The following is a 56,809-nucleotide window of genomic DNA, read 5'->3' on the forward strand; positions in this document are numbered from 1 at the left end:
TGATGTCATTTTTTGCTGCGTGGATTCTCAACAGGGGCGACTGATTTGCGACCTCATGTCGTCATCCTTCCTCACCCCTTTGTTTGACGTCGGGGTGACAATCCCTACGAGGTTATCGCGTACGGGGAAACGAAAGATTCATGACGTACAGGGACGAATCGACTTCGTGCGTCCAGGTGGGCCAACGCTGAGTGACCGCAGAATTTACACGCCGGAATCCTTACACGCTGAGGAGCTGCTCAACTCAGACCCGGAGGCTCATCGCGACCGAGTCGCCAGGGGCTATATCACCGGAATGCATGAGGAGGCGCCTTCTGTGATCACGTTGAACATGCGAGCAGCCAGTGCATGCGTCAACGAGTTCATCGCCCGAGCATTTCCCTTCCGTGAAGAAGATAACAGCGACTACGCACAAACCCTCTTCACACTCTCAGGGTGTCTTGAGGACTTTGCGTCTGAGGCTTCCTTCGTCAAGAGCACTAACATGCTCCTCGGCAATGGTGATCACGAGCCGCTGTTGGGTCTACCACCTTTGGGAGTGTAAGAAATGGACATGCTGCGTGGACTCTGGCGCAGGCTGGTTTTGAAATTTGATGACGTCCTTCCGCCTAGGCGGTTGGTCGTTATCAAAGGAGACTCCCTGCCCAAAAAAATGCCAATTCGCTCCGTAATTCTGATGCAAGAGAGCCGAGAGGACTGGTCGGTTGGCCTGCAGTGTCCCTGCGGATGCGGGCGCACGATTGAGCTCTTGGTGATTGATGAGGCAAGTCCAAGATGGGATTACAACGTGGATGCCGAAGGCCACCCCTCGGTCCATCCATCGGTATGGCTGAAAAATGGCTGCAAGTCCCATTTCTGGCTCAAAAAAGGTCGGATTCAGTGGTGCAGTTAAGGGCACCGCTGGCCTCAATATTCAACGAGCAGAGCGACAGGTAGATCCTTGAATCTTCCCACAATGGAAATCTCATTAGATTCAGCACTAGAAATCGCAGTGCCGGATCAGATCAAGCGCGAAAAACTAGCTCTGTCTCGCTCGCGCAAGCGTTCGAGAGAGCTAGACCTCAAGCTCCCGCCCGGTGAATGGATTGTCTGGTGGTACAGCAAAATCGTCAGAAACTTCGCCGACAATACTGTTCCTTTGGTGAACGTCGTGTTTCGCGCTCTCGATGCCGACAAGCTGACAGACAAGATAGAAGTTCGTGAGATCGCTCTTAGTCGTCTGCGGTTGTACCAAATGGGTGTAATCCTCCAGGAGGGATACCCGGTCGCCAAGGTGAGCATGACCACTCAGTATTTCGATGTCGACTTCAGCTACGGCTGGAAATGGAATCGTGCTAGCCGATACCAGCTCTGTGCTCCTAGTAGCCCGTACCTTCTTCCTGAGCAATGCGACGACGACTGGCTGTTGAGGTTTACTTTGCCGGATGGCAAATCCTTGATAGTAAATTGCATTGATTTCCTGGTGAGCGGCTATTCGCTAGGTTCAGAAATTCCACGAATCTTGACCACTTACGAGTGGCCAGAAGTGTTGAGTCGTCTGCTGGCACAGCCAACCCCGCTGGAAGAGAGAAACTTGCCAGATCAGCTAGTCGTGTATCCGCACAGAGATATGCTGCAAAAAGACAAAGCTATCTTGGCGCTGCTCGCCAATGGAGACGGATGTGCGACGCGAGCTGCTAAACACCTTTTTAGCCAAGTGAACCCAAAAAGCTTCAAATCGGGACAGCCTCATAGTTTGCAGGTCAGACCGTGGTTTCTTGGAGCTACGACCCTCAAATGCCGCGGCTTCTGGACGCAAGGCAAAACCCAATTCATCTGCACGGCTTTGGTGGGCACTCGTGAGCCTCCAGGACTCAAGATCGACATCCGTCGCGTGGCGAACGCACGGGATGAGAATGCTCCCGGTGATTTGGCGACCCCATTGGAAAAAGGGCGGCGGCTTGCTGAGAGTGATCTCGACATCGTGATGACCGACTCGCATCAACCCATCAGCAACTACATCCATGAAGATATTGACGCTGAAGAGTTTGAATTCATTACCACGCGAGAAAGCACTCGCACAAAAGTGGAGAAGCCATTTGGCCAGGTGAGGTTCGTTCCAAAGGACAAGGACTTACCGGACAAATACGGAACTGGAGATAGTCAGGGCCAAGGTGACGCTACGACGAGCAAGATGACTGTCAGTGCAAATACGATCGACATTGAGGCCCAAGGCGCGCTGATAGAAATGTGGAAAGCCTTCAGCCGGATGGCACAACGGAAAAAGATCGATGGATTGTCCTGGTATGTGCCTGACGATGCCTACACAGAAGGTCCCCCAAAGTGTATTGCCTTCTCTGATAGGTTGGAGCTTGGCCCAACCTGGGAGCATAGAGATCCTCAAGCGCGGGCTGAAGAGTTTGAGAGACAAAATAAATGGATCACGATTAAAGAAGATGTTCGCCGGGGAATGATGTACCTCTTGGTAACCGAAGGCGCTGATTTATACCTAGTCGCAGAGATCCAGCGCTATCGCTGGATAGGTAAAGACCTCGAGCCAAAGGAGCAGTCGTTTTGCGGGCTGATCTGTCATATCCATGACCAAGACAGATCCCGGATAAAACAAATCTGCGGCCATATCGATCAAGAGCTGCCTGAGCACAACGGTGTCTTCAAAAATATGAGCTGGCCTTTTGATTATCAGTGCTACATTTTTCCGCACCATTGGGGGTCAGATTCTAATGCGCTTCTCGACAAAGCTGCAGCCAATGCTTTGAACACAATCATTGATTTGAAGCACCGTCGCGAGCGCACCTGAAGCTCAGCATGTAGCTGACCAGATCGAGTTGCGCGATGTAAACCCTGCACCCCAGCGCTCTCCGTCTAAGCTATCCAGTGCTCATCACATGAAGCGGATGCTGGGTGTAAGGCCAATGCGTGTTTATTTGAGCGTTTCAACGCTGAAGCCCAATATGCACCGACTACATCGTCTGTCATGCAGAAGCGATCGCTCAATGCTGCTTCCGTTTCCTGGCCCACATTTGAACCGGCCGACGAGGCAGGATCCTGTATAGCAATCGTCGCCTGCCTCAGGCATATTGCCATCATTCAGCCGCGATATTACGAAGGGAATTGGGATGACGGCAGAAATCGCGATTATGAGCCGAACTGCCGTGGTGCTTGCCGCCGATAGCGCCACGACCGTGACAACTTGGAAAAACGGGGAACTCGAGAAACGCTATTTCAAGGGCGCCAACAAGTTGTATGAGCTGTCCAGACAAGCACCAGTGGGGCTGATGATCTTCGGTTCAGCCGCGCTTCAAACCGTTCCGTGGGAGCTCTACATCAAGTCTTTTCGCGAAGATTTGGGCACCGAGCAGTTCGACAAGCTCGAAACCTACTCAGGAAAATTCTTCGACTTCGTGCAGCATAATGAGAAGCTGTTTTCAAAAGAAAGCAAGGTAGAAGCACTGCTCATGCTCGTTGGTGGAGCATCGTTCCGCCTGCAGCAGATGATCGCCGCGCACGTGGGCGTAGGTGACGTTCGAGGACTAGAATCTGTGCCAGCTCATGACATTGATGCTGCACTGACCCAAGCTGAGAGCGATGTCGAAGACTTGCCGCTCCATAGACTTCTCACCGAAGTAGACATCGCAAACGCAGTTTCAGAAACCACTGAGACGTGGGAAACCGTCGCGGCTCAAAGCATCGGGATTTTCATTCAAGACGATGCGCGTGCCTACTTGGTGCCACGATTTGTGAATGCACTCATCAAGCTAGCCGTCAAACAGTTCCTGAATTACGCTCCACTGACAGGGGTAGTGATCGCCGGATACGGCAAGGAAGAATATTTTCCTGTCCTTGAGGTGTATGACTGCTATGGGTTTCTTGGCGATAGATTGATCGTTGAGAAGAACATGAACGATTCCAAAGCGATGAACGCTTCGACGGCAGCAGTAATTCAGCCGTTCGCAACCACGCACATGATTGATACCTTTCGCATGGGCGTGTCGCCTGACGTTTTCGATACGATCTACGATTCCTCATTGGTAGCGTTGAATGAAATGGGCGAGCGAGTGATGAACGCTTGTGGAGCACAAAATCCTCTGTCTCAACAAGAGCTTGAACAAATCACACAGGAAACCCGGAAATTACACGCCGACCAATGGTATGAACAAATCCGAAACCAACATATATCTCCGCTCTCAAATATTATAAATTCCCTTCCCCTTCCAGATATGGCGGGCTTGGCAAGGAGCTTGATTGAGCTAGAGTCACTGAAGGAGCGTGTTACGCGCCCCAGTGAGTCCGTTTCGGGACCTATCGACGTAGCTGTGATTAGCAAACATGATGGGTTCGTGTGGATTGATCGAAAGCATTACTTCAAACCCGAACTGAATCCCCGTTTCTTCAAGCGAGCAGAATGATGGAATTCGAAATGAGCTTCTCAGCCCCCAGTCCTGTGGAAACCACCGCATCGGTTACTGCAAAAGACGCGTTGCGCTTTGAGAACCAACAAATCCGCCCAGCTCGTCAAGCCACTGATGCTAGCAGTTACGATCTGATGATCCGGCACATTGATAAAAAACCGAGCACTCGCGAAACGCTGCTTACGCTCGCCAGCTGTTGAAGATAAAACTCGCTCTTTACAGCGGGTGATGCAGCTATTTGAGCTGGCAAAGAAAGCCTGCGGTGACGCAGGTTTTTCGTTTTCCGCGTCCCTATGATGGTAAGCGTCCGCCAAACACATCTCGCCTGAATCAATTCCTAAGATTGACACGTGGAATACGCGACCGGCCAGCACTGCTGGCCAATTCAAGCAAACCTAACACCGCGTTCTGATGAATTTAAGGGTATTGCCCGTAACTGTTGCGAAATTGCACTCCACTTGACCACCGCTCACATTCGACCTTACCAGCCATTTGCATTCGTTCTGACCACCGGTTGCATCAAATTTGACCACCACGCTTTGCGGCCATGATCGGCAGAGAACGGCCAGGAGCAGTCCTTCACGGTGGGCAGCTGTCGACCCATTTGCGACATTCGGAGCCTCGGAGCTGGAGTCGCAAAGCAGTCGTAGGGAATGCGTCGATTTTGCTCACGCTCTGAACTCAACGTAGTTCTCAGAACGCAGCTTCCAGAGCAGCGTCGAGCTCCTCACTAAAGTGCCCCAGGTGAGCCCGATGCACATGGTCCTGTTCATCGAAGCATTGCTTCAGGATATACAGATAGTTGTTCTGCTCCCTGAAGCCGTAGGGTTCGATGAGGTGCGCCCGCATCACCCCGGCCAACGGCGCCAAGTGCGCATGCTGTTCCAGGTTCCGCAGGGTGGTGAGCGCCACACCAAGCAGTTCGACCTTGAGTCGGCGGGGCACGCGCGACGACATCAGGATGGCCTGGATAACACGGCCGATTGCTTCCGCGGCTTCGAAGGAAATGTGAATGTGATTGCCTTTCCGCTGGTCTGGAAGCAGCACGTCGCCAGGCTTAGTCAGAGCTTCGGCATCCATCACCCACACCGCAGTAGTGTCAACGACTTCGTACAGCAGGTAGCCTAGCGGCGTTGGGAACTCGTGGTTTTCGTCTTCCGGCCGAACTTCGCGAGCGCGGTCGACTAAGCGGCTGGCGAAATGAGGCATGTAGTGGAGCCACAAATGGTCGGCGACACGCTGATGTAAGCCCTCCAGAACCATGATCCTGAAGAACCGGATGCCCGCATAAACTGGGTCGTGGTGCTTTCCAACATCTTGAAAGGTCAACAGCCGTCCATTGAGCTTCTTTTCGAGAACTTCATCCGCATCAATTCGCGCGAGTACGGCCTCGCCGACAGATCGGTAAACCCCGAGACGGGCGGCCACATCAACATCGACACAATAGAACCGCAAGAGGCGGTTCTCATCAGGAAGCGCCAGGCGGTGCCCGCCCTCGCCGAAGTTGTCGTTGTTCTTGAGCTCGCTGTAGAAGACGCTAGCCTCATTGGCCAACAGTGCGTCGAAGAACTCGTCTTGGAAGTCTCCCACAAAGCGCTTTGCGCGCTCCATAACCTCCATACAAAGGTATGGTCGAGCGATGGCGAGGTGTCCGGCCAGGCGGCGGGATGACAGCAGTCGCTTCACGACGATTGCAGCACGGCGCTGCACCCGCTGCGAAGGGCCAACCAGGTCGGCAAGCCATTCGCGAAAGCTAAACCATTTGCGGAATAGCCGGTTCGTCGGAGCCCCCTCTCCTAACGAGATGGACCCGTCGTCTCGGAAGACGACTTGGAAGCCAGGACGCGGTGGCCGTATGGAGTTGGCCAAGCGACTTCGCACGCTCTTCGACGCCGCGAGGTTCAGCGCCGATGCGAGATGACGATGCAGCAAGTCGGCGAGTTCCTCGAGTTTCCCGGCGTGCAAGAGCGACGTGGTCAGGTCATCGAAGAGTCCGAGGCTCCACCGCGTCAGCCTCGTTCTGCGCGACCGCCAGTAGACGAACACGGCGAGGAGCAAGAACAGCAGGTACTGGGTGGCGCTCTTGTCGAAACCCCACAGCCAAGGTCCAAAGGTAGGGAATCCAAGTGTGGTGAGTACGGGCTCGAAGAAGAACCCATGGATGATGAGCAATGCGGTCCAGATGACCAGCCAGTCGAACCAGTTCAGGCTCAACCGAAAGCTGAGCCTAGCAGTGCTTGGCACGACCGCCCACACCGCGGCAATCAAGCCCAGCATGGTGAGTAGTGCACTAGTGTCGATGCCTGCAGGGTTCATAGGGTGATCCAACTTTGGGAATGGCTGAAGGGGTTCTAGGACTCTGCTGAGGCGTTATTGCACGTACGGAGCAGCACCGTCGTCACGGCCACGCCGATGACATAGCCATTAACACCACCCTCACAGCCCATATTGCGATTCGTCTGGGGGCGATATTAGTCCCGAAAGTCTCGCACGACTGGGACTTTGATGCTGCCGTAAGTTCAAAGCTTCCCCCGAAAGCAGACACCGACGACAGACCGCTCCTGGCCGTTCTCTGCCGGTCATGACCACGCAGCGTGATGGCCAAATCCGATGCAAATGACTGGTCAGGTTGAATGCAAATGGGGGGGCAAGTCTGTGCAAATACCCAACTGTCACGTTCACACTGTTTTGATAAGCGTCCTACAAGCCTTGTTTCGACGCCAAAAACTGCACCAAAGTCAAATTATGAATTTTCGCATAATTGCGCATAATGTTCGTTTTATAGAATTCGCGATCAATTTTAAGAGACGAACGGACACGAATACTCAAAATAATTACCTGCCGAACACTCAGCTCCGCTCACGTTGCTCGTCTGTCTAACGAGCAAGGGAGAGCAATTAACCTAGGTTCGTCTGATCCGGCACTTAAATCCTAGTTTGCTTAGGCTGAGTGCGGAGCCCGTCGCTCAGGGACCCAATACGCCTGTCCTTCAAACTTCACGATGACGCCACGCTGGTCACCCTCAGCCTGCTCCTCATACTGCAGCAACTCACGCGATGGGAGCTTGATTCTATGAAAATAGGCCATGGCCGCTCTGATCCATTCATCCTTCGTCAGCTCTCCAGAGGTCGTCACATAGAGTGATGCCAATTTGGCCTCTGCAACATGACTGGCAGCCTTGGCTAGCCATCCCCGGTCTAAGCGAGCGTCAAGTCGCAACGCATAATGGCGATTTAAAAAGCTCACGAAGCCAAACAGCGATGCTTGCAGGCCTGGTCGAGTGCGAAGAAACAGGCGCAGTACACGTTGGCTCGGGAGCGCCTGACCCGAACCGTCACAACGGCGTAAAAGGCGCAGTGCACAGCCAAGTGCCAGGCGAATCGTCCGTAGCTTCACAGAGCGCTCACTCAGCTCCCGCTGGTAAGCCTGAAGTGCTTCCTTGGCGACTCCGTCAGGAAAGTACTGCAGGAACTGACTGATACGACGTTGATCGCTTGAGTCCTCTCTGGCCTGCGAATCAACCACCAACCTCCCACACTCAGCGAGCCAGATCACCACTGAACGCGACCGCCGGAGCGTCTCCGCACCGAAATGGGCAACCAACTCGGCGTAAGGAGGTAACGACGCCCAATGCAGATGTAAGGCCTCCATAAATGGCTGGTAACGATGCATGTTCAATGCGGCAAACTGAGCCCCGCGACGTGCTTTGAGCCAGACAGAAAAGCCACCCATCGCTGTATAGAGGCGCTCGTCCCCAATCTCGCACAACAGACGGTCCCTTCGCGCCTCAAAAGATGAATTCCAGAAGCACTCCATGCAAGCGTTGCCCAACCCGGCAGGCATCAGCTTGTCGCAGCGTGGACAGGGAACCTCTCCTAATTCAAAACACTTTTTGCACAGCGCCGGTCCATCTACCGAAACGACCACCCTGGGCCGCCTGCAGGCAGAGCAACATGCGTTTTTCAACTTGGACTGACAGGCAGTACAACACCGTAGCAGTCGGTCGTCGACTTGAGTTCTGACCAAGCGAGTGGAAGGAGTTGCACAACGCTCACACGGCTGCGGCGTACTAAAATAATGCGCACAGGAGACACATGCAGGCCCTCGCGCCGTGAGTCTACCGATCTTCAAGCCGGAACGATGGCAACGAACACAGGGCTTCTTCACTTCGCATGTGCGGCAGATCGCGGAAGCATCAAACTGCGGAAGACGGGCAAAGTTGCCACAACCCGGGCAGATTTTTCGTTTAAACAGCCGGGCATAGCACGCTTCGCAGAATCGTTTTTCTTGGTAAACCTTCTTGGCCTTGCTCATCGCGCGCCCACACTCATGGCAGGTGCATGCAAGGGGTAGAGAACTAATCAAGACACCGTTCCTTCAACAATCGTTTTTTGTTGATCACAAGCGCCCCTGTGTACGAAGCATTTTTCTTTTGAAGCGCAACCAGGCCTTCAACACTGAGCACGGGGATTTGGGACTTGAGCACGATGGGGGGAGAGTTTTGACATAGCCGCGGCGCGGTCGCTGCGGCAAAAGTTGCGCTAGATAGGGTTGACCAGAACCAGCTACCGCATCACGAATTGAAGGGCATAATTGAGCACTTTCAGCTGCTATCCGGAAGCGATCAGCGCCGGCCAATAGGATTCGGCTCACTGCAGACAAAAAGTGCGATCGCTCCTCGTTACTCAGGCACTCCAACTTCAACCCAATATCCACCGCCGTCGTTAGCGAAGCGCTATCCACACCAACAGCGGCCAAGAATTGTTTTCCCGCGACCGAGGGGCTATTTGCCAATATGCGCACCAATCTAAACAGACCTTTCAGGAAAGAAAATCCTTCTGCTACGGGCATCACAGGCCAGTTGGGGCCGACCGGCCGCCCCTGAAGAATCAAATCGGCTTGTCGGATAAGTTCTATCTCGTCGGCTCCCCCGTCATGGGCATCAACCGCAGACAACAACCCAGCGCATTCATGGCACCGCGCAAGGTTACGAGCCCGATAATCAAGCCGATGTGGGGATATGACAGCGGAACAGTGGGGGCAACTATCGCGAAGTTTTACTCCATGATCAGGACAACAGGAGTACCAAGCCAGCCGCCATTGAAGTCGGTAGAAAGGGGACTCGGCAAAACAGCAAGGGCAATACTGCAAACCGCCGGCTCGACGCAGATTTCTCTCTCCCAGTGATAGCACCCAAGGCGTAATGCCCACTGGAGGAAGTTTCAACCCCATCGACACGCAGATTGGAACCAATGAGGAATCAATAAGCGCCGCGGCGGAAATGCCGGAGCGATCTTGCAGGTCGCTCAGACACAATGAACAGAGGTTCAAATCACAATCACCTGTCCATATCCGACGCTTGGGCCAGATATTGCGTGCCATCTCCACCGCATCGCAGGCATTGCTCAGAGCGCAGCGGATCAACCACGAAGAAAACAGCTCGTCACGCTGCATCACTGGCACCCATGGCCACTTCTGGCCTACTGGACGTACTTCCTCATGCCAGAAGCATCGGGAGACCATTGGTACTTCTCCAACAGCTCGAGATCGATCTTTTCCTTGCCCGTTTCGATAGCTTTGCGAGCACTGTGAAAAAGGATTTCTTCCACGTAGCCCGTAATACCTTGGCTTCGTTTAAGAATCAGCGCCGCAATCTCCTTGCTCGCAAGATTGGAGGGTTGCTTAAGTGGCAGCCAGGATTCAAAACCCTTCAGCAGTTGTCTGAAACCAAGAGAAGGTGCCCACACAGGAAGCTCCACTGTTACAAACCGGGCGGCGTATTGACGCTCAAGCATGAGCAACTTGTTGGCGCTGGGCATACCAACGCCGACGACTGCCAGCTTCAAGGTATTCGTCAGACACTTGATCTCATTCATGAAGTCGGCAACTTGCCGTGACGTTCCATTAGCTATAGTTTGAACTTCATCGATGATGAGCATCTTGGTATGGCCTGTCGTGAGAAGGCTCTCCACCTTGTAGCGCAGCTTCATCTCACTGGCATCGGGATTAAATGGTGAGTTGGAGCAGTTGAGGATCGAGCAATAGAACATTCGCAGGCTTGGTTTACTGACTTCGACCTTGATGATCGGCCGAATCCTACAACCATCCTCATTCACATATTCATCCCCATGCACCGCTATGAACCTGTCCACCAGGGATGATTTACCCATCCGGGACTCCCCAATGATGAAAAAGTCCGGCACGTCTCGATGACCACAGAGCTTGGCGTACAACTGCTCAAACAGGTTTTGTGAAAGCTCGTAATCAATCCATCGGGACTTGATGAACGCTAAGCGCTCAGCATCTGAAAGCTCCATGATTGGCCTGAATTCCTGCAGCAGATGAGAGTAGTTGCTCATGCCACACCTCCATACAGCGGAACATCGTCATCATCACCCCATGCATCATCGACCGGTAACACCGGTTGTGGCCTAGGAAGGCTGTCCCGTTGCTGCCCTAGTAGGACGGTTGCTGGCGTCGTGCCTCTGGCATTGTTCTTGGTCTTCTGCGCACTTCGTCTGGCCGCTTTGGTTCTGCTCGATTCCTCATCTTCGATAACTCTTCTCTCTTCGATGTGCCTCCAAATAGTGTCGTTGTCCACCGAAGCCAGGTTCTCTTTTTTCAGCTCGCGCTTGGCCTTAACGTATTCCGCCACGGAGACACTATTAAATCGCCCGTCCGCCAAAGGCACTCGGAAGTACCTATTAAGGCCCGGATCAAAAAACCAAATAAAGTTGATATCTCGCAGATCCCGCCGAAACAGAAATTGCATTTTTTTCCCCGTCTTTGGATCAACCTGGTTAATCCAGGGACGAAGCGCCTCTGCGTAATACATCGCATCCCACTCGACGCCGTAGGTCTGGATGGTGCGGTATTCAGAGGGTAAGAAGTCCAGTTGCAAGGACAAGGGGTCCTCAGGAATCGGCGGCATGCCACAAAATGCCTTCGGCCCCCAGAAGGCCTCACTCCACATGGCTATGGGAGGTTTGAACAAGATGCCGCTATGCGGCTTGTTGTTGTAGATCAAAATAGTGTGCACCAACCACTTCTCTAGCGCGTCAAAGCTCATCGTCGCCTCTTTGTCAGAATCGACGTCTCCACGACTGTTGGGGTTGCGCTGAGTGGCTCCTTGCAGCTTGCTGAATACCTTCGCGTTCTCCTCCATCAGCGACTCGATGTGTCCGCCCCAGTGAGGTCGCTTGCGAGGGCGGAACTGCCGCTCGATGTTGTGGGCAGTACAGGCCTGAATCAGGCTCTTGGTTTTGAAATCTGGTCCGTTGTCGCTGTGGATTTCGTACGGTAACCCCCAAACAGGCCATTCACCTGAAACCTGATGATGGGTGAGCCATTCATTCTTGGGCAGCATCGCTTGAACTAGACACATGGCTACTGATACTGCCGACGGGGCATCTAATGATATGAAGTAGCCGACGACCATCCGCGAGTACATATCGATGGCCATAGTCACCCACGGGCGGCCGATCGAGATGCGATGTACGTCATCAACAATCATGACGTCTGCCGGGCTGTGGTCGATCTGAATCCGGTGCAAGGGGTAGTCGGCAGAGTACTTACCGGGACGCGCCTCATAAGTGTCAGAAGCGATATCTGCATAGCCCCTGGCCTTGAGCACTTGTCTGGCAGGAACCTTCCTGATGCGCAGACTAACAGTTGGGATGGACGGAGCCTTGAGTCCTCGCAGTCGGCAGATCTTGGCCACTTCATCGTGCACGTCTTTAATCGTATACCGGCGAGTACTCAGGTAGAGCGTTTGAATGACATTGCCGATGATGTCTTCCACCTCGGTACAGACGCGTGCATTGCCTTTCTTCCAGCCTCGAGCCTGGGGCAACAGACTCAAGAAACGGCTGCCTTCGGTATAGGCATACAGCCATCGATAGACCGTTGCCTTACTGACGCCGCAGTCCTTGGCGCGCTTGAGCACAGCGCCTTCCACGTGCATGTCATTGGCCAGAAGTGGGGCGATAATGGCGTAGCGCTGTTCGGCAATTGCCCACTGTTTATCCGCGATTCGCGCCAAATCAAGGCCGCTTGCATACACACGCCCATTTTTGCCTTCAGGCCTTTTCAACTCAGCGATCGGCAGCAACTTGGAAATGCCCGACTCGACGTTCTGACCAAGCACATGGTGGAAATCCACCAGCAACGCGATTTTGTAGGTCTCCTTGTGATGGCGTACAAACTCACCCACTTGGATCTTCAAGGCTGTCCTGTTCAGAGCATGACTCTGGATCTCAGAAGCGCTCATCATGGCACCTCACGATAGAAAACTCGTCGAGTTCCTGGTCCAGATCGGTCCAAGTCTGGCCGGTGGCAATCAGGTGCCAGAGATGGGATCGGCCGATCGCCTCATGACCATGAAAATGTAGAGCCAACAACGCGTGAAAAGGCGCGCGCCGCATCATCGATAGTTTCGCCAGAATGACTTCCGTCAGATTCGGATCCAGCGCCATGTTCCGATAACGCTGCAAGAACTCGACGTTCTTCAGGCGGATACCACGAATGCGAGACTCATCGAAGATACGGAACTCCCACCCCTGATCACGGGCGAAACGCCACGCGGCTTTCCACTTGGGTAGCCAAAGTCGCCAGTTCTCTTTCCAGTCCTCACGAGGCTTTACTTCAACCAGTAGCGGTTTCAGATTGAGCTCTTCATCAAACTGAACGAAGAAGTCCGGGGTATGAATGTACTCACGCCCATTGTGAGCAGTGAAGGGAACCTGAACCGGCTGCGCCACAAGCGCGACCACTTCGGGGGATAGCGACCAGATCCGAATGAAATCACGCTCAAGGCCCGACTCGTAGTAAATGCCTTGGCCACGAAAGGGGAAAACACCGGAAAGGCTGCGCGTCATGGATCGGCTTTTTCGGGTCTGAGAGATCTCTTGACCCATGTAGACGGTAGAGGACATAGGGCACCTATGGGCTATTTTGCCAACGATGCTACCCAGCGCACTCTGACCTAAGGCTCGCTATTTGCCCCCTTTTAAGGGCATTGGTTCTACGAGTGGTCAAGCATCATGTCCGTTTGAGCGCTCCACAGAAAGCTGGGTTGCTCTGACGCATACCGAACACAACCACATTGAGGAAGGGAAGATAATTCTAGAACAGCGCGGCACATTTACAGATGCCCTTCGTCTGTAAAAACAGGCTCCTGAGCGGCCCGGTTCATGGGAGCAAGCCGATCAGCCACATTGCGTTGGAAACGCCTTAGTATTTGGCACTGCAATAGCTTTGATCAGAGGCCGTTAGACTTCAGCTTTGCAAAACCTTGCTTGATGTGGCCGGCGTTTTCACCAATCGCGAACAACGCACCGCGGACATTTTCTCCTACTTCGTTCAGCCCCTGCTTCTCGGCGTGGAGCGTCAGCTCCATCAACGCCGCCTCCAGTGCAAGCTGGTTTTCGTACATCCTTTCCAACACATCCGATAGCGAATATTCCCCTGACATTCTGATCTGACTCCGCTCCAGAAACGCCAAAGCATAGCAGTGGTGAGAGTACGTAACGGCCACCCTGGGGAAGGCCATGGGAGCGAGGTTCCAATACTTGCAGTGAATCAGAAAGAGGTGACAGAGAAGAACCAAGGCTAATCCGGCAGGTGAAGAACGGGAAAATACTCGACCCGAAACGCCCATCTCTAAACTTGACCAACTAAAAAAGATCTGGATTCAGGAAAGTCTCACCTATTACAAGCGCTCTCGGACCGAGTCTCGATTATTGGCGCGTATCGACTCATTTATTTCTTAGTGAAAAAGCGGAGAAATGCGACCTGTAGCTTTGGTTTTTCTCAACAAATTCTTTTTGTCCCAGTGGCTCGAAACCACAACCGGGCGAAATCACCCTCGCTCACCATGGCGTGCTGTTCCTCGATGAACTCCCGGAATTTGATCGCAAGGTATTGGAGGTGTTGAGAGAGCCGCTGGAATCCGGCCACATCGTGATTTCCCGCGCCAAGGACCGCGTACGCTTCCCGGCGCGCTTTCAACTGGTTGCCGCGATGAATCCCTGCCCTTGTGGATATCTTGGCGAACCGAGTGGCCGTTGTTCCTGTACGCCGGACATGGTTCAGCGCTATCGCACCAAACTGTCGGGGCCACTGCTGGATCGTATTGATCTGCACCTGACGGTTGCTCGCGAAGCCACGGCATTGAATCCTGCGTTAAAACCCGGCGACGACACTGCCACCGCCGCCGAGTTGGTTGCCGATGCACGAGAACGGCAACAAAAACGCCAAGGCTGTGCCAATGCCTTTCTCGACTTGCCGGGCTTGCGCAGACACTGCAAGTTATCCACAACAGACGAAACCTGGCTGGAGACGGCGTGTGAACGACTGACCTTGTCACTGCGAGCGGCCCATCGACTGCTCAAAGTAGCGCGCACTCTTGCGGACCTTGAACAAGTCGATGAGATCAGACGCGAGCACTTGGCCGAAGCGCTGCAATATCGGCCAGCAAGCCAGTAACCGGAATTTGTAAGTGTTTTTTCGACCAATAAGGCGGTTGTCGGAAAGATGGCGAAAATCAACCCTTGGTAAGGTCAACCAACGGCGTCTGCCGCACCTCAGTCTCCCGCCCGCCCTGAATCTCGCTAACCTGCTTCAGCGCCTTATCCACAGCGGTCTTATCCGCCAGCAAGCCGTAGCTGATGCGGAACTGCTTCTGCTCCTTCGGCCCAATTATTGGCACCAGGTTCAGTGGCCGCTGATACCGGCGGTTGTAGGAAAAACTCGTTCCCGGCTCCAACCCCGTGACGTAGCCCTGGCCTTGGGTATCGGTGTTTTTCCACAGGGAGAACACCGGCAGTGTTTGAGTGTTGAAACCGACCGAGACGCCCAGGCTGCCGGCCCTGTTATGCAGGACGGTCAATGTATCGCCCTTGGCATCGGCGTACGGCACTACGTTGTAAACCGTTTCGTCGTAGTCCTTGGTCGGTGCGCGATAGGTTTGCCAGTCCGGCAAATCGCCTTTGGCTTTATCGTTGAACGGCGACACCTGTTTCACCGGCGCGGCGAAGCGGGCGCCCTGCTCCAGGAATGGGGTGCTGAAGTTGCTGTGATACAGCGCCTGGTATTCCTTCGGATAATCGCCGTTGTTGGTCAGGGTGTCGTTGAGGGCGAACGCTACGCTGCCGGGCTCGGTGACCAATTCGGTCGCGACCGAGAAGTCGACTTTCTTGAAAGCCTGCTCTTTCAGCTCGCCGCGCAGGCTGATGGCGTACGGCGGTTTTTCATCAATGTGCAGGGTGACTTTGTTGGCCGGGATATTGGCGGCACGACCGTGCAGGGTCAGCAGTTCGCCGTTGTCGATGCCGGGGTGGCCGACCCATTCGTAGCCGCAGCGGGTGACCAGTTCATTGAAGCCTTCCAGCCAGCCCAGGCCACCACGGCCGTTGAGCTCGATGAAGGACGGATTGACCACTTCCTTGACTGGCGAATCCCAACCCATGCGCACGTTACCGACCGAGGCCTGCAGGACGTTCATGCCGCGAGTTGGAACTACCGAAAGTTTCATCGTGCCGTTATCGATGTCGACGATGCTGACGCCTTCCTGCCGACCGCCGTGCAAGGTGCGCAGGGTTACGCTGAAAGGTTTGTCGATTTTTACGCCGAGTTGCTGGCTGGTGATTTGCCAGTTCTGGGCGGCTTTGTCAGTGTCGAGCAGGACGTAATCCCAAGCCTGGGCTTGGGAGGCCGCGCACAGTGCGCTGAGGGCAGCGAAGTGTTTGAGTGGGGTCATGGCAATAGCCTTTCTTGGAGTTGTGCCATTTTTATAGACTTGATGAAACGTTTCAGCAAGCATAAAAATCGAAACATCGATGACAAATGCCAAGAAAGAAAATTGCCTGAAGCCGTCATTGCGCCGGCTTCATCGTTCAGCTCAGATGCACGACATCCGGCAATTCCATGGCCCGAACTTCGTTTTGCAGAAAGTCGCTGAGCCGGCGCATGCGCTCGCCGCCTGGCCGGGTTTTCGGCCATACCAGGTAGTAACACTCGCCACTGGCGACGGCGGTCGGCCAAGGCAAACTCAAGCGTCCCTGGGCGACATCCTCCGCGACCATCAGCAGATCGCCCATGGACACGCCATAACCGCGCGCAGCTGCGATCATGCCCAGCTCCAGGGTATCGAACACCTGTCCGCCCTTGAGCGACACCTGATCGGCCAGCCCCATTCGCTCCAGCCAGTTGCGCCAGTCGCGGCGGTCCGGCGTGGGGTGCAACAGCTCGCTGTTGTTCAGGCGCTCGACGTCCCAGGGTTGATCATTCAGCAGGTTGGGCGCGCCGACCGGGATCAATTCCTCGGGGAACAGGTAACTCGCCTCCCAGTCAGGTGGAAAATGACCGTTACCCAACAACACGGCGCAGTCGAACGGCTCGTCATTGAAATCCACCGAGTCGACGTCCATCCACGCACTGGTCAATTGCACTTCGTTGCCCGGCTGCAAGTGGCGGAAGCGACTGAGGCGCGCCAGCAACCAGCGCATGGTCAAGGTCGACGGAGCTTTCATGCGCAGGATGTCGTCTTCGGCGCGCAAGGTATTGCAGGCTCGCTCCAGGGCGGTGAAGCCCTCGCGAATACCCGGCAACAGCAGACGGGCCGACTCGGTCAGTTGCAGGTTGCGGCCACTGCGGTGAAACAAGCGGCAGGCAAAATGCTCCTCGAGCGTACGAATATGTCGGCTGACCGCGCTTTGGGTAATCGACAGCTCTTCGGCCGCGCGAGTAAACGAACTGTGCCGCGCCGCCGCTTCGAATGCGCGCAGTGCATACAAGGGAGGAAGACGACGGGACATTGGGAAAGCTCCTACTGCGGGGTTCGCCTAACCTAGCAGAAACTCCCTATCATGAGTTTGAATCATGCTATCCATCCTTTTTATCCCTTTGTGCAAATCTCGCAGAGCGCCGAGAATCGGTGTTTTCCTGTTCCCTTTGATAATCGAGCGTGATGACCATGCAGCATCCAGCACGTACTGAACTCTGGGCCATCCTGCGGCTGGCGGGGCCGCTGATTGCCTCGCAGTTGGCGCACATGCTGATGGTCCTCACCGACACCCTGATGATGGCGCGCCTGAGTCCCGAGGCACTGGCCGGTGGCGGGCTCGGCGCGGCGACTTATTCGTTCGTGTCGATTTTCTGCATCGGCGTGATTGCTGCCGTCGGTACATTGGTGGCTATTCGTCAAGGTGCGGGCGACATTCTCGGAGCGACCCGCTTGACCCAAGCCGGATTGTGGCTGGCATGGCTGATGGCGCTGGTCGCCGGTTTGCTGCTGTGGAACCTCAAACCGGTGCTGCTGCTGTTCGGCCAGACCGAAAGCAATGTCCAGATGGCTGGGCAGTTTTTGATCTTCCTGCCGTTCGCCCTGCCCGGCTACCTGAGCTTCATGGCCCTGCGCGGGTTCACCAGCGCCATTGGCCGTGCGACGCCGGTGATGGTCATCAGCCTTGGCGGTACGGTCGCCAACTTCTTGCTCAACTATGTGCTGATTACCGGGATGTTCGGCCTGCCAAAATTGGGGCTGGTGGGCATCGGGCTGGTCACGGCGATTGTCGCCAACCTGATGGCACTTGCGCTGGCGTGGCACATTCGTCGACATCCGGCTTATGAGGCCTATCCGCTGCGCCTGGGCCTGTCGCGGCTGAACCGCCAGTACCTGAAGGAACTATGGCGCCTGGGCCTGCCGATTGGCGGCACCTATGCGGTGGAAGTCGGGCTGTTTGCCTTCGCGGCGCTGTGCATGGGCACCATGGGCAGCACTCAACTTGGCGCACACCAGATCGCCCTGCAAATCGTTTCGGTGGCGTTCATGGTCCCGGCGGGTATTTCTTATGCGATCACCATGCGCATCGGCCAGCACTACGGTGCCGGACAATTGCTGGATGCGCGGCTGGCCGGGCGGGTCGGCATCGCGTTCGGGGCGGCGGCGATGCTGTGTTTCGCCATGGTCTTCTGGCTATTGCCAAACCAGTTGGTGGGCCTGTTCCTCGACCACAACGACCCGGCGTTTCGCGATGTCATCAACCTGGCCGTGAGCCTGTTGGCGGTGGCGGCCTGGTTCGAGCTGTTCGACGGCGTGCAAACCATTGCCATGGGCTGCATTCGTGGGCTCAAGGATGCCAAGACCACTTTCCTCGTCGGCCTGGGTTGCTATTGGCTGATAGGCGCACCGGCGGCGTGGTGGATGGCGTTCCACCTGGACTGGGGGCCAACGGGTGTCTGGTGGGGCCTGGCGCTGGGGCTGGCGTGTGCGGCGGTGAGCCTGACGTTGGGGTTTGAGTGGAAGATGAAGCGGATGATCAAGCGCGACACGACGTCAGAGCAGCGCTTCGAGATCGCTCAACCTGACTGAGATCCGTTGTAGGAGCGAGCCTGCTCGCGATAAACCCGAGAACGCCGCAGGGCACCTGCCAACCAGCGTTATCGTTGACGACCATCGCGAGCAAGCTCGCTCCTACAGGATTCCGTGGCAACCAATTACTCGTGATCAGTTCACGACTTCCAGCATCGGCTGCTGGCTGGAGCCGATCGTCAGGTACTCCACCAGCTCGGCCAGCGGCAATGGCTTGCTGATCAAATACCCCTGCACCTGATCGCACTCGAACCCGCGCAGCAGATCCAGTTGCTCCGGCGTTTCCACGCCTTCTGCGACCACCTCGAGGTTGAGGTTGTGCGCCAGGTTGATCATCGCGTGGACCAGCTTGCGGTTTTCCTCACGCTGCTCCATGCCGCCGACAAAGCTCTTGTCGATCTTCAGCAAAGTGATCGGCAGGCTGTTGAGGTGCACGAACGACGAGAACCCGGTGCCGAAGTCGTCGAGGGAGAAGCGCACACCAAGGCGCCCGAGGGCGTCCATGGTCTGCTGGACCAGATCGCTGCGGCGCATCACTGCGGTTTCGGTCAGTTCGAACTCCAGCCACTGCGCCTCGACACCGCGCTCGGCAATCAGGCGACTGAGGGTCGACAGCAACTGGCTGTCCTGGAACTGTCGGAACGACAGGTTGATCGCCATGTGCAATGGCGGCAAGCCAAGTTCAAGCAACGCCTGCATGTCGCGCAAGGCCCGGGAAATCACCCAGTAGCCCAACGGTACGATCAGACCGCTTTGCTCAGCCAGCGGCACAAACTCGCTCGGCGGCAACAAGCCGCGCTCGGCATGCCGCCAGCGCACCAACGCTTCGAGGCCGACGATTTGCCCGTCTTCGAGGTTCAGCCGCGGCTGGTAGTGCAATTCCAGCTCATCGCGGCGCAACGCCCGGCGCAGCTCGGTTTCCAGGTCGGCGATGCTGCGGGCATTGCGGTTGATGCGTTCGTTGAAAATGTGAAAGGTGCAGCCCTGGGTGCTTTTGGCCTGTTGCATGGCGATGTGCGCATGCCACATCAGCGGGTCCGCACCGGCCTGGGCCCGGGCGTGGGCGATGCCCAGGCTGGAGCCGATCAGCAGGCTTTCACCATCGACCCAATAAGGCTCGGCCAGGGCTTCGCTGATGCGCTCGGCCATCCACTCGGCACGCTGGGGCGCACGACGGGTGTCGATCAGCAGAGCGAATTCATCACTGCCCAGGCGCGCCAGCTGATCGCCGGCCTCAAGCTGATTCTTGAGCCGCGCCACCACTTGCAGGATCAGACGGTCACCGGCCTGATGGCCAAGGGCGTCGTTGGCATAGCGGAAGTTGTCGAGGTCGAGATGACCGAGGGCCAGGCCACGACCGTCGTTTTCCGCCAGGCGCGCCGTCAGCAGGGTCTGGAAACCCTGGCGGTTGGCGATGCCGGTCAGAGGATCTTGCTCGGCCAGGCGTTGCAGGGTGTTTTCCAGAACGCCACGTTCGCGCACATGGCGCAGGCAACGGCGCAACATGCCGGGATCGAGCAGGTCGCGTACCAGCCAGTCACTCACGCCGTCGGGCGGGGTCAGCGGCTCATGGTCGAGCAACAACACCGTCGGCAGGCTGCAACGGCCCGGCGCCGGTTGAAGTTGCGGGATGGTCAATAACACCGCGCTGCGGTTGTCATCGAACAGGCTGCTGACCGACTCCCAACTCGGCGCGCTGATGAGCACGGCCGAGCTCCCCATAGGAGCCAGACACTCGCGTAACAACGCTGCCCACGCTGGCTCTTCGGCCAGTAGCAGCAAACGCAAGGGTTCGACAGGCGTAGACAAGCTAGCTCCCTAGACTCTGCAAAGATGTAGGCGACGGGCATTATGCCGTTCCGATGACCAATGACAATGACATCAGTGAGCAAAACCAGCCCTTTGTATCCGCAATTACGAACATTAGCCGCAAATTCGTTGCGCATCCTGCGTGAAAGTAACAAAACCGGCAATTACAGATAGCGTGGTACGTCACAAGTCGGACAGAGCAGCACAATTCGCTGAGCCTGTTAAAATGCCGGCCCATTTTGTGACTGACTCCTGAATTTACCTATGTCCCGACTCAATCCCCGGCAGCAAGAAGCCGTGAGCTACGTCGGCGGCCCTCTTTTGGTGCTCGCCGGTGCAGGCTCCGGCAAGACCAGCGTGATCACGCGCAAAATCGCGCACCTGATCCAGAACTGCGGCATTCGCGCCCAGTACATCGTCGCCATGACCTTTACCAACAAGGCCGCCCGCGAAATGAAGGAACGGGTCGGCACCCTGTTGCGTGCCGGTGAAGGGCGCGGGCTGACGGTCTGCACGTTCCACAACCTGGGCCTGAACATCATCCGCAAGGAGCACGTTCGGCTGGGCTACAAACCGGGCTTCTCGATTTTTGACGAGACCGACGTCAAGGCCCTGATGACCGACATCATGCAGAAGGAATACTCGGGCGACGACGGTGTCGACGAGATCAAGAACATGATCGGCGCCTGGAAAAACGACCTGATCCTGCCGGCCCAGGCTCTGGAAAACGCGCGCAACCCCAAGGAACAGACCGCCGCCATCGTTTACACCCACTACCAGCGCACGCTCAAGGCGTTCAACGCGGTGGACTTCGACGACCTGATCCTGCTGCCGGTGAAGCTGTTCGAAGAGCACGCCGACATTCTGGAGAAGTGGCAGAACAAGGTGCGTTACCTGCTGGTGGACGAATACCAGGACACCAACGCCAGCCAGTACCTGCTGGTGAAAATGCTCATCGGCAAACGCAACCAGTTCACCGTGGTGGGCGACGACGACCAGTCGATCTACGCCTGGCGCGGCGCTCGCCCGGAAAACCTGATGCTGCTCAAGGACGACTACCCATCCTTGAAAGTAGTGATGCTGGAGCAGAACTACCGCTCCACCAGTCGCATCCTGCGCTGCGCCAACGTGCTGATCTCGAACAACCCCCACGAATTCGAAAAACAGTTGTGGAGTGAAATGGGCCACGGCGACGAGATCCGCGTGATCCGTTGCCGCAACGAGGACGCCGAGGCCGAGCGCGTGGCCATGGAAATCCTCAGCCTGCACCTGCGCACCGACCGACCGTACAGCGATTTCGCGATCCTGTATCGCGGCAACTACCAGGCCAAGCTGATTGAGCTGAAGTTGCAGCATCACCAGGTGCCGTATCGCCTGTCCGGCGGCAACAGCTTTTTCGGGCGCCAGGAAGTGAAAGACCTGATGGCCTACTTCCGCCTGATCGTGAACCCGGACGACGACAACGCGTTCCTGCGGGTGATCAACGTGCCGCGCCGCGAGATCGGCTCGACCACGCTGGAGAAGCTGGGCAACTACGCCACCGAGCGCAAGATCTCGATGTACGCCGCCACCGACGAGATCGGCCTGGGCGAGCATCTGGACAGTCGCTTCACCGATCGCCTGTCGCGCTTCAAGCGTTTCATGGACCGTGTGCGCGAGCAGTGCGCCGGCGAAGACCCGATCTCGGCACTGCGCAGCATGGTCATGGACATCGACTACGAGAACTGGCTGCGCACCAACAGTTCCAGCGACAAGGCCGCCGACTACCGCATGGGTAACGTCTGGTTCCTGATCGAGGCGCTGAAGAACACCCTGGAAAAAGACGAAGAAGGCGAAATGACCGTCGAGGACGCCATCGGCAAACTCGTCCTGCGTGACATGCTCGAGCGTCAGCAGGAAGAGGAAGACGGCGCCGAAGGCGTGCAGATGATGACCTTGCATGCGTCCAAGGGACTGGAATTCCCCTACGTGTTCATCATGGGCATGGAGGAGGAAATCCTCCCGCACCGTTCCAGCATCGAAGCCGACACCATCGAAGAAGAACGTCGCCTGGCCTACGTGGGCATTACCCGCGCGCGCCAGACCCTGGCCTTCACATTCGCGGCCAAGCGCAAGCAGTACGGCGAGATCATCGATTGCGCGCCAAGCCGCTTCCTCGATGAGTTGCCACCGGACGATCTGGCGTGGGAAGGCAATGACGACACGCCGACCGAAGTCAAAGCCGTGCGGGGCAACAACGCATTGGCGGATATACGCGCGATGTTAAAGCGCTAGAATTGACCACTTTTATATGACCTTCGGCGCACAGGCGCCAAAAGAGGACAGCTTCATGGAAGCCCTGCACCAGAAAATTCGCGAACAAGGCATTGTGCTTTCCGACCAGGTCCTGAAGGTCGACGCCTTTCTGAACCACCAGATCGACCCGGCCCTGATGAAACTGATCGGCGACGAATTCGCCACGCTGTTCAAGGATTCGGGCATCACCAAGATCGTCACCATTGAAGCCTCGGGCATCGCCCCGGCGATCATGACCGGTCTGAACCTGGGTGTGCCGGTGATTTTCGCCCGCAAGCACCAGTCCCTGACCCTGACCGAAAACCTGCTGTCGGCGACCGTGTACTCGTTCACCAAGCAGACCGAAAGCACCGTGGCCATCTCCCCGCGCCACCTGACCAGCAGCGACCGCGTGCTGATCATCGACGACTTCCTGGCCAACGGTAAGGCGTCCCAGGCACTGATTTCGATCATCAAGCAGGCCGGCGCCACCGTGGCGGGCCTGGGCATCGTGATCGAGAAGTCGTTCCAGGGTGGGCGTGCGGAATTGGATTCGCAGGGTTATCGCGTTGAGTCGTTGGCCCGTGTTAAGTCGCTGGCCGATGGTGTCGTGACCTTTATCGAGTAAAGCCGCCACACTGCACATCCCCTGTGGGAGCGGGCTTGCTCACGAAGGCGGTGTGTCAGTCGACTGATTTTTGACTGATACACCGCCTTCGCGAGCAAGCCCGCTCCCACATTTGATTTATGTTGGCTGTTATTGCGCGGTGGCTTTCAGGCCGGCCAGCAGCAACCGCTGATACAAATCCTCCTTCAGCCCCTCCGGGTTGGCCAGCTGCATGCGCTCCAGATGCTCCGGAAACGCTGCTGCCTCCGGCGCATCCAGCGCTGCCTTGCCCAACTCCAGCACCTCGCTCAGCTTGAACTTGCTCTTGAGCCAGTTCAGTGCCCGCAACAGATCACGCTCGACCTCGGTGAAATCACAGCCCAGCGGATACTCCGGAAACAGCTGTGGATGCCGTGCCTCAATCGCCTGCAAACGCTGCGGACTGTTATCGGTAAAGCGCGAATCGAGACGGAAGTCCTTCGGCAACTTGCCGACCTTCTGCGCCTGCTCGATCAACCCCTGCTGAAAGCGTGAATCACTGATATTGAGCAACGCCTCGATCACTGCCGCATCGGCCTTGCCGCGCAGATCGGCAATGCCGTACTCAGTCACCACAACATCGCGCAGGTGCCGAGGGATCGTGCAGTGGCCGTATTCCCAGACAATGTTCGAGCTGACGTCGCCGCCGGATTCGCGCCAACTGCGCAACAGCAACACCGAGCGCGCGCCTTGCAACGCATGGCCCTGCACCACGAAGTTGTATTGCCCGCCTACGCCGCTGAGCACACGCCCGTCCTCAAGCTGATCCGCCACCGCGGCACCGAGCAAGGTCACGGTGAACGCGGTGTTGATGAACCGCGCATCCAGGCGCTGCAAGCGCTTGAGTTCTTCCTGGCCGTAGAGCTCGTTGATGTAGCTGATGCGGGTCATGTTGAATGCAAGCCGGTTGTTTTGCGGCAACTCGCGCAAGCGTTCGTAGAAGCTGCGTGGACCGAGGAAGAAACCGCCGTGCACCGAAATGCCATCGTATTGCGCAGTCTCGTCGAGGGTGCCGGCATTCGCCTGCTGTTGGGTCGTCACGTCCGGGTAGACCTTGCGCCGCACGATCCCGGCATCCGCCAGCACCAGCAAGCCGTTGACGAACATTTCGCTGCAGCCATACAGGCCTTTGGCGAAGGGGCCGATGCCGCCTTCGCGCTCGATCAGTTGCGTCCAGTGGCTGAGGTTTACGTCTGCCAGTAAAGCCCTGTATCCGTCGTTGTCGGCTTGCCGCGCCAGCAGCGCCGCCGTCAGCGCATCGCCCATGGAACCGATGCCGATCTGCAAGGTGCCGCCGTCACGCACCAGGGTGCTGGCGTGCAGGCCGATGAAGTGGTCCTGACACCCCACCGGCATGTTCGGCGTGGAGAACAGCGTGGTGTTGTCCTTCTCATCGATCAACAGGTCAAAGGTGTCGATGCCGAGTTCAGCATCGCCGGGCATGTAGGGCAGATCGTTGTGCACCTGGCCGACCATCAGGATGGTTTCTCCGGCGGCGCGACGCCTGGCGATCATCGGCAACAGGTCGAGGGTGATGTCCGGGTTGCAGCTCAGGCTCAAGCGGTCGGGATGCTCGGCATGGCTGGCCACCAGTTGCGCCACCAGGTTCAACCCGGCGGCATTGATGTCCCGCGCCGCATGGCTGTAATTGCTGCTGACGTAATCCTGTTGCGCCGTGGCACTGTTGAGCAGGCTGCCGGGCTGCATGAAGAACTGCTGGATGTGGATGTTGCACGGCAGACTATCGCAGCGTAGGTCGGCGAGAAATTCCAGCTCGGGATAATCGCCGAACACCCGTTCGATAAAGGGTTCGAGGAAGCGCTTTTGCAAACCATCGCCCAAGGGCGGGCGCCCCAGGCACAACGCGGTGTAGATGGTCAGCCGCCGCTCGGGCAACTGTGCAATTCGTCGATACAGCGCGTTGACGAAGTGATTGGGTTTGCCCAGGCCCAGGGGCAAGCCCATATGAATGTGGACCGGCAACCGCGCCAGTACGTCATCGACCGCCTGCTCGATAGAACACAACTGCACCATCGGATCCTCCCTCATATTCCATGAATTGGGGTTGGACCGAGCTTGCCGGGTCTTGGCTGCAAAAAACAGCCTCAGACGCCAAATCATGCCAGCACCGAAGATCCTTTGTGGGAGCGGGCTTGCTCGCGAAGAGGCCGTGTCAGCCGCCATCAATGTTGGCTGACACACCGCTTTCGCGAGCAAGCCCGCTCCCACAAGGGCTCTTCATTGTCTTCAGGACAAAACCGCAGGCACAAAAAAGCCGCTCGGAAGCGGCTTTTCGCTGAAAACGGGGCTTATTTCAGGCCGGACATCTTCTCGATGGCGCCTTTGAGCTCTGGATCGGAGCAATCGGCGCAGGTGCCTTTTGGCGGCATCGAGTTGATGCCGGAGATCGCCTTGGCGAGCAGGCCGTCAACACCACCTTCTTTCTTGGCACGCTCGCCCCAAGCAGCGGCATCACCGATTTTCGGCGCGCCCAACAGGCCTGAGCCGTGGCAAGCGTTGCAATGTTTTGCAATCACTTCATCCGGGGTTTTCGCACCACCGCCGCCGGCGGAAGCGGCCACTTCCATGCCCTTGCACTCTTTACCCTGAACACAAACCTGGCCGACTGGCTCAAGGCGTTTGGCAATATCGTCGTTGGTCGCAGCCTGAGTGCTGACACTGACAGCCCATAGGGCCAATACGGTTGCTGGTGCAGCCAGCATTTTCATAATTAGGTTCACGCGTTCACCCTCAATGGTGGCTAGTCACGCCTACGGCCACGGTTCGCAGGCGGGCGCAAGTATAGCGGTAAGCCCGTCGCACTGAAACAACCCCAAAGTCGGAGGGGTCTTAGGTCGCGACGGAAAAACAGCCCGGGCGCCTCTGCGATGCTGGCAGGACGCCTCTTTTCTTAGAAATTCGCCGGCGTGGCTGCGCTGATTAGTCGCGCCGGCACATCGAACGGATTACGGAAACGATGTGGCTTGGTACTTTCAAAGTAGTAGCTATCGCCGGCTTCGAGGACAAAAGTTTCGAGACCGACCACCAGTTCCAGTTTTCCTTCGACCAGGATGCCGGTTTCCTCGCCCTCATGGGTGAGCATCTCGTCACCGGTGTCGGCGCCTGGCGGATAGATTTCATTGAGGAATGCGATCGCCCGGCTCGGGTGCGCCCGACCGACCAGTTTCATGGTCACGGCACCATCGGAAATATCGATCAGCTCGTTGGCTTTGTAGACGATCTGAGTCGGTTTTTCCTGCAGGATTTCTTCGGAAAAGAACTCGACCATGGACATGGGAATTCCGCCCAGCACTTTACGCAGCGAACTGATCGAGGGGCTGACGCTGTTCTTCTCGATCATCGAAATCGTGCTGTTGGTGACCCCCGCCCGTTTGGCGAGCTCACGCTGGGAAAGGCCTTTGAGCCTACGGATGGATTGCAGTCGTTCACCGACGTCCAAAGCTTGCGCCTCCAGGATTCAGATTGTTGGAATAGTGAGCGTTATCATGGCGACAGCGTTCAGTATTTACAACACCTTGACCTGAATCCTGCTCAGCGAGGCGACTTCCGGTCCGGAGCCCTGCTCACTAAGCCCCGGAATAGAGCAGTGGCACTCGACGCAGGTTGCAGAAGATCTGATAAGGAATCGTGCCGGCAGCCATGGCCACATCACTGGCGAGGATGTTTTTGCCCCACAACTCGACAGTCGAACCGAGGCCGGCCTGCGGCACATCGGTCAGGTCGATACAGAGCATGTCCATCGATACCCGGCCGATCAACTGGCTGCGCTGTCCGGCAACCAGCACTGGCGTGCCGGTCGGCGCCAGACGCGGGTAGCCGTCGGCGTAACCCATGGCCACGACGCCAATGCGCATCGGTTTCGGGGTGATGAATTTGGCGCCGTAACCGACGGGTTCGCCAGCCGGCAACTCGCGCACGCTGATCACTTTCGACTCCAGGGTCATGACTGGTTGCAACCGCGACGCCACTTCGTTGGCTTCTTCGAAGGGTGTGGCGCCATAAAGCATGATGCCCGGGCGCACCCAGTCGCTGGGAATCTGCGGCCAACCGAGTACCGCCGGTGAGTTGCGCAGGCTGACCTCGGCGGACAAACCCTTGCGCGCTGCTTCAAATATCGCCACCTGATCGGCACTGGCCTGCTCGTGCAATTCATCGGCACGCGCAAAGTGGCTCATCAGCACCACTTTCGCGACCTTGCCGCTGGCCAACAGCCGTTGATAGGCCGCCTGATAATCCGCCGGGTGCAGCCCCACACGGTGCATGCCCGAGTCGAGCTTCAGCCACACGGTGATCGGCTTGCTCAACGCCGCTTTCTCGATGGCTTCGAGCTGCCACAGCGAATGCACCACGCACCAGAAGTCATGCTCGACGATCAGCGCCAGCTCATCGGCTTCGAAAAAACCTTCCAGCAGCAGGATCGGCGCGCGAATGCCCGCCGCCCGCAGCTCCAATGCCTCTTCGATGCAAGCCACGGCAAACCCGTCCGCCTCGGCTTCCAGCGCCTGGGCGCAACGCACCGCGCCATGGCCATAGGCATCGGCCTTGATCACCGCGAGGGCCTTGGCCCCCGTGAGTTCACGGGCGATTCGGTAGTTGTTGCGCAGGGCTTGAAGGTCGATCAGGGCACGGGCAGGACGCATGGCGGCAGACTTCTGGTCGGGTTATCGGGAAAAAAACCGGCGCTGGCTGGTGGCGTGAACCGCCAGCAGCACCGGGAGAGGGATCTGTCTGAAAGCTTATGGCAGAGCGGCGACTACCGACAGCTCGACCAGGATTTGCGGTTCGCACAGTTTCGATTCAACGGTGGCACGGGCCGGGGCGACGCCTTTTGGCAGCCACTTGTCCCACACCGCGTTCATGCCTTCGAAATGCGCGTCGATGTCTTTCAGGTAAATCGTCACCGACAACAGATTGTTTTTGTCGGTGCCGGCCAGATCGAGCAAACGCTCGATATTGGCCAGGGTTTCGCGGGTCTGCTGTTCAATCCCGGCGTTCATGTCGTCGCCGACCTGCCCAGCCAGGTACACCGTACCGTTATGGGTGACGATCTGACTCATGCGCTCATTGGTGAGCTGGCGCTGGACTGACATGCTTTGCAGGCTCCTGGGTTTTGCTGCCATAGCGGGAGATATCGAGGCCTTCGGCGCTGATCTGCGGCTTTTTCTTTGCCATCAGGTCAGCCAGCAAGCGACCGGAGCCGCACGCCATGGTCCAGCCGAGCGTACCGTGACCGGTGTTCAGGAACAGGTTCTTGAACGGGGTGGCGCCAACAATCGGGGTGCCGTCCGGAGTGGTCGGACGCAGGCCGGTCCAGAAGTCGGCCTCGGCCAGATTGCCGCCCTGAGGATAAAGATCGTTGACGATCATCTCCAGGGTTTCCCGGCGGCGCGGGTTCAGCGACAGGTCAAAACCGGCGATTTCAGCCATACCGCCAACGCGGATGCGGTTGTCGAAACGGGTGATCGCGACCTTGTAGGTCTCGTCGAGAATGGTCGATGTCGGGGCCATCGCCGGGTTGGTGATCGGCACGGTCAGGGAGTAGCCCTTGAGCGGGTACACCGGCGCCTTGATCCCCAGCGGCTTGAGCAGTTGCGGCGAATAGCTGCCGAGGGCCAACACGTAGCGATCGGCGGTTTCCAGCTTGCCGTCGATCCACACGCCGTTGATGCGGTCACCGGCGAAGTCGAGGCGCTGAATGTCCTGGCCGAAACGGAATTGCACACCGAGGTTCGCGGCCATCTCGGCAAGCTTGGTGGTGAACATCTGGCAGTCGCCAGTCTGGTCGTTCGGCAGGCGCAGGGCACCGGCGAGGATGTCAGTCACGCTGGCCAGGGCCGGTTCAACGCGAGCAATACCGTCGCGGTCGAGCAGCTCGAACGGCACGCCGGACTCTTTCAGCACGGCGATGTCTTTCGCGGCGCCGTCCAGTTGAGCCTGGGTGCGGAACAGTTGGGTCGTACCAAGGCTGCGGCCTTCGTAGGCGATGCCGGTCTCCAGGCGCAGTTCATCGAGACAGTCACGGCTGTACTCGGACAGACGGACCATGCGTTCCTTGTTCACCGCGTAACGGCTGGCGGTGCAGTTGCGCAGCATCTGTGCCATCCACAGGTACTGGTCGATGTCGGCAGTGGCCTTGATCGCCAATGGCGCGTGGCGCTGCAACAGCCACTTGATGGCTTTGAGCGGCACACCCGGCGCGGCCCACGGCGAGGCGTAACCCGGCGAAACCTGCCCGGCGTTGGCGAAACTGGTCTCCATGGCAGCGGCCGGCTGCCGGTCGACAACCACTACTTCAAACCCGGCACGGGCCAAGTAATAAGCACTGGTGGTACCGATGACGCCGCTACCCAAGACCATGACGCGCATTTTCATATCCCTCATCGCGGCTAACCGCTGACGTTTGTTATTCAGAGCTTTAGATGCGCGCAGTGTAAAAAAGATTTGCCAGTGCTTTTCACTATATAAGCGCCTATATTTGGCGACAATTCTCGGCAAAAACCCTTTTCACGGAGGCGCATCCCCTATGCGTACCAACACTCAGACCAAACGTGAGCTGGACAAGATCGACCGCAACATCCTGCGGATCCTGCAAGCGGACGGGCGGATTTCCTTTACCGAGCTTGGGGAAAAGGTCGGGCTCTCGACCACGCCCTGTACCGAGCGGGTCCGGCGTCTGGAGCGCGAAGGGATCATCATGGGCTACAACGCCCGGCTCAATCCGCAGCACCTGAAGGGTAGTCTGCTGGTGTTCGTCGAGATCAGCCTGGATTACAAATCCGGCGATACTTTCGAAGAGTTCCGACGTGCGGTGCTGAAATTGCCCCATGTATTGGAGTGTCATCTGGTGTCTGGGGATTTCGACTACCTGGTGAAGGCGCGGATTTCCGAGATGGCCTCGTACCGCAAGTTGCTGGGCGACATCCTGCTCAAGCTGCCCCACGTGCGCGAGTCCAAGAGTTACATCGTGATGGAAGAGGTGAAGGAGAGCCTGACCCTGCCGATTCCGGATTGAGATTGGCGGCGTCTGTTCAGCCGCTTTCGCGAGCAAGCCCGCTCCCACAGTTGATCGCAGCCGTACACAAATCTGTGGCCACTGAAGATCCAATGTGGGAGCGGGCTTGCTCGCGAAGGCAGCGACTCGGTCTATCTAGACCAGCACCTGCCGGGTGCTGGCCATATACTCGAACACCTGCTTCTCCACCCGCGGATGAATCAATTCCACCGGCCCGCGCCCATTGGGGCACGGCAAGGTCTTGGTGGTGCCGAACAACCGGCAGATCAGCGGCCGCTCGTCATACACCGTGCAACCATTCGGCCCCAGATGCACACAGTTGAGTGCTTCCATGGCGGCATCCTGCTCGGCGCGGGTCTTGCGCGGCAGGCGCGACATTTCTTCGGGCGAGGTGGTCACCGGCCCGCAGCAGTCATGGCAGCCGGGCACGCACTCGAACGAGGGAATCTGTTGTCGCAATGTGCGAATTGTCTGGCTGTTGCAGCTCATTGCAGCGGTGACCCAAAGCGGAATAGAGCGCGATTCTGACGCAAAAGCCCCGACCCAGACAGCACCAGCCGACCAATGTTGCCCGCCCGGGAAGGTCCGGCCTATGCTCCGTCAGGTTTTCCAAACGCAAGCATCAGGAACACGCACATGAATGCCCGTGCTCAACAGCCTGTCAGCCACACCGCTTCCTACTACGCCGCCAGCAGCCTGCCGCAGCCCGAACTTGCGGCGCTCAAGGGCGAAGTGCTGGCCGATGTCTGCGTGGTGGGCGGCGGGTATTCGGGGTTGAACACAGCGCTTGAGCTGGCCGACCGCGGCCTCAGCGTGGTGTTGCTCGAAGCCCATAAAATTGGCTGGGGCGCCAGTGGACGCAATGGCGGGCAACTGATTCGCGGCGTCGGCCACGGCCTCGATCAGTTCACCAACGTCATCGGTGTCGAAGGTGTTCGGCAAATGAAACTCATGGGCCTGGAAGCCGTGGAAATCGTCCGGCAACGGGTCGAGCGCTTCCAGATCCCCTGCGACCTGACCTGGGGTTACTGCGACCTCGCCAACAAGCCCCGTGACCTTGAAGGCTTCGCCGAGGATGCCGAAGAACTGCGCAGCCTCGGATATCGCTACGAGACTCGCTTGCTGCAAGCCAACGAGATGCACACCGTGGTCGGCTCCACGCGTTATGTCGGCGGCCTGATCGACATGGGTTCGGGGCACCTGCATCCACTGAATCTGGCCTTGGGCGAAGCCGCAGCGGCACAACGACTGGGGGTCCAGTTGTTCGAGCACTCGGCCGTGACCCGCATCGACTATGGCCCCGAGGTCAAGGTCCATACCGCCGTGGGCTCGGTGCGTGCCAAGACCCTGGTGCTGGGTTGCAATGCCTACCTCAATAACCTCAACCCGGAACTCAGCGGCAAAGTCCTGCCCGCCGGCAGCTACATCATCGCCACCGAACCACTGAGCAAAGAACAGGCCCGCGCCCTGCTGCCGCAGAACATGGCGGTCTGTGACCAGCGGGTGGCGCTGGACTACTACCGGCTCTCGGCGGACCGGCGCTTGCTGTTTGGCGGCGCCTGCCATTACTCGGGCCGCGACCCAAAAGACATCGCCGCGTACATGCGCCCGAAAATGCTCGAAGTTTTTCCGCAATTGTCTGGTGTGAAGATCGACTATCAATGGGGCGGCATGATCGGCATCGGCGCCAATCGTCTGCCGCAGATCGGCCGGCTCAAGGACCAGCCGAATGTGTATTACGCCCAGGCCTATTCCGGTCATGGCGTGAATGCCACACACCTGGCCGGCAAGCTGCTGGCCGAAGCCATCAGCGGGCAGCACAGTGGGGGTTTTGATTTGTTCGCCAAGGTGCCGCATATCACTTTCCCCGGCGGCAAGCATTTGCGCTCGCCGTTGCTGGCGTTGGGGATGTTGTGGCATCGGCTTCAAGAGTTGGTCTGACGGATTGTCGGTGTCAGCTCTGACGCCTTCGCGGGCAAGCCCGCTCCCACAGGTTTCGGCGGTGAACACAAATCTTGTGAACACCAGTAATCCCTGTGGGAGCGGGCTTGCCCGCGAAGAGGCCCTGAAGAACACTGCAAAACTCAGATCCGCCAGAAAGGCTTCAGCCCCTCCTCCCGCGCCTGTTCCCGTGTCAGCCCGATATCCTTGAGCTGGTCGGCCGTCAGGACCAGCAAGGCCTTGCGCGTGTGCAGGCGACGCCAGAACTGGTCCCAGCGACTCAGGCCGGACGACGCATGGCCCATGCCCGCCTCTCGCGTGCCGTTGTTCTGCCCGGTCGCCAGTTCCTGACTGTGTAACGTCAGCCGCACATCGCTCAAACCGTTCATCTTGGATGCTCCTGTTTACTTGGGTAGCCAGAGGTTCCATGATGCGTGGGCGCGCAAAAGCATTACAGATTCAAAGTAACTGTATTAACTCCATACAGTTTTGCCGATTCCGCCACTGAATCCATATTTTTTGCCCGATCTGTACTGGTTAACCGAATCATCCCTATCGAGGCTGCACCATGACCCTTTACGTCAACCTCGCCGAATTGCTCGGCACACGTATCGAACAGGGCTTCTATCGCCCCGGTGACCGGCTGCCTTCGGTACGGGCGCTGAGCGTCGAGCACGGTGTCAGCCTGAGTACGGTGCAACAGGCCTATCGGGTACTGGAAGACAGCGGGCTGGCCATGCCACGGCCCAAGTCCGGGTACTTCGTCCCGGCCAGTCGCGAGCTGCCGGATTTGCCGGCAGTCGGCCGCCCGGCGCAACGGCCGGTGGACATTTCCCAATGGGATCAAGTGCTGGAGTTGATACGCGCCGTGCCGCGCAAAGACGTGGTGCAACTGGGCCGCGGCATGCCGGACATCACTAGCCCGACCATGAAACCGCTGCTGCGTGACCTGGCGCGTATCAGTCGGCGGCAGGACATGCCTGGCCTGTATTACGACAACATCCATGGCAACCTCGAACTGCGCGAACAGATCGCTCGCCTGATGCTCGATTCCGGCTGCCAGTTGAGCGCCAGCGAACTGGTGGTCACCACCGGTTGCCATGAAGCGCTGTCCACCAGCATTCGCGCGATCTGCGAACCCGGCGACATTGTCGCGGTGGACTCGCCGAGCTTTCACGGCGCCATGCAAACCCTCAAGGGCCTGGGCATGAAAGCCCTGGAGATTCCCACCGACCCGCTAACCGGCATCAGTCTTGAAGCTTTGGAATTGGCCTTGGAACAGTGGCCGATCAAGGTCATACAGCTGACCCCCAACTGCAACAACCCATTGGGCTACATCATGCCGGAGTCGCGCAAACGCGCGCTGCTGACGCTTGCCCAGCGCTATGACGTGGCGATCATCGAGGACGATGTGTATGGCGAACTGGCCTACACCTACCCGCGTCCGCGCACGATCAAATCCTTCGACGAAGACGGCCGCGTCCTGTTGTGCAGCTCGTTTTCCAAGAGCCTGGCGCCGGGCCTGCGCATCGGCTGGGTCGCGCCCGGCCGCTATCTGGAACGGGTGCTGCACATGAAATACATCAGCACCGGGTCCACCGCGCCACAGCCGCAGATCGCCATCGCCGAATTTCTCAAGGGCGGCCATTTCGAACCGCATTTGCGACGGATGCGCACGCAATACCAGCGCAATCGCGACGTGATGATTGATTGGGTGAGCCGCTACTTCCCGGTCGGCACACGCGCCAGTCGCCCACAAGGCAGCTTCATGCTGTGGGTCGAACTGCCGGAAGGATTCGACACCCTGAAACTGAATCGTGCATTGCATGACCAGGGCGTACAGATCGCCGTGGGCAGCATTTTTTCCGCCTCCGGCAAGTACCGCAATTGCCTGCGCATGAACTACGCTGCCAAGCCAACACCGCAGATCGAAGACGCGGTGCGCAAGGTGGGTGCGACAGCGATCAAACTGCTGGCGGATACCGATCAGCTCAGCGACTGACTTTTCTTCGGGAATCAGCATCCATATGCCTATCCGCGCCGCCAAACGGAACGATCCTACGTGAGAGTCAGAAAGCCCCTGCTTGCTCTTGTGCTACTCGCCGCGTTCCTGGGCGGCTGCGCCAGCCTCGACGTACAGCGTGTACCGAGCCAGGCGCTGCCGGCTTCAGACTCCGCATTCGGCCGCTCGGTCCAGGCACAGGCCGCACCCTACAAGGGACAATCGGGCTTTCGCCTGCTATCGGACAGCACCGAGGCCTTCATCGCCCGCGCCGAACTGATCCGTAACGCCCAAAGCAGCCTCGACTTGCAGTACTACATCGTGCACGACGGCATCAGCACGCGCATGTTGATCGAGGAGTTGCTCAAGGCCGCCGACCGGGGCGTGCGGGTTCGGGTACTGCTCGACGACACCGCCAGCGACGGCCTTGACCGGGTCATCGCGACCCTCGCCGCACACCCGAACATCCAGATCCGCGTATTCAACCCGCTGAATCTGGGCCGCAGTACCGGGGTGACCCGCACCGTGGGCCGACTGTTCAACCTCTCGCAACAACATCGACGCATGCACAACAAGCTGTGGCTGGCGGACAACAGCATGGCCATCGTCGGCGGGCGCAATCTGGGGGACGAGTATTTCGATGCCAAGCCCAACATGAATTTCACTGACATCGACATGCTCAGTGTCGGCCCGGTCGCCGAGCAACTCGGGCACAGCTTCGACCAATACTGGAACAGCGCCCTGAGCAAGCCGATCGACGAATTCCTGTCGAGCAAACCCACACCCCAAGACCTGGAAAACACCCGCACCCGACTGGCAGAGTCCCTGGCGCAAACGCGCAAACAGAATCACAGGCTCTACAAACACCTGATGACCTTCACCACCCACCCACGCCTGGACATCTGGCGCCGCGAACTGATCTGGGCCTGGAACCAGGCATTGTGGGATGCGCCGAGCAAGGTACTGGCCAAGGGCGAGCCCGATCCACAATTGCTACTGACCACGCAACTGGCACCTGAACTCAATAACGTCAGCAAAGAGCTGATCATGATCTCGGCCTACTTTGTGCCCGGCCAGCCGGGACTGGTGTACCTGACCGGGCGCGCCGATGCCGGCGTTTCCGTGAGCTTGCTGACCAATTCACTGAACGCCACGGACGTTCCCGCTGTACACGGTGGTTACGCGCCCTATCGCAGGGCGCTGCTGGAGCACGGCGTGAAGCTGTACGAATTGCGTAGCCAGCCCGGAGAGGAAGGCGGCAGCGGTAGCGGGCCGCATCTGTTTTCCAGCAGCGCCTATCACAGCTCTGACTCCAGTCTACATAGCAAGGCGATGATCTTCGACCAGCAGAAATCCTTTATCGGCTCGTTCAATTTCGACCCGCGCTCGGTGCTGTGGAACACCGAAGTCGGCGTGCTGGTGGACAGTCCGGAATTGGCCGCACGGGTCCGCGACCTGGCGCTACAGGGCATGGCACCGGCCCTGAGTTATCAGGTAGAGCTGGAAAACGATCAGATCGTCTGGACCACCGAAGACGACGGAAAAATGCACACCCTGACCAAGGAGCCAGGGAGTTGGTGGCGGCGCTTCAATGCGTGGATGAGCAATTCGGTTGGCCTGGAGAAAATGTTGTAGCAGCTGGCGAAGCCTGCGTCCGGCTGCGCAGCAGACGCAAACCCGGCTTGTACGGTTTAACTGAAAGTCCGCGATGCCTGATTTTACGACTGCTGCGCAGCCGGACGCAGGCTTCGCCAGCTGCTACAAAGCTATGCTGGCTGAACCGAGCCAAACGCCCCTTGGCGCGACACCACAATCAACACGCCCAAGGCCCCCACCGCCATCAACAACGGCAATGCATGGCCGCTGATCCACTGGCTGCCGGCACCCGCCAGCAGCGGCCCGATCAGGCAACCAATCCCCCACAGCTGGGCGATATGCGCGTTAGCCCGCACCAGCGCATCGTCGCGATAACGCTCGCCGATCAGGATCAACGACAAGGTGAACAACCCGCCAGCGCTGGCGCCGAACAGCACCCACAAAGGCCAGATCAGCAGCGTATCGATGAGCATCGGAATCGCCAGGCTCGACACCAGCAAGACAACTGCGCAGCTGGTAAACAACGCCCGTCGCGACAAGCGATCGGCCAACGCACCAATCGGCAATTGCAGCACCGCATCGCCGACCACCACCGTACTGACCATCGCCAGGGCGATCTCCGTGGTGAAACCCTGGCGCAGGCAGTAGACCGGCAACAGCGTCAGAATCATCGCCTCGAACGCGGCGAACAGCGACACCGCCCAGGCAATCGCCGGCAGGCCACGACAGAACTCAAGCAAATCACGCAGGGTCACACTGCTGGCTTCACTGCTCGGCGCGCCACCGCGGCCCAGCAACAGGAACGGCGCAGCCATCAGCAAACCGACGCCCACCCAAAAGCCATAGTCATGCTCGGTGCCAAGGAAGCCCAGCAACACCGGCCCTGCCAGCTGACTCAGTGCGTAGCTGCTGCCATACAGCGCCACCAGCCGCCCGCGCCATTGCTCAACCACCAGTTGATTGATCCAGCTTTCACCGATGATGAATACGAGGGTCAGGATCACCCCGATCATCAGCCGCAGCACCAACCAGACCGGATAGCTCGGCAACAGGGCCAGCAAACCGATCGAAACCGCCCCGGCCCACAGGCACAGGCGCATCAGATTGGCCGTGCCTAATCGCGCCGCCAGATGGCTGGAGATTTTCGCTCCCAGCAGGACGCCGATGGCCGGCATCGCCGCCATCACGCCAATGGCAAACGAGCCGTATCCCCAGCTCTCCAGACGAAACGACACCAACGGCATGCTGACACCCAGGGCCAGGCCGACACTCAGGACCGACGCCAACACGGCGAAATAAGTCGCCCAACGCATGTTCCACGCTCCTGTGGATTGATTTTTTCTTCAGGACACACAAAACAAATGTGGGAGCGGGCTTGCTCGCGAAGAGGCCATCACATCCAACATCAATGTTGGCTGATACACCGCCTTCGCGAGCAAGCCCGCTCCCACAGGGGATCTGCGTCGTTCGGGAGGCCTGCTGCCTCCCTCACGAGCTTACAACTTGATCCAGGTCGCCTTCAGCTCGGTGTACTTGTCGAACGCGTGCAGCGACTTGTCGCGGCCGTTGCCGGACTGCTTGAAGCCACCGAACGGTGCGGTCATGTCGCCGCCATCGTACTGGTTGACCCACACGCTACCGGCACGCAGTGCGCGGGCGGTGAGGTGAGCCTTGGAGATGTCGGCCGTCCAGACTGCGGCGGCCAGGCCGTACGGCGTGTCGTTGGCGATCGCGATGGCTTCTTCGGCGCTGTCGAATGCGATGACCGACAGTACCGGGCCGAAGATTTCTTCCTGGGCGATTTTCATCGCGTTGCTCACACCGTCGAAAATCGTCGGCTCAACGTAAGTACCGCCAGTTTCCTGGAGCGTACGCTTGCCACCGGCCACCAGCTTGGCGCCGTCGGCATGACCGGACTCGATGTAGGACAGCACGGTATTCATCTGTTGGGTATCGACCAGAGCGCCAACATTGGTCGCCGGGTCCAGCGGGTTGCCCGGTTTCCAGGTTTTCAGCGCCTCGATCACCAGCGGCAGGAATTTGTCCTTGATCGAACGCTCCACCAGCAGGCGCGAGCCAGCAGTGCAGACTTCGCCCTGGTTGAAGGCGATGGCACCCGCAGCCGCTTCGGCAGCGTCTTGCAGGTTCGGCGCATCGGCGAACACGATGTTCGGGCTCTTGCCGCCGGCTTCGAGCCAGACGCGCTTCATGTTCGACTCGCCGGAGTAGATCAACAGCTGCTTGGCGATTTTGGTCGAACCGGTGAACACCAGGGTGTCGACATCGTTGTGCAGGGCCAGGGCCTTGCCGACGGTGTGACCGTAACCCGGCAGCACGTTCAGCACGCCTTTCGGGATGCCAGCTTCGACAGCCAGTTCAGCGATGCGAATGGCGGTCAGCGGGGATTTTTCGGACGGTTTGAGGATCACCGAGTTACCGGTGGACAGCGCAGGACCGAGTTTCCAGCACGCCATCATCAGCGGGAAGTTCCACGGCACGATAGCGCCAACAACACCCACCGGTTCACGAGTCACAAGACCCAACTGGTCATGCGGCGTGGCCGCTACTTCGTCGTAAATCTTGTCGATGGCTTCGCCGCTCCAGCTCAGGGCTTGCGCCGCGCCGGGAACGTCGATGTACAGGGAATCGCTGATCGGCTTGCCCATGTCCAGGGTTTCAAGCAGGGCCAGCTCTTCGGCGTGCTGTTTCAGCAGGCCGGCGAAACGGATCATGGTGGACTTGCGCTTGGTCGGCGCCAGGCGCGACCAAACACCGGAATTGAAGGTGGCGCGGGCGTTCTCCACGGCGCGCTGGGCATCGGCGGCGTCACAGCTGGCAATCTTGCCCAGCAGACGGCCATCGACCGGGCTGATGCACTCGAAAGTCTCGCCGGAAACTGCGTCAGTGTATTCGCCATTGATATAGGCGCGGCCTTCGATTTTCAGGTCGCGGGCACGTTGTTCCCAGTCGGCACGGGTCAGGGTGGTCATGCGAGTGTCCTCCTCTTATTGATACGACACCCGCGGTCTTCGCGGGCGCTGTCAGGAATTCTGCCTGGCCAGCCTGCTTTTTGGCCCAAGGCATCCACCACCCTAAACCAGCCGCACATGAAGTTTCAATATATTTGACATAACGCCGGCAAACGGCCTTGCGATGTTCATTTTAATAAACATAGACTCTTGGCAAATCAACCACTCGCGCCGTAATCACGGGGGATAACAACAATGAACATCCAGAACGTCGTCGACTTCAGCCTGGCCACCACCACCGCCGAACGCTACCGCCCGGATCCGGCCAAAGTGCTCAAGGGCGACCCTGAGCAAGCGGTCTACAACCACTACAATAGCCCTTGCGGCCAGCTGAACGCCGGGGTGTGGGAAGGGGCTGTCGGCCAGTGGACGGTGAACTTCACTGAACACGAATACTGCGAAATCGTGCAGGGTGTTTCCGTGCTGCGTGACCTCGACGGCAATGCCAAGACCCTGCGCGCGGGCGACCGCTTCGTGATTCCGGCAGGCTTTCGTGGCACCTGGGAAGTGCTGGAGGCGTGCCGCAAGATCTACGTGGCGTTTGAACAGAAGGCTTGAAGACTGCGTTGTCAGGGCTGGCCCCTTCGCGAGCAAGCCCGCTCCCACATTCGAGCTTCGGTGAACACCACATTTGTGTCCGGCGCCAACCAAGTGTGGGAGCGGGCTTGCTCGCGAAGGGACCCTGACAGGCACTGCATAACCCACAGACAACAAAAAAGGCCCGTATCTCGCGATACGGGCCTTTTTCGTAAGAGGGAAAAATCAATTACTTGATTTTGCCTTCCTTGTAGATCACGTGCTTGCGAACAACCGGATCATATTTCTTGATCTCGATTTTGTCCGGGGTAGTACGCTTGTTCTTGTCGGTAGTGTAGAAGTGACCAGTACCGGCGCTCGAAATCAAACGAATCAATTCACGCATGATTAGCTCCCTTAAACCTTGCCATCGCGGCGAAGTTCGGCCAGCACGACAGTGATGCCACGCTTGTCGATGATACGCATGCCTTTGGCAGATACGCGCAGACGCACAAAACGTTTCTCTTCTTCAACCCAGAAGCGGTGATGCTGCAGGTTCGGCAGGAAACGACGACGGGTTTTGTTGTTTGCGTGGGAAATGTTATTCCCAGTCACCGGACCCTTACCGGTAACTTGACATACTCTAGACATGCCTCAGCCCTCTAAAACCACATGCCCAACCCGGCATGGGTTGGCCGCTTAATCTCTCAGTCATTTGGCGCCAGGCGCCGCGTTTCTTTAGAGGTCTTACCGGCTACACCTACAGTGAAGGAACCGGGCCCCTAGAAAAGAGCGCTGCTTTATACCAGAAAGACTGAAGAGCAACAACATTCAGTGTGCGTTGAATTCACAAAAACCCCGTTTTCCGGGCTCCGAGCGCCTTGGACAAAGGCTATCGTCGATGGCGACCACTCGTCGCAGAGAATCGGCCAACCGGCCAAATAAGGATTTTGCTCGCCCGCCTCACAGAAAATTGAGGCGCTATAGTCCCCTCAAAATGAAAAAGGGGATAGTCATTTGCAAAAGAGCCCACTAGGGTAAGCCTTTTCCAGACTGCACTTGCAGATGGGCCTTCGATCTGTAAAGGAAGCCGACCATGCGCCTCGCTGCCCTACCGCTGTTGCTCGCCCCGCTTCTGCTGAGCCCACAGGCCTTTGCCGCCGCCCTGAGCGTCTGCACCGAGGCCAGCCCTGAAGGCTTCGACGTGGTGCAGTACAACTCGCTGACCACCACCAACGCCTCGGCCGATGTGTTGATGAATCGCCTGGTGGACTTTGACACGGCCAGTGGCAAAGTGGTCGCCAGCCTCGCCGACAGCTGGGAAGTCAGCCCCGACGGCCTGACGTACGTCTTCAAGTTGCACCCGCAGGTGAAATTCCATCGCACCGAGTATTTCACCCCGACGCGCGACCTGAGCGCCGAAGACGTGATTTTCAGCTTCGACCGCATGCTCGACCCGGCCAATGCGTGGCACAAAGTCGCCCAGAGCGGCTTCCCCCATGCTCAATCGATGCAGTTGCCTGCACTGATCAAGAAGATCGACGCCCTCGATCCGCAGACCGTACGCTTCACCCTCGACCACCCGGATTCGACTTTCCTGGCAACCTTGAGCATGGGCTTCGCCTCGATCTATTCGGCCGAATACGCCGACAAACTGATGAAGGCCGGCACACCCGAGAAGCTCAACAGCCAGCCGATCGGCACAGGGCCGTTCGTTTTCACCCGCTTCCAGAAGGACGCCTCGGTTCGCTACAAAGCCAACCCCGAATACTTCGGTGGCAAACCCTCTGTAGATCCGCTGATCTTCGCCATCACCCCGGACGCCAACGTGCGTTTGCAGAAATTGCGCCGTAACGAATGCCAGATCGCCCTGTCGCCCAAGCCTCTTGACGTACAGGAAGCGCTGAAAGAGCCGACGCTGAAAATCGAAAAGACTGATGCGTTCATGACCGCATTCGTCGGCATCAACAGCCAGCATCCGCCATTGGACAAGCCTGAAGTCCGCCAGGCCATCAACCTTGCCTTCGACAAGGCCAACTATGTCAAAGCCGTGTTCGAAGACACTGCCGAGGCGGCCAACGGTCCGTATCCACCCAACACCTGGAGCTACGCGAAAAGCCTGCCGGGTTACCCTCACGACATCGCGAAGGCCAAAGCCTTGATGGCCAAGGCCGGACTCAAGGACGGCTTCCAGACCACCATCTGGACCCGCCCTTCCGGCAGCCTGCTTAACCCCAACCCAAGCCTTGGCGCTCAACTGCTTCAGTCTGACCTCGCGGAAATCGGCATTCAGGCTGAAATCCGCGTGATCGAATGGGGCGAACTGATCCGCCGCGCCAAGGCCGGTGAACATGACTTGCTGTTCATGGGCTGGGCCGGTGACAACGGTGACCCGGACAACTTCCTCACGCCGCAGTTTTCCTGCGCCGCGGTCAAGTCCGGTACCAACTTCGCCCGCTACTGCAATCAGGACCTGGACAAGCTGATCAGCGCCGGCAAGACCACCGGCGAGCAAGGTGTGCGCAGCAAACTCTACGAACAGGCCCAGGCGCAGATCCAGCAGCAGGCGCTGTGGCTACCACTGGCTCACCCGACGGCCTTCGCGCTGACGCGCAAGGATGTCGAGGGGTACTCGGTCAGCCCGTTCGGCCGGCAGGATTACTCGAAGGTCAACCTCAAATAATCCGCCCCACTACAAAACCCTGTGGGAGCGGGCTTGCTCGCGAAGAGGGAGTGTCAGTCGCCATCATTGCTGACTGATACACCGCTTTCGCGAGCAAGCCCGCTCCCACATGGGTTTCGCTTGCACAGTCCCTACATCCACCCATACTCAGCCATCGACAACGGATCGCCGTCGCCGATGATGAAATGGTCAAGCACCCGCACGTCAATCAACTCCAGCGCCTTTTGCAGGCGCTTGGTCAGCACCCGGTCGGACTGACTGGGGTCGGAGTTGCCCGAAGGATGGTTGTGGCAGAGGATCAATGCCGCTGCATTGTTGGCCAGGGCGCGCTTGACCACCTCTCGCGGATGAACGCTGGTGTTGTCGATGGAGCCGCGGAACAGCGTCTCGAACGCCAGTACCTGATGCCTGGAATCGAGAAACAGACACCCAAACACCTCGTGCGGCTCGTGGCGCAGCATCGATTTCAGGTACTCACGGACCGCGTGCGGATTCTCCAGTGCCGATTTTTGGCGCGCTCGCTCGGCCAGATGGCGCCTGCTCATTTCTTGCGCAGCCTGTAACTGTGCAAATTTCGCCGGCCCAAGCCCCAGCTGCTTGCTGAACGTTTCCTGATCGGCCTCAAGCAGCAAACGCAGGCTGCCAAACTGATTCAACAGGTGTCGCGCCAGATCTACTGCACTTTTACCCACCACGCCCGTACGTAAAAAGATCGCCAGCAGTTCGGCGTCTGAAAGGCTTCCCGCGCCCTGTTCAAGCAACCTCTCCCGCGGCCGTTCCGTCGCCGGCCAATCGCGAATACTCATAGCACCTCCCTGTCTGTGGGCACCGCTGTTCCGTAGCGGTCGCTGTGATATCGTAGCCCATCTTTTTTGCGGGCGAATTCACCCTGGGGAGGGGGTTTCGCCACGTATGTCACCAACGAATTGAAAGGCAGGCCTATGCAGCGGCTGTATCGGAAACGCATTGTTCTGGGCGTCGGCGGCGGTATCGCTGCCTACAAGAGCGCCGACCTGGTTCGCCGCCTGATCGACCAGGGCGCCGAAGTACGCGTGGTCATGACCCGTGGCGGCGCAGAGTTCATCACCCCGCTGACCATGCAGGCCCTGTCCGGGCACCCGGTCCACCTGGACCTGCTGGACCCGGCGGCCGAGGCGGCCATGGGCCACATCGAACTGGCCAAATGGGCCGACCTGGTGCTGATCGCCCCCGCCACGGCGGACCTGATCGCCCGCCTGGCCCAAGGCATTGCCGATGATTTGCTGACCACGCTGGTGCTGGCCACCGACGCAGTGGTCGCCGTTGCACCGGCAATGAACCAGGCGATGTGGCGCGATCCGGCGACCCAGGCCAACCTGCAAACCCTCGAAAGCCGCGACATCAAGGTCTTCGGCCCGGCCTCCGGCAGCCAGGCCTGCGGCGACGTCGGCCTGGGGCGCATGCTCGAAGCCCTTGAACTGGCCCAGTGCGCCGCCGACTGCTTCCAGCGTCAGGCACTGACCGGCAAACACGTGCTGATCACCGCCGGCCCGACCCAGGAAAACATCGACCCGGTGCGCTACATCACCAACCACAGCTCAGGAAAAATGGGCTTCGCCTTGGCCGAAGCCGCTGTGGAGGCCGGTGCCCGTGTGACCCTGATCACCGGCCCCGTGCACCTGCCGACTCCGGATCGAGTCACCCGTATCGACGTGGTCAGCGCCCGCGACATGCTCGCTGCGTGTGAAGCGGCGATCCCTTGCGACCTGTTCATCGCCTCGGCAGCGGTCGCGGATTACCGTCCGGAAGTCGTCGCCCCGCAGAAACTCAAGAAAGATCCTACGAACGGCGACGGCTTGTTGCTACAGATGGTGCGTAACCCGGACATCCTGGCCACCATCGCCACCCGCCCCGACCGCCCGTTCAGTGTCGGTTTCGCCGCCGAGACCGAACACCTGCTCGATTACGCTGCACGCAAGTTGAAAGACAAAAACCTCGATCTGATCGTCGCCAACGACGTCGCCAACCCGAGCATTGGCTTCAACAGCGAAGAAAACGCTTGCAGCGTCATTGATCGCGAGCTTCACGCCACACTCTTCGCCCAGACCAGCAAGAGCAAGATTGCTCGCCAGCTGATCACCTTTATCGCCGAACGTCTGAACCAGGTTTAATTTACATGCACGCTTTGCAAGCCAAGATCCTCGACCCCCGCATCGGTACCCAATTCCCGCTGCCGCAATACGCCACACCGGGCTCCGCCGGCCTCGACCTGCGCGCCATGCTGGAACAGGACACCGTGATCAAGCCGGGTGAAACCGTGCTGATCCCCACCGGTCTGTCGGTCTATATCGGCGACCCGAACCTGGCGGCGCTGATTCTGCCGCGCTCAGGGATGGGCCATAAGCATGGCATCGTGCTGGGCAACCTGGTGGGGCTGATCGACTCCGACTACCAAGGCCCATTGATGGTTTCCTGCTGGAACCGTGGCCAGACCGAATTCACCATGCCGGTTGGCGAGCGCCTGGCGCAACTGGTGCTGGTGCCGGTGGTGCAGGCTCACTTCGAGATGGTTGAAGAGTTTGTTGAAACCGAGCGCGGCACTGGCGGTTTCGGCCATACCGGTACCCGCTGATGCGGTAACGCTGTTCTTGTGGCGGGGGATCTGACTCCCTCGCTACAAAATTCAAATTGTCATCTGCAAGGTTTAGCTCCGAAAATCAAGGCATTGCCCGGCCAAACCCTTGCCGTCACGGGCATCATGGCCCTTTCACAGCACGAACTCTCTGCGGAAAACGCCGTCATACCCTTCAGTTTGAACCTGCTGCCGAAAGAATCGGCGGCCTGTCCAGCCACTTTCGAGATGGAGCATTTCCACAGATGAATACCCCGGCCAAAGTCGCACCCAAGTTCCCTGACAGCATCTTCCGCGCCTACGACATCCGCGGCACAGTCCCGGAATTCCTGAACGCCGAAACCGCTTACTGGATCGGCCGCGCAGTCGGCTCCCAAAGCCTGGCCCAAGGCGAGCCAAACGTGTCCGTCGGTCGCGATGGCCGTCTGTCCGGCCCAGAACTGGTCGCGCAACTGATCAAAGGCATCGCCGACAGCGGCTGCCATGTCAGTGATGTCGGCCTGGTCCCGACTCCGGCGCTCTACTACGCCGCCAACGTACTGGCCGGCAAATCCGGCGTGATGCTCACCGGCAGCCACAACCCGTCGAACTACAACGGCTTCAAGATCGTCATTGCCGGCGACACCCTGGCCAACGAACAGATCCAGGCCCTGCACGACCGCCTCAAAACCAATAACCTTGGCAGCGGCCAGGGCAGCATCACCCAAGTCGAGATCCTCGACCGCTACACCACCGAAATCGTCCAGGACATCAAGTTGGCCCGTCGCCTGAAAGTGGTCGTTGACTGCGGCAACGGTGCGGCCGGCGTGATCGCCCCGCAACTGATCGAAGCGCTGAACTGCGAAGTCATCCCGCTGTTCTGCGAAGTGGACGGCAACTTCCCGAATCACCACCCGGACCCGGGCAAGCCTGAAAACCTCGTGGACCTGATCGCCAAGGTCAAGGAAACCAACGCTGACATCGGCCTGGCTTTCGACGGCGATGGCGACCGCGTCGGCGTGGTGACCAACACCGGCAGCATCGTCTACCCGGACCGTCTGCTGATGCTGTTCGCCCGCGACGTCGTGGCGCGCAACCCGGGCGCCGAAATCATCTTCGACGTCAAATGCACCCGTCGCCTGATTCCGCTGATCAAGGAATACGGTGGCCGGTCGCTAATGTGGAAGACCGGTCACTCGTTGATCAAAAAGAAAATGAAACAATCCGGCGCCCTGTTGGCTGGCGAAATGAGCGGGCACATCTTCTTCAAGGAGCGCTGGTTCGGTTTCGACGACGGCATCTACAGCGCCGCGCGGTTGCTGGAGATCCTCAGCAAGGAAAAATCATCGGCCGAAGAGTTGTTCGCGACCTTCCCGAACGATATTTCTACGCCGGAAATCAATATCCATGTGACCGAAGAGAGCAAATTCAGCATCATTGCTGCATTGCACGATGCGCAGTGGGGCGAAGGCGCCGACCTGACCACCATTGACGGCGTGCGAGTCGACTATGCCAAAGGCTGGGGCCTGGTACGCGCCTCCAACACCACACCGGTGCTGGTGCTGCGTTTCGAGGCCGATGACGAGGCTGAATTGCAGCGCATCAAGGACGTATTCAAAGTCCAGTTGAAGCGTGTTGCACCTGATCTCCAACTACCGTTCTGATTCACCCGGAGCCCTGAATGACCCTCGAACGCGAAGCCGCCGCCAACACCGCCAAGGTCCTGTCCGAAGCGTTGCCTTACATCCGCCGTTATGTCGGCAAGACACTGGTGATCAAATACGGCGGCAACGCGATGGAAAGCGAGGAGCTGAAAACCGGCTTCGCCCGCGACATCGTGCTGATGAAGGCCGTGGGCATCAACCCGGTGGTGGTTCACGGTGGCGGCCCGCAAATCGGTGACCTGCTCAAGCGCCTGTCGATCGAAAGCCATTTCGTCGACGGCATGCGCGTCACCGACGCGGCGACCATGGACGTGGTGGAAATGGTCCTTGGCGGCCAGGTCAACAAGGACATCGTCAACCTGATCAACCGTCACGGCGGCAGCGCTATCGGCCTGACCGGTAAAGATGCCGAGCTGATTCGCGCGAAGAAGCTCACCGTTACCCGCCAGACCCCGGAAATGACCACCCCGGAAATCATCGACATCGGCCACGTTGGCGAAGTGGTCGGCATCAATACCGACCTGCTGAACCTGTTGGTCAAGGGTGATTTCATCCCGGTGATCGCGCCCATCGGCGTCGGTGCCAACGGCGAGTCGTACAACATCAACGCGGACCTGGTGGCCGGTAAAGTCGCCGAAGCACTGAAAGCCGAGAAGCTGATGCTGCTGACCAACATCGCCGGCCTGATGGACAAGTCGGGCACGGTCCTGACCGGCCTGACAACCCAGCAAGTCGACGACCTGATCGCCGACGGCACCATCTACGGCGGCATGCTGCCGAAGATCCGTTGCGCACTGGAAGCGGTCCAGGGCGGTGTGGGCAGCTCGCTGATCATCGACGGTCGCGTGCCGAATGCAATCCTGCTGGAAATCTTCACCGATACCGGCGTGGGCACCCTGATCAGCAATCGCAAACGTCCTTAAGCGATAACGCAAACAAAAAGACCCCGCTCGGCCTGGCTGAGCGGGGTCTTTCTCATTTAGCGACAAACCTGTGGGAGCGGGCTTGCTCGCGAAGGCGTTATGTCAGTCAACATCAATGTTGAATGATCTACCGCCTTCGCGAGCAAGCCCGCTCCCACAAAAGCGGATTACGTCAGACGCCGAACTGCGCGCGGTAGGCTTCCACGGCCGGCAGATGCTGCTTGAGCTGCGGATCGTCCGCCAGGAATTCCAGCACCTGGTTCAGCGAAACGATGCTGATGACCGGGATGCCGAAGTCACGCTCGACTTCCTGGATCGCCGACAACTCACCATTGCCACGCTCCTGACGGTTAAGGGCGATCAGCACGCCGGCAGCCTTGGCGCCGTCCTGGGAGGCGATGATCTGCATCACTTCACGGATCGCGGTGCCAGCGGTGATCACATCGTCGATGATCAGAACGTCGCCGGTCAGGGGTGCGCCAACCAGGCTGCCGCCTTCGCCGTGGGCCTTGGCTTCCTTGCGGTTGAAGCACCATGGCAGGTCACGGTTGTGATGCTCGGCCAGGGCCACGGCGGTGGTCGCCGCCAACGGGATGCCCTTGTAGGCCGGGCCAAACAGCACGTCGAAGGCAATGCCACTCTCGGCAATGGCAGCGGCGTAGAAGCGTCCAAGCTGCGCCAGGGCCGAACCCGAGTTGAACAGGCCTGCATTGAAGAAGTATGGACTGGTGCGCCCGGACTTCAGGGTGAACTCACCGAAGCGCAAAACGCCGCGATCGATGGCAAAACGGATGAAATCGCGCTGATACGCTTGCATGAAAAACCCCAAATACCACGGATTTAGCTAATTAGCTTGACGCCGTGTATCATACACGCACGCGATTTTTGGGGCCATTTATGCGGATCATCAGTGTGAACGTCAATGGTATTCAGGCTGCAGTCGAGCGTGGTTTGCTCAGTTGGCTGCAGGCACAGAATGCCGACGTCATCTGCCTGCAGGACACCCGCGCCTCCGCCTTTGAACTGGACGATCCAGCCTTCCAACTGGATGGATACTTCCTTTATGCCTGCGATGCCGAAGTTCCCGCCCAAGGTGGCGTGGCTTTGTATTCGCGGCTGCAACCGAAGGCTGTCATCAGCGGTCTCGGTTTCGAGACGGCCGACCGCTACGGGCGCTACCTGCAAGCCGATTTCGACAAGGTCAGCATCGCGACCTTGCTGCTCCCTTCAGGGCAGAACGGCGATGAAGACTTGAACCAGAAGTTCAAGCTAATGGACGACTTCGCCCGTTATCTGGATAAACAGCGACGCAAACGCCGCGAGTACATTTATTGTGGCTCGCTGTACGTGGCGCAACAGAAGCTGGATATCAAGAACTGGCGCGACAGCCAGCAATCTCCGGGCTTCCTGGCACCTGAACGTGCCTGGATGGACGAGATTGTCGGCAACATGGGCTATGTCGACGCCCTGCGTGAAGTCAGCCGTGAAGGCGACCAGTACAGCTGGTGGCCGGACAACGAACAGGCGGAGATGCTCAACCTCGGTTGGCGCTTCGACTATCAGTTGCTGACCCCTGGCCTTCGCCGCTTTGTACGCAGCGCACGCCTGCCACGCCAGCCGCGGTTCTCGCAACACGCGCCACTGATCGTGGACTACGACTGGACGCTGACCATTTAAGCGTCGTTTCGCAGACACAAAAAAGCCGACTTCAGGGTCGGCTTTTTTGTGGGCACTCGTTTTTGCTTTTCTGTGGGAGCGAGCTTGCTCGCGATGGTGTGTCAGTGGGCAACAATGCGCCTGATACAACATCGCGAGCAAGCTCGCTCCTACAGGGGGAGCGCATTGATCGTTATTTGATCAACCGCCAGGTGAACGGATACCGATATGGCTGCCCTTCATTGGCCTTCACCCCGGCAATGATCGTCAGCACCAGCGCACCGATCGCGACCAGGCCAAACAGGAAGAACCCGATTATCACCACCATCAGCAGGAAACAGATAGCCGAGGCGATCGCCACGGTTAACTGAAAGTTCAGCGCTTCCTTGCCCTGGGCATCGATGAACGGGTCCATCTCGCGCTTCATCTGCCAGAGAATCAGCGGGCCGATGATCGTGCCGAACGGAATCCAGATCCCCAGCAAGGCGGACAAGTGGCAAAACATGGCCCACTGGCGCACCTCCTGGCTCGGCGTGGGCAGCGGCAGTTGCTCGTCACTCATGGTGTCCTCCTTGTCTGGAGCAGTCCGGTCAGTCAGCCAGTGCGGCCTTTTGCAGTTCGAAGATCTCGTTCATGCCTTTCTTGGCCAGCTCGAGCATCGCGTTCAGCTCTTCAGGCTGGAACGGCGCGCCTTCGGCAGTGCCCTGGACTTCGATGAAGCCGCCAGCGCTGGTCATCACCACGTTCAGGTCAGTCTCGGCGGCCGAGTCTTCCAGGTAGTCGAGGTCGAGCACAGGCTCACCCTTGTACATGCCCACGGAAACAGCAGCGATCATCTGCTTGACCGGGTCACCGCCCTTCAGGCCGCCACGCTTCTTGATGACTTTCAAGGCATCGATCAGTGCAACCATGGAGCCGGTGATCGACGCGGTGCGGGTGCCACCGTCAGCCTGGATCACGTCGCAGTCGACGTACAGGGTGACGTCACCGAGCTTGGACATATCCAGCGCAGCGCGCAGGGAGCGACCGATCAGACGCTGGATTTCCAGGGTGCGGCCGCCTTGTTTGCCACGGCTGGCTTCACGCTGGTTACGCTCGCCGGTAGCGCGCGGCAGCATGCCGTACTCGGCGGTCAGCCAACCCTGACCCTGGCCTTTCAGGAAACGCGGTACGCCCGGTTCAACGCTGACAGTGCAGATGACCTTGGTATCGCCGAACTCGACCAGCACAGAACCCTCGGCGTGTTTGGTGTAGTTGCGGGTGATGCGGATCGAGCGGAGCTGATCGGCAGCGCGACCACTTGGACGTATCATAGGGAGTACCTGTACTGGGGACGGAAAACTGCGGAGCATTATAGAGCCGCCGGCCGCCACTGGGCACTTCTAAAAAATTCCGCCGACGACCGAGGGCTCTGTACCGCGCGTCGATGCAGGCCTGCCGCGTTTTGTCACACCGCATGTTTGGGCGCATCCGCGCCACTGCGCTACAATCCTGCGCCTTTGCTGCCAGTCGGCTTTAATTCATTGATATCGGACTGGAACCTCGGTTCTGTGCCGATCTGCCTTGCGAGGTACCTCCATGGTGCACAGCATGACCGCCTTCGCCCGCGTCGAGAAAGCCGGCGTCCAGGGCACCCTGAGCTGGGAACTGCGCTCGGTCAACAGCCGCTACCTGGAACCCCACCTGCGCCTGCCGGAGTCCTTTCGCGACCTCGAGGGTGCTGTTCGTGAAGCCCTGCGCCAGGGAGTATCGCGGGGCAAGCTTGAATGCACCCTGCGCTTCACCGAAGAAAACACCGGCAAGGCGCTGCAAATCGATCAGGAGCGCGCCGCGCAACTGGTCGCCGCCGCCGAGACCATCGCCAGCCTGATCAAGAGCCCGGCAGCGCTGAACCCGCTGGAAGTCCTGGCCTGGCCCGGCGTACTGGTAGGCGACGCCACCGACCCGCAAGCCTTGAACGCCGAAGCGCTGGCCCTGTTCAACCAAGGGCTCAAAGAACTGAAAGCCGGCCGCGAGCGCGAAGGCGCCGAACTGGCGCGGCTGATCAATGAGCGCCTGAGCTCCATCGAAGAAGACGTGGTGACCTTGCGCGAACTGGTCCCGCAAATGCTCGCCACCCAGCGCCAGAAAGTCCTCGACCGCTTCGCAGACATGAAGGCCGAGATGGACCCGCAGCGCCTGGAGCAGGAAATGGTCATGCTCGCGCAAAAAAGCGACGTCGCCGAAGAACTGGATCGCCTGAGCACTCACATCATCGAAGTTCGCCGGGTGCTCAAATCCGGCGGTGCCGCCGGTCGGCGCCTGGACTTCCTGATGCAGGAACTCAACCGCGAAGCCAATACACTGGGCTCCAAAGCCTTCGACCCGCGCAGCACCCAGGCTGCGGTCAACCTCAAGGTGTTGATCGAGCAGATGCGCGAACAAGTGCAGAATATTGAGTAAGGCTATCCCGACATGACCCACAGCACCGGCACCCTGTACATCATTTCCGCCCCTTCGGGCGCGGGCAAGAGCAGTCTGGTCAAGGCCCTGACCGACGCCAATCCGGAGGTCCGCGTCTCGGTCTCCCACACCACCCGCGCCATGCGCCCGGGCGAAGTGGATGGCGTGAACTACAACTTCGTCGCGCGCGAACAGTTCGTGAAGATGATCGAACACGGGGATTTCCTCGAGCGCGCCGAAGTGTTCGGCAATCTCTACGGCACTTCGCAAAGCCACCTGCAGCAGACCCTGGACGAAGGCCACGACCTGATTCTGGAAATCGACTGGCAAGGTGCCGAGCAAGTGCGCAAGCTGATGCCTCAGGCCCGCTCGATCTTCATTCTGCCGCCGTCATTGCAGGCCCTGCACCAGCGCCTGACCAATCGCGGCCAGGACAGTGACGAAGTCATTGATGGCCGGATGCGCGAAGCCGTCAGCGAAATGAGCCACTACGTCGACTACGACTACCTGATCATCAACGACGATTTCGCCCACGCGCTGCACGATCTGAAGGCGATTTTCCGCGCCAATCAGCTGATCCAGAAGCGCCAGCAGCAGCGCCACGGCAAATTACTGGCTGAATTGCTCGGTTAATCAGCTCTTCCCAAAACCGCTGCAAGGGCTTTACATTGGCACTTGTAGCGCGTTGAAGGGCTTGATCAAAAAATCAGCGCTTCCCTAAACGCTGGTGATTTTTTAAACTGTCGAGTCCGCTCGCCCATCCGGGCAGCGCGCATATTGCATTTGCTACGAGGAAGACCATGGCCCGCGTAACCGTTGAAGACTGCCTAGAACACGTGGATAACCGCTTTGAGCTGGTCATGCTCTCTACCAAGCGTGCCCGTCAACTGGCCACCGGCGGCAAAGAGCCGAAAGTAGCATGGGAAAACGACAAGCCTACCGTCGTCGCCCTGCGTGAAATCGCTGAAGGCCTGATCGACTACGCAGCTATCGCCGAAGCCGAAATCGTTGAAGATGAACCGCTTTTTGCTGCATTCGAGGACGAGTCCAACGAGGCCGTCTAAGCCTATGCCTGGTCGACGTAGCACGGCGCGGGATAAAAGCTTACGGCAGGAGACATCATGCCGAGCATAGACGCCCTCGCCGATCGCTTATCGACCTACCTCGGCAAGGACCAGGTCAATCTGGTCCGCCGAGCGTATTTCTACGCCGAACAAGCCCACGACGGCCAACGCCGCCGTAGCGGCGAGGCGTACGTCACGCACCCACTCGCGGTTGCGAATATTCTTGCCGACATGCACATGGACCATCAGAGCCTGATGGCCGCAATGCTGCATGACGTGATCGAAGACACCGGTATTGCCAAGGAAGCGCTGCAAGCACAGTTCGGCGAAACCGTGGCCGAACTGGTCGACGGGGTCAGCAAACTGACCCAGATGAACTTCGAGACCAAGGCCGAAGCCCAAGCCGAAAACTTCCAGAAAATGGCCATGGCCATGGCTCGCGACATTCGCGTGATCCTGGTCAAGCTTGCCGACCGCCTGCACAACATGCGCACGCTGGAAGTGCTGTCCGGCGAAAAACGCCGACGCATCGCCAAGGAAACCCTGGAAATCTATGCGCCCATCGCCAACCGGCTGGGCATGCACGCCATCCGCATAGAATTCGAAGACCTCGGTTTCAAGGCCATGCACCCGATGCGTTCCGCGCGGATCTACCAGGCCGTCAAGCGCGCCCGTGGCAACCGCAAGGAAATCGTCAACAAGATCGAAGAATCCCTCAGCCACTGCCTGGCCATCGACGGCATCCAGGGCGAGGTCAGCGGTCGCCAGAAACACCTCTACGGCATCTACAAGAAAATGCGCGGCAAGCGTCGGGCCTTCAACGAGATCATGGACGTCTACGCGTTCCGGATCATCGTCGACAAGGTCGATACCTGCTACCGCGTGCTGGGTGCCGTACATAACTTATATAAACCATTGCCGGGGCGCTTCAAGGATTACATTGCGATCCCCAAGGCCAACGGCTATCAGTCGCTGCACACCACGCTGTTCGGCATGCACGGTGTTCCGATCGAGATCCAGATCCGCACCCGTGAAATGGAAGAGATGGCCAACAACGGCATTGCCGCCCATTGGCTGTACAAATCCAGCGGCGACGAGCAACCAAAAGGCACTCACGCCCGCGCCCGTCAGTGGGTCAAGGGCGTGCTCGAAATGCAGCAACGTGCCGGTAACTCGCTGGAATTCATCGAAAGCGTGAAGATCGACCTGTTCCCGGACGAGGTCTACGTGTTCACACCCAAAGGCCGGATCATGGAGCTGCCCAAGGGCTCCACAGCAGTCGACTTCGCTTACGCGGTTCACACCGACGTGGGCAATAGCTGCATTGCCTGCCGGATCAATCGTCGTCTCGCGCCGCTGTCCGAACCGCTGCAAAGCGGCTCCACGGTCGAGATCGTCAGCGCTCCCGGCGCGCGGCCGAACCCGGCCTGGCTCAACTTCGTGGTCACCGGCAAGGCGCGCACGCACATTCGCCACGCCCTGAAGCTGCAACGCCGTTCCGAATCCATCAGCCTCGGCGAACGCCTGCTGAACAAGGTCCTAAACGGTTTCGACAGCTCGCTGGAAAAAATCCCGGCCGAACGCGTCAAAGCGATGCTCGTCGAGTACCGCCTGGAACTGATCGAAGACCTGCTGGAAGATATCGGCCTGGGCAATCGCATGGCCTATGTGGTGGCCCGCCGGCTGCTGGGCGAAGGCGAACAGTTGCCAAGTCCGGAAGGCCCGCTGGCGATTCGCGGCACCGAAGGCCTGGTGCTCAGCTATGCCAAGTGCTGTACGCCAATCCCGGGCGACCCGATTGTCGGCCACTTGTCTGCGGGCAAAGGCATGGTCGTGCACCTGGACAACTGCCGCAACATCAGCGAAATCCGCCACAACCCGGAAAAGTGCATCCAGCTCTCGTGGGCCAAGGATGTCACCGGCGAATTCAACGTCGAGCTGCGCGTCGAGCTGGAACACCAGCGCGGGCTTATCGCCCTGCTGGCCAGCAGTGTCAATGCCGCCGATGGCAACATCGAGAAAATCAGCATGGACGAACGCGATGGTCGCATCAGCGTGGTCCAGTTGGTGGTCAGCGTGCACGACCGCGTGCACCTGGCCCGCGTGATCAAGAAACTGCGCGCCTTGACCGGGGTGATTCGCATCACCCGCATGCGCGCCTAAGTCCCTAATTACAAGGAGTCCTACATGACCAAGACTGTTATCACCAGCGACAAGGCCCCGGCCGCCATCGGCACTTACTCCCAGGCGATCAAGGCTGGCAACACCGTTTACATGTCGGGCCAGATTCCCCTGGACCCAAAAACCATGGAACTGGTTGAAGGCTTCGAAGCCCAGACCGTCCAGGTGTTCGAGAACCTCAAGGCCGTGGCTGAAGCCGCCGGCGGTTCGTTCAAGGACATCGTCAAGCTGAACATCTTCCTCACCGACCTGAGCCACTTCGCCAAGGTCAACGAGATCATGGGCAAGTACTTCGACCAGCCTTACCCTGCCCGCGCCGCCATCGGCGTAGCAGCCCTGCCAAAGGGTTCGCAGGTTGAAATGGATGCCATCCTGGTCATCGAGTAATGCGTGCGGCGCAGCCTCGGGCTGCGCCGACTGCTCTGCTGTAAAGAATGCTTGAAAGGATTCCACCCATGCGCAACGCGCTTGCTCTCTCGCTGCTCGCCCTGTTCCTGGGCGGATGTGCCAGCAACCCTGCCGACCGCGACATCAGCGGCACCTGGATCAATCAGGTGGCGATCGATGCTGCCGCCAAAGGCGTCCCCCTGCGTGAAGCGCTCCAGGCCTATGGCCCGAACCTGGAATGGGACATCAACACCAAGGCCGGTCAGGCCCGCTACACCAACGGTTTTGAAAATGTCGACGGCAAGCTGCTGGGTGAACAATCCGGCGCCTGGAAAGTCGACTTTTATGGCAGCTCGGCCAGTGAGCTCAAGCGTGACGGCAAGCAACTGAGTCAGTCCGCCAGCGACAATGAGCCCGAGCAAGTCTTCGACCGCGTACAGATCCAGGTACCGGATGGCGCACCGATAGGCGCCAGCTTCGAACGTGCGCTGTATTCCGCCTACATGGGCGGCGGCTGGACAATCGTCAATGGCCCTGGCGAAGGCAACACGGTTCAATTCCAGGCCGACGGCCAGGTGACCGGCCTGCCAGGCAGCGATCGCTATGCGTTGTGCCTGGCCGGCGATTGCGCCTCCATGAGCGGCGGCAATGACAACATGTGGCTGCAACTCAATGGCCAGGGCAACGCCTGGATCTTTGCGCGCAAGGGCAAGGAATTGGAGATTTTCCAGACCGTGAACACTGCGCAGGCAGACGAGATGCCCTCGTTCACCCCGGGTGAGCGCAAGTGGTTGCTCGAGAAGCAGTAACCTGCGCATAACCCGTGTGGGAGCGGGCTTGCTCGCGAAAACGGTGTAACAGCCAACAGAGATGTTGAATGTCATACCCCATTCGCGAGCAAGCCCGCTCCCACATTTGGTTTGTGGCAATCGGTAAAGTCAGCAGCGCCCTTCAATGATCGCCGCATACCCCTCTCGAAAACTCGGATACTTCGGCGTCCAGCCCAACGCTTTTGCCCGCGCATTACTGCAGCGCTTGCTGCCCGTGCGGCGCACGCTGTCGTCATCGGCCCATTCGGTCACACCCAGGTACTCACGCAACCAGCCCACCACATCGGCCAGCGCTGCCGGCGCGTCATCGACGCCGATGTAGACATCATCCAGCGCCACGCCACGCCGATCCGCCTCAAGCAGGCACGCCATCAACCCAGCGGCATCGTCGGCATGAATCCGGTTGGCATACAACGGCGGATCGGTTACCACGCGATACCCCCGACGGACCTGAGTCAGTAGCCACTCACGGCCCGGACCATAAATGCCGGTCAGGCGCACGACACTGGCCGCAATGCCGCTTTTAAGGGCAAGTTGCTCGGCTTCGAGCATCACACGTCCGGAATAGCCCGTCGCCACGGCTGGTGAAGACTCGTCGATCCATTCGCCATTTTGCTGACCGTAAACACTGCTGCTGGAAACGAACAACAGGCGATTGGGCACCTGCCCGTAGTCGTCCAGCCACTCCAGCACATGCTCCAGGCCCTGGACATAGGCCGCTCGGTAGCCGGCTTCGTCGTGATCGGTGGCCGCCGCGCAATAC

51 protein-coding genes and 2 pseudogenes (2 of these 53 running past the window's edge) are annotated in these 56,809 nt (G+C 58.6%); 26 read left to right on the plus strand and 27 right to left on the minus strand.

Annotated features, from left to right (window positions below):
- The 5 genes from AC07W4_RS02955 to AC07W4_RS02975 form a co-directional block, all read left to right on the plus strand.
- On the plus strand, positions 1 to 544 hold the end of the coding sequence (locus AC07W4_RS02955) for a ThiF family adenylyltransferase (RefSeq protein WP_495031432.1). It extends 830 nt beyond the left edge of the window; only the last 544 of its 1,374 coding nucleotides appear in the window; its start codon lies off the left edge, out of view; the stop codon is at positions 542 to 544.
- A 3-nt stretch (positions 545 to 547) separates the two neighbouring features.
- Entirely contained in the window at positions 548 to 892 is a 345-nt protein-coding gene (locus AC07W4_RS02960) for a ubiquitination-like system serine protease family protein (RefSeq protein ID WP_495031433.1), read from the plus strand.
- Positions 893 to 940: 48 nt separating this feature from the next.
- Positions 941 to 2,797, plus strand: a complete 1,857-nt coding sequence (locus tag AC07W4_RS02965; protein ID WP_495031434.1) for a hypothetical protein — start codon at positions 941 to 943, stop codon at positions 2,795 to 2,797.
- Between the two features lie 319 nt (positions 2,798 to 3,116).
- Complete coding sequence (locus AC07W4_RS02970) at positions 3,117 to 4,406, plus strand: hypothetical protein (protein WP_495031435.1); 1,290 nt, start codon at positions 3,117 to 3,119, stop codon at positions 4,404 to 4,406.
- The gene (locus AC07W4_RS02975) at positions 4,403 to 4,609 is read left to right on the plus strand and encodes a hypothetical protein (RefSeq protein WP_495031436.1); all 207 of its coding nucleotides are present in this window, start codon (positions 4,403 to 4,405) and stop codon (positions 4,607 to 4,609) included. Before AC07W4_RS02970 ends, AC07W4_RS02975 begins: the two co-directional genes overlap by 4 nt.
- Before the next feature lie 493 nt (positions 4,610 to 5,102).
- Here AC07W4_RS02975 and AC07W4_RS02980 read toward each other — a convergent pair whose 3' ends face one another.
- The 7 genes from AC07W4_RS02980 to AC07W4_RS03010 form a co-directional block, all read right to left on the minus strand.
- Complete coding sequence (locus AC07W4_RS02980) at positions 5,103 to 6,725, minus strand: hypothetical protein (RefSeq protein WP_495031437.1); 1,623 nt, start codon at positions 6,723 to 6,725, stop codon at positions 5,103 to 5,105.
- Between the two features lie 624 nt (positions 6,726 to 7,349).
- Positions 7,350 to 8,252 (minus strand): hypothetical protein, encoded by a 903-nt coding sequence (locus AC07W4_RS02985; protein ID WP_495031438.1) that lies wholly within the window; start codon positions 8,250 to 8,252, stop codon positions 7,350 to 7,352.
- A gap of 555 nt (positions 8,253 to 8,807) precedes the next feature.
- A complete protein-coding gene (locus tag AC07W4_RS02990) occupies positions 8,808 to 9,932 on the minus strand; it encodes a TniQ family protein (RefSeq protein WP_495031439.1) in 1,125 nt (374 codons plus the stop codon).
- Positions 9,890 to 10,768 carry a TniB family NTP-binding protein gene (locus AC07W4_RS02995; RefSeq protein WP_495031440.1) on the minus strand — a complete coding sequence of 293 codons (879 nt, stop codon included), beginning with the start codon at positions 10,766 to 10,768 and terminating at the stop codon, positions 9,890 to 9,892. Before AC07W4_RS02995 ends, AC07W4_RS02990 begins: the two co-directional genes overlap by 43 nt.
- The gene (locus tag AC07W4_RS03000; protein WP_495031441.1) at positions 10,765 to 12,681 is read right to left on the minus strand and encodes a TnsB C-terminal domain-containing protein; all 1,917 of its coding nucleotides are present in this window, start codon (positions 12,679 to 12,681) and stop codon (positions 10,765 to 10,767) included. Before AC07W4_RS03000 ends, AC07W4_RS02995 begins: the two co-directional genes overlap by 4 nt.
- Entirely contained in the window at positions 12,665 to 13,285 is a 621-nt protein-coding gene (locus tag AC07W4_RS03005) for a TnsA endonuclease N-terminal domain-containing protein (RefSeq protein WP_495031442.1), read from the minus strand. The genes AC07W4_RS03000 and AC07W4_RS03005 overlap by 17 nt, the downstream gene beginning before the upstream one ends.
- A gap of 383 nt (positions 13,286 to 13,668) precedes the next feature.
- Positions 13,669 to 13,881, minus strand: a complete 213-nt coding sequence (locus AC07W4_RS03010; RefSeq protein ID WP_495031443.1) for a hypothetical protein — start codon at positions 13,879 to 13,881, stop codon at positions 13,669 to 13,671.
- Between the two features lie 350 nt (positions 13,882 to 14,231).
- Between AC07W4_RS03010 and AC07W4_RS03015 the strand changes: the two are divergent.
- A pseudogene (locus AC07W4_RS03015) lies at positions 14,232 to 14,894 on the plus strand (ATP-binding protein); the annotation flags it as partial.
- A gap of 58 nt (positions 14,895 to 14,952) precedes the next feature.
- On the opposite strand, the gene AC07W4_RS03020 reads toward AC07W4_RS03015, so the two are convergent.
- Complete coding sequence (locus tag AC07W4_RS03020) at positions 14,953 to 16,167, minus strand: aldose 1-epimerase family protein (protein WP_495031444.1); 1,215 nt, start codon at positions 16,165 to 16,167, stop codon at positions 14,953 to 14,955.
- Between the two features lie 136 nt (positions 16,168 to 16,303).
- Positions 16,304 to 17,224: a LysR substrate-binding domain-containing protein gene (locus AC07W4_RS03025; protein WP_008050876.1), complete on the minus strand. Its 921-nt coding sequence runs from the start codon at positions 17,222 to 17,224 to the stop codon at positions 16,304 to 16,306.
- Positions 17,225 to 17,382: 158 nt separating this feature from the next.
- Between AC07W4_RS03025 and AC07W4_RS03030 the strand changes: the two genes are divergently transcribed.
- A complete protein-coding gene (locus AC07W4_RS03030; RefSeq protein ID WP_495031445.1) occupies positions 17,383 to 18,780 on the plus strand; it encodes a NorM family multidrug efflux MATE transporter in 1,398 nt (465 codons plus the stop codon).
- A gap of 135 nt (positions 18,781 to 18,915) precedes the next feature.
- Here the strand turns inward: AC07W4_RS03030 and AC07W4_RS03035 are convergent, their stop codons facing one another.
- The gene (locus AC07W4_RS03035) at positions 18,916 to 20,589 is read right to left on the minus strand and encodes a putative bifunctional diguanylate cyclase/phosphodiesterase (RefSeq protein WP_495031446.1); all 1,674 of its coding nucleotides are present in this window, start codon (positions 20,587 to 20,589) and stop codon (positions 18,916 to 18,918) included.
- 264 nt (positions 20,590 to 20,853) lie between these two features.
- On the opposite strand from AC07W4_RS03035, the gene rep reads away from it, so the two are divergent.
- Positions 20,854 to 22,863: a DNA helicase Rep gene (gene rep, locus AC07W4_RS03040; protein WP_007989511.1), complete on the plus strand. Its 2,010-nt coding sequence runs from the start codon at positions 20,854 to 20,856 to the stop codon at positions 22,861 to 22,863.
- 55 nt (positions 22,864 to 22,918) lie between these two features.
- Positions 22,919 to 23,491, plus strand: coding sequence for a xanthine phosphoribosyltransferase (locus tag AC07W4_RS03045; protein WP_007975145.1), 573 nt, complete (start codon positions 22,919 to 22,921; stop codon positions 23,489 to 23,491).
- Between the two features lie 129 nt (positions 23,492 to 23,620).
- Here the strand turns inward: AC07W4_RS03045 and AC07W4_RS03050 are convergent, their stop codons facing one another.
- From AC07W4_RS03050 to dadA, 6 genes are all read right to left on the minus strand, one after another.
- Complete coding sequence (locus AC07W4_RS03050) at positions 23,621 to 25,543, minus strand: acetyl-CoA hydrolase/transferase C-terminal domain-containing protein (protein ID WP_495031447.1); 1,923 nt, start codon at positions 25,541 to 25,543, stop codon at positions 23,621 to 23,623.
- 275 nt (positions 25,544 to 25,818) lie between these two features.
- A complete protein-coding gene (locus tag AC07W4_RS03055; RefSeq protein ID WP_495031471.1) occupies positions 25,819 to 26,238 on the minus strand; it encodes a c-type cytochrome in 420 nt (139 codons plus the stop codon).
- A gap of 182 nt (positions 26,239 to 26,420) precedes the next feature.
- Positions 26,421 to 26,969: a cupin domain-containing protein gene (locus AC07W4_RS03060; protein WP_008023455.1), complete on the minus strand. Its 549-nt coding sequence runs from the start codon at positions 26,967 to 26,969 to the stop codon at positions 26,421 to 26,423.
- 127 nt (positions 26,970 to 27,096) lie between these two features.
- Positions 27,097 to 28,170, minus strand: a complete 1,074-nt coding sequence (gene alr, locus AC07W4_RS03065; RefSeq protein ID WP_495031448.1) for an alanine racemase — start codon at positions 28,168 to 28,170, stop codon at positions 27,097 to 27,099.
- Positions 28,171 to 28,266: 96 nt separating this feature from the next.
- Complete coding sequence (locus AC07W4_RS03070; RefSeq protein ID WP_495031449.1) at positions 28,267 to 28,620, minus strand: RidA family protein; 354 nt, start codon at positions 28,618 to 28,620, stop codon at positions 28,267 to 28,269.
- On the minus strand, positions 28,592 to 29,896 hold the full coding sequence (gene dadA, locus AC07W4_RS03075) for a D-amino acid dehydrogenase (RefSeq protein ID WP_495031450.1): 1,305 nt from the start codon (positions 29,894 to 29,896) through the stop codon (positions 28,592 to 28,594). Before dadA ends, AC07W4_RS03070 begins: the two co-directional genes overlap by 29 nt.
- 157 nt (positions 29,897 to 30,053) lie before the next feature.
- On the opposite strand from dadA, the gene AC07W4_RS03080 reads away from it, so the two are divergent.
- Positions 30,054 to 30,542: an Lrp/AsnC ligand binding domain-containing protein gene (locus AC07W4_RS03080; protein ID WP_007975155.1), complete on the plus strand. Its 489-nt coding sequence runs from the start codon at positions 30,054 to 30,056 to the stop codon at positions 30,540 to 30,542.
- Between the two features lie 135 nt (positions 30,543 to 30,677).
- On the opposite strand, the gene AC07W4_RS03085 is transcribed toward AC07W4_RS03080, so the two are convergent.
- Entirely contained in the window at positions 30,678 to 31,031 is a 354-nt protein-coding gene (locus AC07W4_RS03085; RefSeq protein ID WP_102700091.1) for a YkgJ family cysteine cluster protein, read from the minus strand.
- Between the two features lie 147 nt (positions 31,032 to 31,178).
- On the opposite strand from AC07W4_RS03085, the gene AC07W4_RS03090 reads away from it, so the two are divergent.
- Entirely contained in the window at positions 31,179 to 32,483 is a 1,305-nt protein-coding gene (locus AC07W4_RS03090; RefSeq protein ID WP_495031451.1) for an NAD(P)/FAD-dependent oxidoreductase, read from the plus strand.
- Positions 32,484 to 32,626: 143 nt separating this feature from the next.
- Here AC07W4_RS03090 and AC07W4_RS03095 read toward each other — a convergent pair whose 3' ends face one another.
- On the minus strand, positions 32,627 to 32,872 hold the full coding sequence (locus AC07W4_RS03095) for a DUF1127 domain-containing protein (protein ID WP_495031452.1): 246 nt from the start codon (positions 32,870 to 32,872) through the stop codon (positions 32,627 to 32,629).
- Between the two features lie 179 nt (positions 32,873 to 33,051).
- Here AC07W4_RS03095 and AC07W4_RS03100 point away from each other — a divergent pair, with 179 nt between their 5' ends.
- Together AC07W4_RS03100 and AC07W4_RS03105 are read left to right on the plus strand one after the other, a co-directional pair.
- On the plus strand, positions 33,052 to 34,485 hold the full coding sequence (locus AC07W4_RS03100; RefSeq protein WP_495031453.1) for an aminotransferase-like domain-containing protein: 1,434 nt from the start codon (positions 33,052 to 33,054) through the stop codon (positions 34,483 to 34,485).
- Between the two features lie 60 nt (positions 34,486 to 34,545).
- The gene (locus AC07W4_RS03105) at positions 34,546 to 36,120 is read left to right on the plus strand and encodes a phospholipase D family protein (RefSeq protein WP_495031454.1); all 1,575 of its coding nucleotides are present in this window, start codon (positions 34,546 to 34,548) and stop codon (positions 36,118 to 36,120) included.
- Between the two features lie 131 nt (positions 36,121 to 36,251).
- Here AC07W4_RS03105 and AC07W4_RS03110 read toward each other — a convergent pair whose 3' ends face one another.
- Together AC07W4_RS03110 and AC07W4_RS03115 are read right to left on the minus strand one after the other, a co-directional pair.
- The gene (locus AC07W4_RS03110; RefSeq protein WP_495031455.1) at positions 36,252 to 37,394 is read right to left on the minus strand and encodes an MFS transporter; all 1,143 of its coding nucleotides are present in this window, start codon (positions 37,392 to 37,394) and stop codon (positions 36,252 to 36,254) included.
- Between the two features lie 183 nt (positions 37,395 to 37,577).
- Positions 37,578 to 39,071, minus strand: a complete 1,494-nt coding sequence (locus AC07W4_RS03115; protein WP_007996504.1) for an aldehyde dehydrogenase — start codon at positions 39,069 to 39,071, stop codon at positions 37,578 to 37,580.
- Between the two features lie 234 nt (positions 39,072 to 39,305).
- Here AC07W4_RS03115 and AC07W4_RS03120 point away from each other — a divergent pair, with 234 nt between their 5' ends.
- Positions 39,306 to 39,668: a cupin domain-containing protein gene (locus AC07W4_RS03120; RefSeq protein WP_495031456.1), complete on the plus strand. Its 363-nt coding sequence runs from the start codon at positions 39,306 to 39,308 to the stop codon at positions 39,666 to 39,668.
- A 208-nt stretch (positions 39,669 to 39,876) separates the two neighbouring features.
- Here the strand turns inward: AC07W4_RS03120 and rpmG are convergent, their stop codons facing one another.
- Positions 39,877 to 40,032, minus strand: a complete 156-nt coding sequence (gene rpmG, locus AC07W4_RS03125) for a 50S ribosomal protein L33 (RefSeq protein WP_003177274.1) — start codon at positions 40,030 to 40,032, stop codon at positions 39,877 to 39,879.
- Between the two features lie 11 nt (positions 40,033 to 40,043).
- Positions 40,044 to 40,277, minus strand: coding sequence for a 50S ribosomal protein L28 (gene rpmB, locus AC07W4_RS03130; RefSeq protein WP_007975166.1), 234 nt, complete (start codon positions 40,275 to 40,277; stop codon positions 40,044 to 40,046).
- A 445-nt stretch (positions 40,278 to 40,722) separates the two neighbouring features.
- On the opposite strand from rpmB, the gene AC07W4_RS03135 reads away from it, so the two are divergent.
- On the plus strand, positions 40,723 to 42,309 hold the full coding sequence (locus tag AC07W4_RS03135) for an ABC transporter substrate-binding protein (RefSeq protein ID WP_495031457.1): 1,587 nt from the start codon (positions 40,723 to 40,725) through the stop codon (positions 42,307 to 42,309).
- 131 nt (positions 42,310 to 42,440) lie between these two features.
- On the opposite strand, the gene radC is transcribed toward AC07W4_RS03135, so the two are convergent.
- Positions 42,441 to 43,115, minus strand: coding sequence for a RadC family protein (gene radC / locus AC07W4_RS03140; RefSeq protein ID WP_495031458.1), 675 nt, complete (start codon positions 43,113 to 43,115; stop codon positions 42,441 to 42,443).
- A gap of 135 nt (positions 43,116 to 43,250) precedes the next feature.
- Here radC and coaBC point away from each other — a divergent pair, with 135 nt between their 5' ends.
- From coaBC to argB, 4 genes and pseudogenes are all read left to right on the plus strand, one after another.
- Complete coding sequence (gene coaBC / locus AC07W4_RS03145; protein ID WP_102700099.1) at positions 43,251 to 44,459, plus strand: bifunctional phosphopantothenoylcysteine decarboxylase/phosphopantothenate--cysteine ligase CoaBC; 1,209 nt, start codon at positions 43,251 to 43,253, stop codon at positions 44,457 to 44,459.
- A gap of 5 nt (positions 44,460 to 44,464) precedes the next feature.
- Positions 44,465 to 44,920 (plus strand): dUTP diphosphatase, encoded by a 456-nt coding sequence (gene dut, locus AC07W4_RS03150; RefSeq protein WP_495031459.1) that lies wholly within the window; start codon positions 44,465 to 44,467, stop codon positions 44,918 to 44,920.
- A gap of 266 nt (positions 44,921 to 45,186) precedes the next feature.
- A pseudogene (locus AC07W4_RS03155) lies at positions 45,187 to 46,563 on the plus strand (phosphomannomutase/phosphoglucomutase); the annotation flags it as partial.
- Positions 46,564 to 46,580: 17 nt separating this feature from the next.
- Entirely contained in the window at positions 46,581 to 47,486 is a 906-nt protein-coding gene (argB, locus tag AC07W4_RS03160; protein WP_008047078.1) for an acetylglutamate kinase, read from the plus strand.
- 172 nt (positions 47,487 to 47,658) lie between these two features.
- Here the strand turns inward: argB and pyrE are convergent, their stop codons facing one another.
- The gene (pyrE, locus tag AC07W4_RS03165) at positions 47,659 to 48,303 is read right to left on the minus strand and encodes an orotate phosphoribosyltransferase (RefSeq protein ID WP_008047079.1); all 645 of its coding nucleotides are present in this window, start codon (positions 48,301 to 48,303) and stop codon (positions 47,659 to 47,661) included.
- 80 nt (positions 48,304 to 48,383) lie between these two features.
- Between pyrE and crc the strand changes: the two genes are divergently transcribed.
- Positions 48,384 to 49,163 carry a catabolite repression control protein Crc gene (gene crc, locus AC07W4_RS03170; RefSeq protein ID WP_003176915.1) on the plus strand — a complete coding sequence of 260 codons (780 nt, stop codon included), beginning with the start codon at positions 48,384 to 48,386 and terminating at the stop codon, positions 49,161 to 49,163.
- A 172-nt stretch (positions 49,164 to 49,335) separates the two neighbouring features.
- On the opposite strand, the gene AC07W4_RS03175 is transcribed toward crc, so the two are convergent.
- Positions 49,336 to 49,704 (minus strand): DUF4870 domain-containing protein, encoded by a 369-nt coding sequence (locus tag AC07W4_RS03175; RefSeq protein ID WP_008047080.1) that lies wholly within the window; start codon positions 49,702 to 49,704, stop codon positions 49,336 to 49,338.
- Between the two features lie 28 nt (positions 49,705 to 49,732).
- Positions 49,733 to 50,455, minus strand: a complete 723-nt coding sequence (gene rph / locus AC07W4_RS03180) for a ribonuclease PH (protein ID WP_007989575.1) — start codon at positions 50,453 to 50,455, stop codon at positions 49,733 to 49,735.
- 265 nt (positions 50,456 to 50,720) lie between these two features.
- Between rph and AC07W4_RS03185 the strand changes: the two genes are divergently transcribed.
- The 6 genes from AC07W4_RS03185 (at position 50,721) to AC07W4_RS03210 (ending at position 56,025) form a co-directional block, all read left to right on the plus strand.
- Positions 50,721 to 51,584: a YicC/YloC family endoribonuclease gene (locus tag AC07W4_RS03185; RefSeq protein WP_150671936.1), complete on the plus strand. Its 864-nt coding sequence runs from the start codon at positions 50,721 to 50,723 to the stop codon at positions 51,582 to 51,584.
- A 12-nt stretch (positions 51,585 to 51,596) separates the two neighbouring features.
- Positions 51,597 to 52,217 carry a guanylate kinase gene (gmk, locus tag AC07W4_RS03190; RefSeq protein ID WP_008047082.1) on the plus strand — a complete coding sequence of 207 codons (621 nt, stop codon included), beginning with the start codon at positions 51,597 to 51,599 and terminating at the stop codon, positions 52,215 to 52,217.
- Between the two features lie 167 nt (positions 52,218 to 52,384).
- The gene (gene rpoZ / locus AC07W4_RS03195; RefSeq protein ID WP_007921129.1) at positions 52,385 to 52,648 is read left to right on the plus strand and encodes a DNA-directed RNA polymerase subunit omega; all 264 of its coding nucleotides are present in this window, start codon (positions 52,385 to 52,387) and stop codon (positions 52,646 to 52,648) included.
- 57 nt (positions 52,649 to 52,705) lie between these two features.
- Positions 52,706 to 54,811 (plus strand): bifunctional GTP diphosphokinase/guanosine-3',5'-bis pyrophosphate 3'-pyrophosphohydrolase, encoded by a 2,106-nt coding sequence (spoT, locus tag AC07W4_RS03200; RefSeq protein WP_008047084.1) that lies wholly within the window; start codon positions 52,706 to 52,708, stop codon positions 54,809 to 54,811.
- Positions 54,812 to 54,835: 24 nt separating this feature from the next.
- Positions 54,836 to 55,216, plus strand: a complete 381-nt coding sequence (locus AC07W4_RS03205; RefSeq protein ID WP_003229509.1) for a RidA family protein — start codon at positions 54,836 to 54,838, stop codon at positions 55,214 to 55,216.
- Positions 55,217 to 55,284: 68 nt separating this feature from the next.
- Complete coding sequence (locus AC07W4_RS03210) at positions 55,285 to 56,025, plus strand: hypothetical protein (protein ID WP_008047086.1); 741 nt, start codon at positions 55,285 to 55,287, stop codon at positions 56,023 to 56,025.
- Positions 56,026 to 56,154: 129 nt separating this feature from the next.
- Here AC07W4_RS03210 and AC07W4_RS03215 read toward each other — a convergent pair whose 3' ends face one another.
- A protein-coding gene (locus tag AC07W4_RS03215; protein WP_495031460.1) for an SDR family oxidoreductase crosses the window boundary here: on the minus strand, positions 56,155 to 56,809 show its 3' portion. The gene runs 203 nt beyond the window's last position; 655 of the gene's 858 nt are visible here — the last part of the coding sequence; its start codon lies off the right edge, out of view; its stop codon occupies positions 56,155 to 56,157.

The organism is Pseudomonas sp. GW821-FHT02A08 (assembly GCF_059422045.1).

What these genes read in the sequence shown, in the direction of transcription:
- AC07W4_RS02960 (WP_495031433.1), top strand. Translation starts at nt 548, where the DNA reads ATGGACATGCTGCGTGGACTCTGGCGCAGGCTGGTTTTGAAATTTGAT.
- AC07W4_RS03120 (WP_495031456.1), top strand. Translation starts at nt 39,306, where the DNA reads ATGAACATCCAGAACGTCGTCGACTTCAGCCTGGCCACCACCACCGCC.
- gmk (WP_008047082.1), top strand. Translation starts at nt 51,597, where the DNA reads ATGACCCACAGCACCGGCACCCTGTACATCATTTCCGCCCCTTCGGGC.
- AC07W4_RS02980 (WP_495031437.1), bottom strand. Translation starts at nt 6,725, where the DNA reads ATGAACCCTGCAGGCATCGACACTAGTGCACTACTCACCATGCTGGGC.
- AC07W4_RS03025 (WP_008050876.1), bottom strand. Translation starts at nt 17,224, where the DNA reads ATGTCCCGTCGTCTTCCTCCCTTGTATGCACTGCGCGCATTCGAAGCG.
- alr (WP_495031448.1), bottom strand. Translation starts at nt 28,170, where the DNA reads ATGCGTCCTGCCCGTGCCCTGATCGACCTTCAAGCCCTGCGCAACAAC.
- AC07W4_RS03000 (WP_495031441.1), bottom strand. Translation starts at nt 12,681, where the DNA reads ATGATGAGCGCTTCTGAGATCCAGAGTCATGCTCTGAACAGGACAGCC.
- crc (WP_003176915.1), top strand. Translation starts at nt 48,384, where the DNA reads ATGCGGATCATCAGTGTGAACGTCAATGGTATTCAGGCTGCAGTCGAG.
- AC07W4_RS03055 (WP_495031471.1), bottom strand. Translation starts at nt 26,238, where the DNA reads ATGAAAATGCTGGCTGCACCAGCAACCGTATTGGCCCTATGGGCTGTC.
- rpmB (WP_007975166.1), bottom strand. Translation starts at nt 40,277, where the DNA reads ATGTCTAGAGTATGTCAAGTTACCGGTAAGGGTCCGGTGACTGGGAAT.
- AC07W4_RS03095 (WP_495031452.1), bottom strand. Translation starts at nt 32,872, where the DNA reads ATGAACGGTTTGAGCGATGTGCGGCTGACGTTACACAGTCAGGAACTG.
- dut (WP_495031459.1), top strand. Translation starts at nt 44,465, where the DNA reads ATGCACGCTTTGCAAGCCAAGATCCTCGACCCCCGCATCGGTACCCAA.
- AC07W4_RS03010 (WP_495031443.1), bottom strand. Translation starts at nt 13,881, where the DNA reads ATGTCAGGGGAATATTCGCTATCGGATGTGTTGGAAAGGATGTACGAA.
- rph (WP_007989575.1), bottom strand. Translation starts at nt 50,455, where the DNA reads ATGATACGTCCAAGTGGTCGCGCTGCCGATCAGCTCCGCTCGATCCGC.
- AC07W4_RS03030 (WP_495031445.1), top strand. Translation starts at nt 17,383, where the DNA reads ATGCAGCATCCAGCACGTACTGAACTCTGGGCCATCCTGCGGCTGGCG.
- AC07W4_RS03020 (WP_495031444.1), bottom strand. Translation starts at nt 16,167, where the DNA reads ATGACCCCACTCAAACACTTCGCTGCCCTCAGCGCACTGTGCGCGGCC.
- AC07W4_RS02985 (WP_495031438.1), bottom strand. Translation starts at nt 8,252, where the DNA reads ATGCCTGCCGGGTTGGGCAACGCTTGCATGGAGTGCTTCTGGAATTCA.
- rep (WP_007989511.1), top strand. Translation starts at nt 20,854, where the DNA reads ATGTCCCGACTCAATCCCCGGCAGCAAGAAGCCGTGAGCTACGTCGGC.
- AC07W4_RS03050 (WP_495031447.1), bottom strand. Translation starts at nt 25,543, where the DNA reads ATGGTGCAGTTGTGTTCTATCGAGCAGGCGGTCGATGACGTACTGGCG.
- AC07W4_RS03045 (WP_007975145.1), top strand. Translation starts at nt 22,919, where the DNA reads ATGGAAGCCCTGCACCAGAAAATTCGCGAACAAGGCATTGTGCTTTCC.
- AC07W4_RS02975 (WP_495031436.1), top strand. Translation starts at nt 4,403, where the DNA reads ATGATGGAATTCGAAATGAGCTTCTCAGCCCCCAGTCCTGTGGAAACC.
- AC07W4_RS03085 (WP_102700091.1), bottom strand. Translation starts at nt 31,031, where the DNA reads ATGAGCTGCAACAGCCAGACAATTCGCACATTGCGACAACAGATTCCC.
- AC07W4_RS02990 (WP_495031439.1), bottom strand. Translation starts at nt 9,932, where the DNA reads ATGGTCTCCCGATGCTTCTGGCATGAGGAAGTACGTCCAGTAGGCCAG.
- rpoZ (WP_007921129.1), top strand. Translation starts at nt 52,385, where the DNA reads ATGGCCCGCGTAACCGTTGAAGACTGCCTAGAACACGTGGATAACCGC.
- AC07W4_RS03110 (WP_495031455.1), bottom strand. Translation starts at nt 37,394, where the DNA reads ATGCGTTGGGCGACTTATTTCGCCGTGTTGGCGTCGGTCCTGAGTGTC.
- AC07W4_RS03205 (WP_003229509.1), top strand. Translation starts at nt 54,836, where the DNA reads ATGACCAAGACTGTTATCACCAGCGACAAGGCCCCGGCCGCCATCGGC.
- AC07W4_RS03135 (WP_495031457.1), top strand. Translation starts at nt 40,723, where the DNA reads ATGCGCCTCGCTGCCCTACCGCTGTTGCTCGCCCCGCTTCTGCTGAGC.
- AC07W4_RS03210 (WP_008047086.1), top strand. Translation starts at nt 55,285, where the DNA reads ATGCGCAACGCGCTTGCTCTCTCGCTGCTCGCCCTGTTCCTGGGCGGA.
- AC07W4_RS03080 (WP_007975155.1), top strand. Translation starts at nt 30,054, where the DNA reads ATGCGTACCAACACTCAGACCAAACGTGAGCTGGACAAGATCGACCGC.
- AC07W4_RS03175 (WP_008047080.1), bottom strand. Translation starts at nt 49,704, where the DNA reads ATGAGTGACGAGCAACTGCCGCTGCCCACGCCGAGCCAGGAGGTGCGC.
- argB (WP_008047078.1), top strand. Translation starts at nt 46,581, where the DNA reads ATGACCCTCGAACGCGAAGCCGCCGCCAACACCGCCAAGGTCCTGTCC.
- AC07W4_RS03005 (WP_495031442.1), bottom strand. Translation starts at nt 13,285, where the DNA reads ATGACGCGCAGCCTTTCCGGTGTTTTCCCCTTTCGTGGCCAAGGCATT.
- coaBC (WP_102700099.1), top strand. Translation starts at nt 43,251, where the DNA reads ATGCAGCGGCTGTATCGGAAACGCATTGTTCTGGGCGTCGGCGGCGGT.
- AC07W4_RS02995 (WP_495031440.1), bottom strand. Translation starts at nt 10,768, where the DNA reads ATGAGCAACTACTCTCATCTGCTGCAGGAATTCAGGCCAATCATGGAG.
- AC07W4_RS03090 (WP_495031451.1), top strand. Translation starts at nt 31,179, where the DNA reads ATGAATGCCCGTGCTCAACAGCCTGTCAGCCACACCGCTTCCTACTAC.
- dadA (WP_495031450.1), bottom strand. Translation starts at nt 29,896, where the DNA reads ATGCGCGTCATGGTCTTGGGTAGCGGCGTCATCGGTACCACCAGTGCT.
- radC (WP_495031458.1), bottom strand. Translation starts at nt 43,115, where the DNA reads ATGAGTATTCGCGATTGGCCGGCGACGGAACGGCCGCGGGAGAGGTTG.
- pyrE (WP_008047079.1), bottom strand. Translation starts at nt 48,303, where the DNA reads ATGCAAGCGTATCAGCGCGATTTCATCCGTTTTGCCATCGATCGCGGC.
- AC07W4_RS03115 (WP_007996504.1), bottom strand. Translation starts at nt 39,071, where the DNA reads ATGACCACCCTGACCCGTGCCGACTGGGAACAACGTGCCCGCGACCTG.
- AC07W4_RS03100 (WP_495031453.1), top strand. Translation starts at nt 33,052, where the DNA reads ATGACCCTTTACGTCAACCTCGCCGAATTGCTCGGCACACGTATCGAA.
- AC07W4_RS03185 (WP_150671936.1), top strand. Translation starts at nt 50,721, where the DNA reads ATGGTGCACAGCATGACCGCCTTCGCCCGCGTCGAGAAAGCCGGCGTC.
- AC07W4_RS03070 (WP_495031449.1), bottom strand. Translation starts at nt 28,620, where the DNA reads ATGTCAGTCCAGCGCCAGCTCACCAATGAGCGCATGAGTCAGATCGTC.
- spoT (WP_008047084.1), top strand. Translation starts at nt 52,706, where the DNA reads ATGCCGAGCATAGACGCCCTCGCCGATCGCTTATCGACCTACCTCGGC.
- AC07W4_RS02970 (WP_495031435.1), top strand. Translation starts at nt 3,117, where the DNA reads ATGACGGCAGAAATCGCGATTATGAGCCGAACTGCCGTGGTGCTTGCC.
- rpmG (WP_003177274.1), bottom strand. Translation starts at nt 40,032, where the DNA reads ATGCGTGAATTGATTCGTTTGATTTCGAGCGCCGGTACTGGTCACTTC.